We start from the raw sequence: 57671 nt of genomic DNA, 5'->3' as shown, positions 1-57671 counted from the left end.
GCCGCTGCCCTGGATTAGTTTGGGAGGAACATCGTTGTTGTTTACATCGCTGGCTTTTGGATTGATACTTAGTGTGAGTCACCAAAATCAGCAGAACAAAGAAGTTGAGGAGCAACCGATTATGATTAAAGCTCCCGACGAAGATTACGAAATAGAAAATGAAACAAAAGATAAATAGAGCCATAATTAGCGGAGGCGGTACCGGGGGACATATTTTCCCGGCGCTGGCCATTGCCAACGAAATTAAAAAGCGCAATCCTGACGCTGACATTTTATTTGTTGGTGCCGAAGACCGGATGGAAATGGAGAAAGTGCCAGCCGCCGGATATAAAATTATTGGCTTGCCGGTGATGGGATTTCCTCGGAAACCCAGCATGAAAATGATTACGTTCTTTAAAAAGCTGCGCCAGAGTTCGAAGCTGGCTAGAAAGATTGTGGCCGATTTTAATCCGGAAGTGGCCATTGGAGTTGGCGGTTATGCCAGCGGTCCGCTATTGCGTGCAGCTGCAAAAGCGAAGGTTCCTTGTTTAATTCAGGAGCAAAACTCATACGCCGGAATTACCAATAAACTCTTAAGTAAAAAGGTGAATTCCATTTGTGTGGCTTACGATAAAATGGAGCGCTTTTTTCCGGACGAAAAACTGATTTTTACAGGAAATCCGGTGCGCGAAAATTTGACTGAAAAACAAAATAGAAAAGAAGCGTTTGAGTTTTTTGAAGTTAACGAATCAGATAAAGTTATATTGATTGTTGGCGGAAGTCTTGGTGCACGTTCAGTAAACCAGGCGGTACTTAAAAATATTAATGAAATAGCTGCTTCGGGAGTTCAGGTGATCTGGCAAACCGGGGCATATTATTACGATAAAATTCAGGAAGACCTGAAAGAAACAAAACCGAAAAATCTGCAGATCCACAAGTTTATAACTCGAATGGATTTGGCTTACGAAGTGGCCGATTTGGTGATCTCTAGAGCTGGTGCAGGTACAATTTCGGAGTTATGTTTGGTTGGAAAAGCGTCGGTTTTGGTGCCGTCGCCAAATGTTTCGGAAGACCATCAAACAAAAAACGCGATGGCTTTGGTAGAGCAGGATGCCGCTTTAATGGTGCGCGATGATGAGATTAATGAGAAATTATTTCCGTTGGCGTTTGAGGTGGTGAAAGACGAAGCGCGTTGCAGTGCTTTGGCAGCAAAAAGTAAAGAGCTGGCGAAACCTGAGGCTACCAAACAAATAGTTGATGAAGTAGAAAAATTAGTGAGACAATAGAATGGACAACATTCAGAAAATAAAGAATGTATATTTCCTTGGGATCGGAGGAATAGGGATGAGTGCGCTGGCGCGGTATTTTAAATATTCGGGGCGCAATGTGGCAGGATACGATCGCACTGAAACAGCATTGACCGATGCGCTTCAGAAGGAGGGAATTGATGTGCATTTTGATGATGACATCAGAAATATTCCGTCAAAATGGAATCCGGCGGAAACTATTGCAGTATATACTCCGGCTTTGCCTGACGAGCATAAGGAGCTGAATTGGTTTAAAAGTCAGCCAATTGGTTTATTTAAGCGGGCAAAAGTACTCGGAATGATTTGCAACGAGCACAATGGAATTGGTGTGGCCGGAACACATGGAAAAACAACAACCAGTACCATTGTTACCAATATTTTGAGCAAAACAGAACAGGGCTGCGGCGCTTTTTTAGGTGGTATTTCAAAGAATTTCAGGAGCAATTTGGTGTTGCCGAAAGCTGAATCGCCATGGATTGTTGCTGAAGCCGATGAGTTCGATCGGTCGTTTTTGCACTTAAAACCACAGTTGGCTTTGGTTACTTCGGTTGATGCCGACCATTTAGATATTTATGGAGAAAAGGAGAAGATCGTTGAGTCGTTTGAAAAATTTATTTCGCAGATCCGTCCAGACGGAAGTTTGGTGCTAAAAGAGGGAGTAGACCTCGATACCTCGAAAACCGAAGCCAAAGTGTATTCTTATTCGTTAAAAGGAAATACTGATTTTACAACGCATAATTTGCATTTGAATCCGGAAACAGGTTTTTATTCCTTCGATTTAAAAACGCCGGCAGGAATAATTGCCAACTGCAAAATGAATTATCCGGGCTTGGTAAATGTTGAGAACACTGTTGGAGCCAGTGCCCTCGCATGGCTCGCCGGAGCATCAGCAAATGCCATAAAAGCCGGAATTGAAGATTATGAGGGTGTGGCGCGTCGTTTTGATATTCGTTATCGTTCGGAACAGAAAATTTATATCGACGATTACGCGCATCACCCGGCAGAATTAGAAGCGTTTATAACTTCGGTGAAAGCTTTGTTCCCCGATAAAAAGGTGACCGGAATTTTCCAACCTCACCTGTATTCGCGCACTAAAGATTTTGCTGCCGAATTTGCACAAAGCCTCGATTTGTTGGATAAAGCCATTCTTATTCCGCTTTACCCTGCACGTGAAGAACCGATTCCGGGTGTATCGTCCGCTATCATTTATAAACAAATGAAGTTAGAGAACCGGATGCTGGCCGAACGCGATGAGGTATTGAAAATTCTAAAATCGGACCCGAATGAAATCGTGGTAACAATGGGTGCCGGCGATATTGACCGGATGGTGGAAAGTATAATTGAATTGTTGCAAAGCAAAGAGAAATGATAAAGAAGTTTGCAAAAATAGGTGGTTTAATGATGTTGCTGGTCTTTCTGCTGGTAACATTGGCATTTACTTCGATGGAGTATAAACACGCCAATTGCAACGATATTGAGATTAATTACGATCCGGATGAAGTGATAAAAGTTGATCGGGCAGAGCTGATAAAACTGGTAAAGTCGATTGATAAAAACATAATAGGGAAGAATTTTGACAGCATAAACACGGTGCAGATTGAACAGGCGGTTGAAAAGCATGAAGCGATTTTGAAAGCCGAGGTTTATAAAGTTGTTACCCGCACTGATAGCGCCACTTTTAAAGGAGTATTGGCCATCGATCTGAAACACAGGAAACCGGTAGTACGTGTTTTTTCCGATAAGGGAAATTATTATCTCGATGAGTTTGGGGGAAAAATTCCGGTGTCGACAAATTATGCGGCAAACGTGCTGGTAGCTACCGGAGATATCAGTGAAGAGTACGCAAAAGAAACACTTTTACCCTGTGTTTTAACGATAGAGAACGACGAATTCTGGAATGCTCAAATTGAGCAAATTCATGTGCAAAAAGACGGCGATGTAATTTTGATTCCGTTAATTGGCGACCATACCATTGAGTTCGGAACGCTGGAGAATTATCAGGAGAAATTGCGCAATATGAAAGCTTTTTACAAGCAGATTATGGCAAAGAATAATTGGAATAAATACAAAACGATCAGTTTAAAATATAAAGATCAGGTAATAGCAAAAAGAAGATAATTATGGCTTCAAAAACAAATCTTTCGGTTGTTATCGACATGGGAACCTCAAAGCTGGTTGCACTTGCGGGCAGGGCAACTACCGAGGGAAAAATGGAAATTCTGGGTACTGCCCAGGTACCATCAAAAGGGATAAAAAGAGGAATGATTTTTAACCTTGCTGATGCAATTGAATCCATCACGGCGGTGTTGGAGCAACTCGATGCCCAGCTCGAAGACGAAATTAATGTTGTTGATGTGGCGTACGCCGGAAAACGTATGCGAACCATCGACTATAAAGCGTCGCGTTTTACCGGTGAGGGTGGCGTTGTGTCGAATTTGGATATTGATGAGTTATACAATGAAGCGAAAAGCCTGCAGATTAAAAATGATTACCGGATTCTGAAAGTTATTCCGACATCATTTATAATCGACGACGAAATTGAGGAGCTGAAACCTGTTGGAGCCACAGGTAAAAAAATTGAAGCCCGTTATAAGTTGGTGATCATGCCCGATCAGGAATACCAAATTTTAACACGTGTTTTGGAAAGTGTTGGTGTTGAACTGGGCGAAGTTTTCCACTCGTCGCTGGCATTGGCAGAGGCCGCGCTTTCAAAACCTGAAAAAGAGATGGGGGGAGTAGTGCTTGATATTGGTGCCGGCACAACCAATCTGGCTATTTACTACGAAAATGCTTTGGTACATACAGCAGTAATTCCGTTTGCCGGAGCTGTTATTACCAACGACTTAAAAGTGGGCTGTTCCACATTCCTTGAAAAAGCGGAGCTGTTAAAAGTACGCTACGGACAGGCTTTGGGCGACCAGATTAAAACCGAAGATACGGTTACCATTGCCAAAAACAATGGCTGGGAACCAAAAGAAATTACCATCAGAAGTCTGGCTTACATTATTCAGGCACGTTTGGAAGAGATTGTGGATTGTGTGGTGAAAGAGATTGAAAGATCGGGAGTCGCCGATCGTTTGGGAACAGGTATTGTTCTCTCCGGCGGAACTTCAAATTTGGGGCACATAATCACGCTTGTGAAATTTCATACCGGTTTGGATGCACGAAGGGCACACCCGGTAATTCTTCCGGCAAATCGCAGAGAAGAAGCAAAGAATCCGGCATTTTTAACAGCATTGGGAGCCTTAAAACTTTCGATCAGCCAAAATGTTGGAGAAGAAAGAATATTGCCCGAACCGAAAACGCCAAGAAACGGACGCGGTTTAATGACCAACGTAAAAGGAGCCTTGCAAAGTGCGATTAACTTTTTTGGCGACGACAACGAAGACCTTGAATTCAATTAAAACAAAAAGATATGACCGAAGAATTAGCAAATTTTCAATTTCCGAAGGCAGCATCATCAATTATTAAGGTAATTGGAGTTGGCGGTGGTGGTTGCAACGCGGTCAATCACATGTTCGAAGAGGGAATAAAAGGTGTTGATTATATCATCTGTAATACCGATTCGCAAGCCATGGACAATAGTCCTGTGCCAATTAAAATTCAGCTTGGAACTACGCTTACCGAAGGACGTGGTGCGGGCAATAAACCTGAAAGAGGAGCTGAAGCTGCCCGTGAAAATTACGAAGACCTGAAACAGGTGCTGGGCGACAATACCAAAATGCTGTTTATTGCGGCAGGAATGGGCGGTGGAACCGGAACGGGAGCTGCTCCCGTAATTGCAAGTCTGGCCCGCGAACTCGACATTTTAACCATTGCGGTGGTAACCATTCCGTCGCCGGCCGAAGGAAACAAACGCCGCGCACAAGCACAGGAAGGTATTGATAAAATGGCGGAGTTTGTCGATAGTATGCTGGTGATCAGTAACGACCGGCTGCACCACATTTACGGCGATTTGCCGGCAAGTCAGGCATTTAAAATGGCCGACAATATTGTATCGACAGCCGTTAAAGGAGTCGCCGAAATAATTACTGTTCACGGGAATGTAAACATCGACTACACCGATGTGGAAACGGTAATGCAAAAAAGCGAAGTTTTCATAATGGGTACCGGTTATGCCACTGGCGAAGGCCGTGCCATGGATGCGGTGAATGCCGCACTGGAATCGCCATTGTTGGATAGTAACGATATTTTCGGAACCAAAAATATATTGCTGAATATTATTTCAGGAAGTGAAGAAATTAGGATTGGAGAGATTGGTGAAATTATTGAATCGCTGCAGGACAAGGCCGGTCAGGATGCCGATATAATCTGGGGTAACGGCTACGACGAACGTCTTGGTGACAAAATTAGTGTTACCATTTTGGCCACCGGATTCGATACCAATCCAAACAAAGAATTGCAACCCGAAAAAGAGGTGCAAAAATTTGATCTTGATGATGATTTTGAAGAAACCGCTGAACAACAAGAGCCGAAAAATGAAGCAGGGGAAGCAATAAATTTCGATTTAAACGAAGACGAACCATACGAGCCTGAGCCGGAAGAGGAAGAAACGATAATGTTTGTTCCTCCGCAACCAAAACCAAAAGCAAAGCCAAAATCCAAGTCAAAAGGGTTTGGCTGGAAAACAAAAGAAAAGACCAAAACCAGGGAAAAGGCAGAGAAAAAGAAAGATGAGCCTGTTACAGAATCGAATATTGATAACTGGTTTTATAAAAATTTTGGAAGCAAGATTTTTAATGATGGAGATGATGATCAACCTCTTGAATAACAACAAAAAACAAGGTGAAGAAAATGGAAGATATGGCTGATTTTGTAATGGAAAGAACACCCGGTGCCGAAATAAAGGTAATCGGTGTTGGTGGCGGAGGCGGCAATGCGGTAAACCATATGTTTAAACATGGAATTCGCGATGTGGATTTTGTCGTTTGCAACACCGATGCGCAGGCCATGGAAGCAAGTGCTGTTCGTACGCGTGTTCAGTTGGGGGCTTCGTTAACCGAAGGCCGTGGTGCCGGCAACAAACCCGATGTTGGCAAACAGGCAGCAATCGAAAATATTGAGGATGTAAAAAATACCTTGTCGGAAAATACAAAAATGGTTTTTGTAACTGCCGGAATGGGCGGAGGAACCGGAACCGGAGCAGCTCCTGTTATTGCACAGTGTTGCAAAGAGCAGGGGTATTTAACGGTTGCCATTGTTACCATTCCATTCCGTAACGAAGGGCGACGTCGTATAAAACAGGCTTACGAGGGTATTAAGGAACTGGCAGCTTACGTTGATTCGCTGTTGGTGATTAATAATGAAAGAATTCGCGAAATGTATGGCGATTTTGGGATATCGGAGGCTTTTGCCAAAGCAGATAATGTGCTGGCTACTGCAGCAAAAGGAATTGCTGAGATTATTACTGTTCCCGGATATATAAATGTTGATTTTGCCGATGTGGAAACTGTAATGCGCAAAAGCGGAATGGCGGTTATGGGAACCGGTGTAAGTGAAGAAGAAGACCGGGCAGAGGATGCCGTGAGAAAAGCATTAAACTCGCCGTTGTTGAACGACAATGAGATTCGCGGAGCACGAAATATTCTGGTAAACATCAACTCGGGGAATAAGGAAGTTACCATGGATGAAGTTGGCCGAATTACCGATTATGTGCAAAACATGGCCGGTTTTGATGCCGATTTGATTTGGGGGAATGGAAAAGATGAAACTTTGGGTGAAAAGCTGTCGGTAACCGTTATTGCTACCGGATTTCCCACAAGCATTATTTCCGAACTGTCAGAACAAAGTCAGAACAAAGTAGTAAGTCATACGCTTGAGAAAGAAACCGTTTCGGCAGAAAAAAGAGAACACCTGTCAGGTAGAAATTCTGAAGATAAAAGAAGTCAGTCGACCTTTGAATTTGAAATCAGTAATAAAAGTAAAAACGACGACGATGAATTTGAATCGTTGTACCCGAATACCTCACGTGAGCGGAACAGTGCAGAAAAGGAAATTGACATAAATGATTACGAAAATCTGAGCGACGACGATGTGGACGAGTTGGAAAATGTGCCGGCTTTTAAACGCCGCAATATTCGTATAAACGATCCAAAATACAAACGCGACCGGTCGGGATATTCGGTAGATCGCGATAATAGAATTTCAGACAGAAACAGTTATTTACACGATAACGTTGATTAATAAAAATATAAAAGTTATGGCATTTTTAGAGCAAATTAATAACGACATAAAAGCGGCAATGAAAGCCCGCGAAAAAGAGAAACTGGAAGCCCTGAGGGGAATTAAAAAAGTTATGCTTGAAGCACAAACTGCAAAAGGGGCAGGTGGTGAACTATCGGATGGCGATGCAATGAAGATAATCTCGAAACTGGCAAAACAAGGAACTGACTCTGCAAATATTTATAAAGAACAGGGACGCCAAGATTTATATGAGCAGGAAATGCAACAGGTAGCAATTTTTGAAAGTTATCTACCCGCAAAAATGTCGGACGAAGATTTAACCGCTGCTGTAAAAGCTGTGATTGAGCAAGTTGGTGCAAGCAGCATGAAAGATATGGGAAAAGTGATGGGAATTGCGTCGAAAACATTGGCCGGACAGGCCGACGGAAAAGATATTGCTGATAAGGTTAAGGCATTATTAGCCTAGTGGACGGTAGCGTTCAAAAGCAAAAGGAAAAGCAGGTTTGTAACAAACATTCCTGCTTTTTTATGTTTTAATCATCTTCTAATTGATCTGCAACGTGGTCGAGGTCCGAGTACTTGTCTTCATAAGTTTGTTTAACCTCGTCTTTTAAGAATCCGTCATCATCGTAGTCGTCGTCTTCGTCAACCAAAGCCACGGCTTCGTTTTCTGTCATTCTTAACATGTAATACTTATCTTCCGTTTCAAAGGGTAAAACCGTTATTTTTTGCCCGGTTTTATCAAAAAAGTGGATGAGATTATCAGCAAAACCGTCCGCATAAATTAGCTTAATTTGCTGTTGCAATTGTTTGTCAAGCTTGCTGTAATCTTTAATTACTTTTGGTTTATTACTTGCCATTTTTGTCAGTTAATTGAGTGAAAATAATTTTAATAAATCAAAAGATTACTGGTTTTAATCTTCGCTTCTGTTAGAGTTTTCGTTTATTATTACAGAAACAAATAAATAGGATGCAAACGACATTTGCAATAGGTAAATATTAAATTTTGCATATTCCATAAGTAAACTTTTCGAGTCAAAAAGTTGAAATACAAACAAGGCTTTATTTATCCAGATATTTGTTCGGTACAAGTAGTTTGGTTTTTGCGCAAAGGGCTTAAAAATGTTTGGATATGAGCCATTTGTGGGTTGGCGGCTTTTCTGATATGGGCAAATTTAAAATACTCATCTAATTTGGTAAAATTGAACACCAAGAATTAAGGAATGCCGAAACGAGAAAAAGCAGGGGATGTTTAGGTTGAACCTCCATCAAAAAGAAAGGAATGATGAAAAGTGATTTGGCGGCAGGATATAAAAAAGGGAGCCTAAAAAGTAGGTTCCCTTTCCAGTAATATAATCAATGGCGATTATTCTTCCGAAATAATTATTTTTTCAATTTCATCACCCTGTCTGATGTCGTCAATTACATCAAGTCCTTCAAAAACTCTTCCAAAGCAGGTATGATGACGATCAAGATGCTGCGTATTTTCGCGGTTGTGACAAATAAAAAATTGCGAACCTCCAGTGTTTCTTCCCGCGTGAGCCATTGATAAAACGCCTTTATCGTGGTACTGGTTGTTTCCGTCCAATTCACAATCTATCGAATAACCAGGTCCTCCGGCTCCTGTTCCATCAGGGCACCCACCTTGTATAACAAAGTTTGGTATTACGCGATGAAATGTAAGTCCGTTATAAAAGCCCGATTCTGATAACTTAATAAAGTTAGCAACTGTTCCCGGAGCATCTTCTTCGTAAAACTTAACTTTCATTACTCCTTTTGAAGTATGTATTTCAGCTGTTTTCATTCGTTAAAATTTTAATTCGGCACAAATGTAGAAAAAAAGAACAATTTTCATAATTGTTATTTTGCAATGTGCTGAATGTAATTGAATTAGCAAAAACTGTAAATGTTTTAAGTATGTGAGGCGATTTTTAAGTAGGAAGTTATTAAAAAGAAAGAAGGAGACTCAACAGTCTCCCTCCTAAATGTTAACCCCCAAACACACAATATGGGATGAATCCCAAATGCACTTCAAATATACGCTATTCTTGATAAATTAGAAAGAAATCAGAAATTATTTATTCTTTTATCTAAGAATTTAGATTATTTAATACTTGGTTATCGAAAACACAACTGTTTAATTCGATAAGTTGAATGAAGCCGGTTTCACGACGTTTTCACGAAAGTGACACAAATTATGGAATAGGTTGAAAATACAAAACCTAAATTATTTCAATCAGAATTTATTATCTTGGTTGCGTTTAAGCCAATATTGATTTCAATTTACGATAATGAAGTACCGACTGTTTATGCTAAGTGTTTTGGGCGTTTTAATGTTTTTTACTGCCTGTGGTCAGTATCCCGAAACAGAAAATTCCCTCGATAAAAAAGTAAAAAGTTTTTTGGAGAAAAATGCCAGCGAATGGCAGGATATGAATGTCCCTTTGTCGGATGGCAAGATTCTTTACGATATAATCATCAAAAATGGTTATACATCGGCTGTTGAAATTGGTACATCAACAGGTCATTCGGCCATTTGGATTGCGTGGGCTCTGAGTAAAACAGGCGGGAAGCTGACTACCATAGAAATTGACAAAACGCGTTATCTGCAAGCAAAGGCAAACTTCCGAAAAGCCGGTGTAACAAAATATATTGATGTTAGACTTGCCGACGCACATGAGTTGGTTCCTGCTTTAAATGGAGAATATGATTTTGTGTTTTGCGATGCCGATAAATACTGGTACAAAAACTATTTTATCGCTATGGACCCAAAATTAGAAAAGGGAGGGTGCTTTACTGCACATAACACTGCTACGCGGGTGAATGGCATTGGCGAGTTTTTGCGCTATGTTGAAAACCTGGATACCTATGAAACAAGTATCGACGAATCAAGTCGGGCTGGTATATCAAAGAGTTTTAAAAAGTAAAATAAAGCATATTGCATAGTTTGCAAAAGAAACTGGAGCGCCGACTTGGCTTATTTCCGGTAACAAATATTGTTATTGCCAATATTATTGGTGCCGGAATTTTTACTACAACCGGTTATTTGATGGGATTTTTGCAGAATCCTGTTGTTATGCTGATTTTGTGGGGAATTGGCGGTTTGGTAGCCTTGTGCGGAGCTATTTCCTTTGGAGAGTTGGGGGCCGCTTTCCCCGAAGCCGGAGGCGAATATGTATTTATCTCAAAACTGTATTCGCCACTGCTGGGTTTTTTAAGTGGCTGGCTTTCTTTAATCGTTGGTTTTTCGGCTCCCATTGCCGCATCGGCAATCGGTTTTGCCAAATACTTTATCTGGGCTTTTCCTCAATTACAAAACTGGCTGATGCTGAATGAAATCCTCAGCGTGGAAAACTTTAGTCGCTGTATGGCAATTCTGGTAATTGTGGGATTTAGTTTTGTGCATTCGCGTGGGATTGTGCTGGGTGCCAGGGTACAAAACGGCCTCACCGTGCTAAAAATACTTTTGGTGATCGGATTGATTGTGGCCGGTTTGCTTTTAGGCGAAGGAAGTATGCAAAATGTACGATCGGTAAAAACATTTCAGTTTTCGTTTGATAACTGGAAAGCGCTTGGACTGTCGCTGATGTTTATCATGTTTGCCTATAGCGGTTGGAACTCGGCAACATACATTGGCTCCGAAATTCGGACCCCACGCAAAGTAATTCCACGTTCTTTACTCATTTCAACATTAACGGTAACGGTTTTATATATACTACTGAACCTGTTTTTTGTGTATGCAGTGCCGGCATCGCAAATGCGGAATGAACCGGAGATTGGTGGTTTGGCAGCCGGACTGGCTTTTGGTGCAACTGCCGAAACCATAATTTCGTTGCTTATTTCCTTTGCGCTTTTTTCATCATTAAGTGCGTTTATTATTCTGGGGCCACGGGTTTATTATAAAATGGCCAGCGATGGTTTGTTTTTTGAATCAATTGCCCGGATAAACAGGAAGCATAAAGTTCCATCAAACGCCATTTTTTTGCAGGCAGTTATTGCTATTGTGTTGGTTTTATCGGGAACTTTCGAGCAGATTCTGACGTACATGGGATTCTCTTTGGGAATATTCCCAATAGTCGCAGTGGCCGGTAATATTAAATTGCGGCGATCGACACATCAGCAATTGCGTTTGCCGGGGTATCCGTATGTACAGTTATTTTTTATTGTAGTGAGTACCGCAATTTTGGTTCTTGCGTATTTTGAACGTCCTGTTGAGTCGAGCATCGCTGTTTTAACAGCTCTGTCGGGTATTCCGATGTATTACTGGTTTCAACGTAAAAAAAAAACTAAGCTGATTGAATAGCTTTTAGCATCGTTTCAATTTGCTCTTTTGTCTTTTCCTGCAACTGTTTGTGATCGTTGTTTATAATCGGTTCGCCATAACGGATGGTAACATGGGTAAACGGTTTCCCCAACTGCCGGAAAAAATGCCCCACAAAAGTGTCTTTATCAACCCAGGCATCATTCACATCCTTAAAATCAATTGCCATTGGTATAACCGGGATATTTCCGTCGGCAGCAATTTTAAAGCTCCCGTTTTTAAATTTCTTGGTTAGCGGTCCTTTGTAGGTTGTTCCTTCGGGGAAAAGGATTACCGGAATGCCGCTGTTAACCGATTCTTTTATTTTTTTCATTGTTAGCAGAAGGCTTTTCTGATTCTTTCGGTCAACAAGAATAGAATTGGTAACGCGTGCTCCTAAAGCCACAAAAGGCCATTTTGCTATTTCCGCTTTTCCCACCATGGCAGCGGGTGTCATGGCAGCAACAATAAAAATATCGATGTAACTCCGGTGATTGGGCATCAGAATATAATTGCCCGATTGCGGGATTTCGTTTTTATCCACTTTTATCCCGCAAACAAAAAGAATGGCACGCCCCCAGGTGCCGGCCACCCAATGTTGCAGGTTTCGGTTAAAGCCTTTCGTTTTTAGCCAAAACCAACCGATTATGGTAACGTAGGCACTCATAAAAAGTACCAGCAAAAGCCTGATGAAAGCGAGCGGCGAGAATAGAATTATGCGAGCGATCTTCATTGAAACGATGTCTGTTTTAATTGCAGGTGTTTCGGATTTTTTAGCTGGACCGAATCACAACAACATTTTTTAATGATTACAAATATGCGAAAAGAAGCAATACGGATAAAAAAAGGATTCCAGGTTTTAAAGAACTGGAATCCATGTCTTGTGGTTGATTTTATTTAAAAGTGTCAAAGCACTATCGGGGGGGATAGTAATACGTGATGTTTATACATTTTTTAAAGCCTGAATTACTTTTGCAGGAGTCATTGCCATTTCGAGTAACCGGGCTCCCGTCTGATCATAAATGGCATTTCCGATTACGGCCCCCATACAAACTATTGCAGGTTCTCCACCTCCTTGAGGAGGCGCGTTTCTTTGCAAAATTTTAGTTTCCATTTCCGGTATCCACGAAAACCGCGGAATTTCATAAGTGTCGAAATTTTTAGTTTTTACTTTTCCGCCTTCAAACTCAATAAACTCTTTCAGGGAATAACCCAGCCCCATGTTTATGCAGCCTTCCATCTGAATGGTTGCACCTTGTGGATTTACACAAAATCCCATTTCCTGTGCCACCCAAACTTTTAGCACTTTTACCTCACCGGTTTCTTTGTTTACATCCACTTTGGCAATGTGCGCTACATAAGTTCCGGCATCGGAACCAATTGCAACGCCGAAACCTCTTCCCGATGGTGATTGTCCCGGTTTCCAGTCGGCCATTTCTGCCACCGCTTCCAGCACATCAATGGCACGTTGGTCTTTTAGGTTTTTTAGCCTGAACTCAACCGGATCGATTCCGGCTTTGGCTGCCATAATATCCACCTGTGTTTCGCGGGCAAAGGTATTGGTACTGTTTCCCGGTCCGCGCCACGCTCCCGTGTCGAAAGGATGTATTCCCGGGGCCGTCCATCCACGTCCGTAAACCGTTCTTTTCTGATGAGGTACATCATACAGGGTTTCCGAGCCGCGGTCGCCGGCATAATAAACGTGGTAATCCCAGAAGTTAATTTTACCGGCATCATCGATTCCGGAGTTTATTTTTACGATAGCAGCCGGACGAAATGTATCATAGAAAAACTCTTCCTCGCGGCTCCAGTCTACCATAATCGGTTTGCCGGTTAGTTTGGCCAGTTTTGCAGCTTCAACGGCTTGCCCGTGGTCAGATTTTCCACCAAAACCACCTCCCAGATAAGGAGGTTTTACTCTAACTTTATCCTCTTCCATTCCCAATATCCGCGCAATATTTGATTGTGCCGGAAACGGTGTTTGAGTTCCGGCCCAAACGGTCATTTTATCGCCGTCGAAATAAGCCATTGCAGTGTGTGGTTCCATGGGCGAGTGGGCAACATACCCGTCATGAAATTCATTATTAAAAACTGAAGTCGCCAGTTCTTCTCCTTTTGATAAGTCTCCCTCGTTAATATTTACATTTCCTTCCGGAGCACGTTCATTCAGGTAGTCGAAAAGGTTATCGTTGCTCACCGGCTTGTCTGCCTCCTCAAATTTCGCGCGAAACAAGTCTCGTGCTTTTTCTGCCATTTCCGGATCTTTATGCAAAGCGGCCACCAGATCGCCATCTCTTACAATTTGTACTCCTTCTACTTTTTCAGCCTCCGCCGTATCCACTGAGATCAATTTTGCACCGTGTGATGGCGGGCGTAACAAACGGGCATAAAGCATTCCCGGCAAGCGCATGTCACCTGAATATTTGGCCTTTCCGGTAACTTTTTCCAGACTGTCGGCACGGAATTTCGGCTTACCCATTATTTTGTATTTCGAATAATCTTTAACGGTAGATTCGTTTTTAGCAACACGTTCTATCCGTTGGCCATTGGTAAGTTGAGCATATGTAATCTTTTCACTTTGATCCTGACGATTAAAAACCACTCCTTTCTTAACATCCAGATTATCGACGTCGGTACCCAGTTTTTCGGCAGCCAGTTCCAGCAATACTGTCCGGGCTTCTGCCGCTGCAGCCAACATCGAAGGCCCAAACATCCTTGTAGTCAGCGAACCAAAAGTTCCCATATCCCAGGGACAGAGGTCGGTGTCGCCCATTACCATTTCTACATTTTCGTAGGCTACATCAAGTTCGTCGGCCAGCATCATGGCCAGGCCGGTGTTTGCTCCTTGCCCCATTTCAATTTTTCCTGTATAACACGATACTTTTCCATTTTCGTGTATGCGTAGAAATGCATTAAAATCATCCGGCAACCGGCGCTGATCTGCTTCCGCCGCCATAAGTTTTAGTGCCGCTCCGGCATGAAAGAAAACGTAAATGCCTCCGCCAAGTAAACGAATAAAGTTCCGGCGTTTTATGGTGTTGGTTGGAGTGTGTCCTTCTATATAATCCTGAATATCTTTTGACTTATCCATGTTGTTCTTTTTTTTAGGTTTTGAATACTTAAAAGCTGAATCACTTGCCGTTTTGCATTTCGTTTGCAGCGGCTTCAATCGCATCCAGGATTCTGTTGTGCGCACCACAACGGCAAAGGTTGTCTTCCATTCCCAAAATAATATCTTCCCGGCTCGGCTTTGGCTGGTCGTTTAGTAATCCCACGGCATTCATAATCATGCCCGGAGTGCAGTAGCCACATTGCAGCGCATCATGGTCGGCAAATGCCTGCTGTACCGGATGCAGCTTTTCGCCCTGTGCCAGTCCTTCAATTGTGATCACATTTTTGCCGGCTACTTCGCCAATGGTGGTAGCACACGACCGGGTTGCCGAGTTGTTGATGAGTACGGTGCAGGCGCCGCAATACCCCTCGCCGCAACCATATTTGGTGCCGGTCAGGTTAAAATGTGTTCGCAAAACCCAAAGAAGTTTTTTCGATTCTTCAAGTTCTACTGAAACATCCTTTCCGTTTAAAGTAAATTCGATTTTCGCTTTCATTGCAGATGGTTTAATAAGATTTAAATTTCTTGCAGAATTCGGTATTGTTTCGAACTCCGCGTGAAATATTTTTTGCAAAAACGCTATTCCTTCAAATTTACTAAGAATTAATTACAAAGAAAATGGGGAAGTGGCTCTGATAAAATAATCTTTGGAATAGGTGGAAGCTAATAAAGCTAAAGGAATCGATTGCTTGAAAATAAAAAAAGAGAGCCTTTATTGCTCTCTTTTGTTGAGGTTCCTGGCGGAGTCGAACCGCCGTACACGGTTTTGCAGACCGCTGCCTAGCCACTCGGCCAAGGAACCTTGTACGCTTTCGGACTGCAAAAATATAAAATTTTGCAGTTCTCGCAACACAAAAAATAAAATCGTGTTATTTTCTGCGATTTTGCCAATTTGCATTCACATGTAAGTCGCTGGCACCTACCTGCCAACCGGCGTCTGTCGATTTTGGATTATTTCCCTCATGAAGCTCTCGCTTCTTTTCGGTAGCGCACGATTTTCGGCACTTTCCTTCGTTTAAATTAGTCGAACTATAAAACATCAGTATCAGGTTGAATTATTTTTTTCGAAAATACGAAAAAGAAGTTCGAATAATTTGATAAATATCAGTATTCGGCTGGAGATTAAATATTTAATAACATGAAGTTATTTAAGTTGCAAGCTACTAGCTACAAGCTTCGAGTTTTTTTAAATTAAAGCATTAAAGCATTATCGCATTTAATAGCTCAGTTCTTCCATCCTTCAACTCTGCTCCGGATGAAATTCTGCAAACAGTGGTGATAAATTATCGCTCCAGCGTCACGCTTACCCGTTCCATTTCTCCTCCCATTGGCGGATTCATTTTCGAGATTTTAACGCGCGCTTTATCAATTGCCGGAAAGCGGTCGTAAAGGGTGTCAAGAATTCGTTTGCTTACATTTTCCAATAAGGCCGATTTTGTTTGCATCACCTCTTTTACGGTTTCGTAAACGGCCTGGTAATTCAATGCATCATCTAAATTGTCGCTTTTGGCTGCAGCGTCGCAGTTTGTTTCCAGTCGCAGATAAACTTCAAAGTGGTTGCCAACAATTTGTTCGGCAGCAAAATGCCCGTGGTAGGCATAAAATTTCATTCCCTCTATCTCAATTACTCCCATTCTGAATTAAAATTATTGCAACAAAAGTAATAATTTGAAGAGGTGTTAAGTGTACTCACAAATCATTTTTTAATTTTGTGATCTTATTCAATAGGGGTAATTCAAGAAAATGGCAGAAAAAAATACCAACACAAATGCAGAAGCGCCTAAAAAGGCCAACTTCATTCATGCACAAATCGATGCCGATCTGGCCGCAGGAAAAAATGAAAAACGTGTACATACACGCTTTCCGCCCGAGCCAAATGGTTATTTGCACATTGGCCACGCTAAATCAATCTGTTTAAATTTCGGGTTGGCACAAAAATACGGAGGAAAAACAAACCTTCGTTTCGACGATACTAACCCATCAAAAGAGGAAACAGAATATGTTGAATCGATTATGGAAGATGTGCGTTGGCTGGGATTCGACTGGGATGATCGTTTGTATTACGCATCCGATAATTTTCCGAAACTACATGCTTTTGCCGTTAAACTGATTGAAGAAGGCAAAGCTTATGTCGATGATCAGAATGCAGAAACCATAAGCGAGCAAAAAGGAACGCCGCAGAAACCCGGTATTGAAAGTCCGTTCAGAAATCGTTCAGTGCAAACAAATCTCGATTTATTTGAGCGAATGACAATGGGCGAATTCAACGAAGGCGAAAAAGTGTTGCGTGCAAAAATAGATATGGCATCGCCAAATATGCACATGCGCGATCCGATTATTTACCGGATTATGAAAGCCGAACATCACCGCACCGGAAACAAGTGGTGTGTGTATCCGATGTACGATTTTGCCCATGGTCAGTGCGACTATTGGGAAGGAATTACTCATTCAATTTGTACCCTGGAGTTCGAGGTGCACCGTCCGCTGTACGATTGGTTTGTTGATCAGTTAAAAGATTCGGATTACCGTCCGCGCCAGATTGAGTTTTCGCGTTTGAATCTTACCTATACCGTAATGAGCAAGCGTAAATTGCTGGAGTTGGTGAAAGACAATCACGTTCGGGGCTGGGACGATCCGCGGATGCCAACTATTTCGGGTTTACGCCGACGTGGTTATACGCCGGAGTCGATTCGTAATTTCTCGGATAAAATCGGGGTTACCAAAGTGGATGGAACAACCGATGTTTCGTTGCTCGAATTCAGCGTGCGCGATCACCTGAACAAAATAGCACAACGTGTAATGGGTGTGCTCGATCCGTTAAAAGTGGTAATTACCAATTATCCTGAGGATAAAGAAGAAATATTAAGTGCGGTAAACAACCCTGAAGATGAGTCGATGGGGCGCCGCGATGTACCATTCTCGCGCGAGGTTTACATCGAGCAAAGCGACTTTATGGAAGATCCTCCACGTAAGTTCTTCCGTTTGGGGCCCGACCGCGAAGTACGTTTGCGCTACGGTTACCTGATAAAATGTAACGAAGTTATTAAAGACGAAAACGGCAAAATCGTTGAGTTGCACTGTACCTACGATCCCGAGTCGAAAGGAGGTAAATCTTCCGATGGCAGAAAAGTGAAAGGTGTGGTACATTGGGTGTCGGCTAAACACGCTGTAAAATCTGAAGTGCGCTTGTACGACCGTTTGTTCACCGACGAAGAACCGGATGGACACAAGGAGGTAGATTTTAAAGAATTTATGAATCCTGATTCGTTAAAAGTGCTGGATAACTGTTACCTGGAGCCATTTGTAAAAACGGCCAAACCGCTTGATCATTTTCAGTTTGAGCGAATGGGCTATTTTAACATGGATCCGGATTCAACACCCGAACTTCCGGTGTTTAACCGAACGGTTCCATTGCGCGATTCGTGGGCAAAAGCACAAAAGAAATAAAATAGCAAAAGGTTGTTTTCACATTGAGAACAACCTTTTTTAATGCATCGGTTGATGGAGTTTATCAGCAAAACACCTTGTGCATCGCGTTTCCGTTAATACCAACATTTACCCATTTACCGATTCATAACCTTTGTTAACCGAATGTAAACTGTTTGGCCGCCTTGCGATTTTTACTTTTGATGTGTAAATACAAAAAAACAGTATCATGGAAAAAGTGCCACCGGAAAGAACACAGAAAAAAGAAAACTCAAACGAAGTATTAGCTTTGGTTTTAATCGGTATTGGTTTGGTATGGCTACTAAAACAAAGCGGTTTCTTTTTTGATTTCCCGTTTTTTAACTTTCACGATATCTTTAGCCCGGTAAGGAGTGCCTTTCACAGTATTGGGCATTTTGTTTTTTCATGGCCTGTTATTCTTATAATTATAGGAGCCATATTAATGGCCGGCAAACGATCAGGCGGTGTGGTACTGTTGATTATTGGTGGCCTGTTTTTATTGCCAAAACTGATTTTCATTTCAGGTGCGGCAATTGTGTTTCTTTTCCCAATTCTATTAATTGCTTTGGGAATTGGGTTAATCGCACGTTTGTTTTAGCCCGTAGCAGTAAAAGAACGTAAATCTGCTAAAAAATGAACAGTGTTTAGAGGATAATCAATATTTTAGGACAGTTAAAACTTTAATCATGGATAATAAACCGGAGAATACAAACAGAAGAGCCATTCTTGGCTTATTTCTAATTGTGGTAGGTTCATTGTGGATTTTCGAGCGCCTCGATCTTATTCCATCTTTTTGGAATGATATTCTGATTTCGTGGCAAATGTTGCTTATCGGAATTGGGGTATTCTCCATAATTGGAGGGAACAAAACCACCGGAACAATTTTAATTGTAATAGGCGGTTTCTTTTTGATTCCCGAGGTGGCACATATTCCTTATGAATTACGACGAATAGGCTGGCCGGCATTAATAATTGGTATTGGTGTGGCTATTCTGATTACGCATTCAGGAAGACGAAGTACAACCGAGCCTCCGAATTTTACAACAGGAGAACAAAAAGGCATTGATTATTTCGATGATTTTGTAATTTTTGGTGGCCGCGAAGTGTATGTGAACTCGCAGAATTTTCTGGGCGGAAAAACCACTTCTGTTTTTGGCGGAACGGAGTACGATCTGCGTCAGGCAAAACTTTCGGCCAATGGTGCAGTTATCGATACGCTGGCTTTATTTGGTGGTTGTGGTTTTAAAGTGCCCCCCGACTGGACGGTTAGAAACGAAGTAACAGCTATTTTTGGTGGTTACACCGACAAACGCGGTGCTTCGTTGAATCAAATCGTTCCCGATCCATCGAAAACACTGGTAATAAAAGGTTTTGCAGCCTTTGGAGGCGTAGAGATCAAATACTTATAGAATGGATTTTAGGCATCCCTTTATAAAATCTCCGCGGTTGGCCATTTCGTATGTGGCGTTTTGGTTAATACTGGCAGTGGTAATGGTTTTAGTGGTTGTTTCGGTTGGCGAAAGCGATTTTATAACTGCCATGACCGACCGTTTTGCTTACATCATCCTTTTCGGATTTTTGGGAATTTCCATTTGGTATGTCATAAAATTCAGTACCCTCGAAGATAACAGTGTTGGCCGTGTAATCCTGGCTCATGTTATTGCTGCCACCATTATTGTTTTAATTTGGCTATATATTGGTACGGTAATTACAAAACTCATAAATCCGGGGCAGTTGCAGGAAGATCATAATTATCTGTTTACCGGGCTTTATAACGGGTATTTGCTATACACGTTTAACGTGGTATTTTTCTATGCCGTAAATTATTACCTGGCGTTTAAAGAAAAAACCAAAAACGAAACAAAACTAAAAGCACTGGTAAAAGAGGCCGAACTGCACGCTTTAAAATCGCAGATTAATCCGCACTTTTTGTTTAACAGTTTGAACAGCATTTCTTCGCTTACCATGACCGACCCGGCAAAAGCACAGGAAATGGTGATCAACCTGTCGCAGCTGATGCGTTATTCCCTGAAACACGACCAACGCGAAACAGTAACCGTTCAGCAGGAAATTGATAATAACAAGCTTTACCTGAAAATTGAAAAGGTACGTTTCGGGAAAAAGCTGAACCCTGTTTTTGCGGTTGAAGAGGGGTGTTTGAAAGCAGAAATCCCGAATATGATTCTGCAGCCATTGTATGAAAATGCTATAAAATACGGCGTGTACGAAGCCACCGAAACCATCGATGTAATTACCCATTGCCGGTGCAACGACGATAAGCTGGTAGTAACCATCAGCAATACTTACGATAAAAATGTAGTAAGCAAAAAAGGCGAGGGAATCGGGTTGCGTAATATCCGCGACCGCTTGCAGGTAATCTACGGAAACCCGCATTTGCTGAAAATTGAAGATAAACAAAACGAATTTACCGTAACTTTAACCATTCCTCAAAAATTGTAAACCATGACTGAAAAATTGCGCACCATTATAGTTGAAGATGAAGAGCTGGCCCGTAACCTGATGAAATCGTTTTTGGCCGATAACGAGGCAGTTGAACTGATTGCCGAGTGTGAAAACGGCTTCGAAGGCGTAAAACAAATTAACGAACTGAAGCCCGACCTGGTTTTTCTTGATATTCAAATGCCAAAGATCACCGGTTTTGAGCTGTTGGAACTGCTCGAGCATAAACCACAAATTATATTTGCAACGGCCTACGATCAGTATGCGTTAAAGGCTTTCGATTTTAACGCGGCCGATTACCTGCTAAAACCTTACTCGAAAGACCGTTTGGATGAGGCCATTCAGAAAGTTCTGGAGCGCATTCAAACCGACGGAAAAGAGTCGGACGTAGCCGAAAAAGTTAGCGATTTCCCGAAAGACGAATACCTCGATCGTATTGTGGTGAAAGACCGTCATAAAATTCATATCGCTCCGGTTGACGCCGTGCGTTACATTGAATCGATGGACGATTATGTAATGATTTACACGACCGAAGGCCGCTGGATGAAACAAAAAACTATGAAGTATTTCGAGAACGCTTTAAATCCGAAAAACTTTGTGCGTATTCACCGCAGTTACATTGTAAAGGTGGATGAGATTGCCGAAATTCAGCAATACGAAAAGGAATCGTATATTGTTATTCTGCACGACAAAACAAAATTGAAAGTCAGCAAAACCGGTTATAAAAACCTGAAAGGCGTACTTAATTTTTAAGCAAAACTTTCGCTCGCAAGCATTTTATCCTCCGGATTTCATCCTTTAAAGGAAATAGTTAAGTTATGGCTTCTCCGAAATAACTATCGTGCGAGGTTTGTGACTTATTTCTTTTTCACAAAGTTTATATTTATTATTTTCAGCTCAGGAAAACTAAACCTAAGGGCAATGCGAAAATAAAGCCGATTAAATGGGCATTTCGCGTAATGTTCGCCCACTGTTTCATACTGATGACATCGAAAATTCAAATAACTATTTTATGAAAAAACTCGCACTGGTTTTAACTGCTGTATTTTTAATTTCAACAGTAGCCTTCTCGAAAAATAAGGAAGAGGAGAAAAAAGAAGAAGAAAAGCCATTTGTTAATTCGGAGCTGGTTAGTGGCCTGAAATGGCGAAGTATTGGTCCGGCATGGGCAAGCGGCCGCATTGCTGATTTTGCCGTAAACCCGAACAATCATAAAGAATACTACGTAGCTGTGGCTTCGGGTAACGTTTGGAAAACCACGAATAACGGTACTACATGGAATCCGATCTTCGATAACTACGGGGCATATTCAATAGCTGTGGTGGAGCTCGATCCGAACAACTCAAATGTGGTTTGGGTAGGTACCGGAGAGAACAACCACCAGCGTGCGCTGGGTTATGGCGATGGCGTTTATAAATCGCTCGACGGTGGTAAATCTTTCAAAAACATGGGACTGAAAGAGAGCCGCCAGATTGGTGGAATCGTTATCGATCCGCGCAACTCTGATGTTGTTTTTGTGGCTGCTGAAGGATCGGCATGGGGGCCGGGCGAGGAGCGTGGCCTGTACAAAAGTACCGACGGCGGCGAAACATGGAACAAAGTGCTGGAGATTAGCGAAAATACCGGTGTTAATAATGTGGTGATCGATCCTTCCAATCCTGATATTATGTACGCCACATCGGAGCAGCGCCGCCGCACATCCTTCACGAAAATTGGTGGCGGTCCTGAATCGGCCGTATATAAAAGTACCGATGGGGGCGAAAACTGGCGCAAGATCATGAAAGGATTGCCTTCGGTTGATATTGGCGGAATGGGAATTGATGTATCGCCGGTTGATCCGAATTACGTCTATCTGATTGTGGAAGCTGCTGAAGATAAAGGTGGTTTTTTCCGCTCCACGGATAAAGGCGAAAGCTGGGAGAAAATGAGCGATCATCATTCAAGTGGCCAGTATTACAACGAAATTGTTTGCGATCCGGTTAACCGCGATAAGGTATATTCAACCGAAACTTATTCGTTTTATACCACTGACGGCGGGAAAACATGGAACAGATTCTCCAATTCAGGACGCCACGTTGATGACCATGCCATTTGGATCGACCCAACAGATACCGGGCATTTTATCATTGGTGGCGACGGTGGTATTTACGAAACCTGGGATAACGGAACAACTTTCGATTTTAAAGAAAACCTGCCAATTACGCAGTTTTACCGCGTTTACCTTGATGATGCCGAGCCGTTTTACAATGTGTACGGCGGAACCCAGGATAACAACTCAATGGGCGGTCCTTCGCAGAATACCAGTAGCGATGGTGTGATCAACGACGAGTGGTTCCCAACATTGGGTGGCGATGGTTTTTGGGGAGCAGTGGAGCCCGGAAATCCAAACATCGTGTATTCGGAATACCAATACGGAAATGTGTATCGTTACGATAAAAAAAGCGGTGAAAGCCTAAGCATAAAACCCATTGAACGTAAAGGAGAACTAACCTATAAATGGAACTGGAATGCGCCATTGATGATCAGTCCGCATAATAAAACACGTTTGTATATGGCGGCCAACAAGGTTTTTCGTAGCGACGACCATGGTAACACCTGGGAGGTGATCAGCGATGATTTGACTGCACAAATCGACCGTACATCAATTCCGGTAATGGGGAAATACTGGCCCGCAGAGGCGGTGGTTCGCGATGTGTCAACTTCGCAGTGGGGAACTATTGTGGCACTCGAAGAATCGAAATTGCAGGAAGGCCTGTTGTATGCCGGAACCGATGATGGTATTATTTCGGTTACAGAGGATGGGGAAAGCTGGACACAGGTAAAAAGTTTTCAGGGAGTGCCGGAGCTGACTATTGTTAGCGACATTTGTGCCGACCGTTTTGATGCGAATGTGGTTTATGCCACTTTCGATAACCTGAAACGCGACGACTTTAAACCGTACGTATATAAAAGTACCGACAAAGGAAAAACATGGACTTCCATCTCGGGCAACCTTCCCGAAAACGGCTCGGTTCATACCATTGTACAGGATTTTGTTCGTCCTGAGCTGTTGTTCGTGGGAACAGAATTTGGGATCTTTTTTACCGTTGACGGTGGGGCAAATTGGGTGCAGTTAAAATCGGGCATGCCAACCATTGCCGTATTTGATATTGCTATTCAGGAGCGCGAAAGCGATTTGGTGGCAGCATCATTTGGCCGCGGTTTTTACATCCTTGATGATTACAGCCCATTGCGCGAAATTTCTGCCGATCTTGAAAATACCGAAGCTGCGATTTTCCCGATAAAAGATGCGCTGATGTTTGTTCAAACCAGCGGCAAAAGCAACCAGGGAAGTACTTATTTTACAGCCAAAAATCCGGAGTACGGAGCAACTTTTACCTATTACCTGAACGAGGTGCCCAAAACACAAAAGCAATTGCGTAAAGAGGAAGAGAAAGAGTTGTTTAAAGAAGGAAAGCCAATTCCACAACCAAACTGGCGCGAGTTGCAACTGGAAGCTCAGCAGGAAAAAACGCACCTGATATTTACGATTTACGATAACGATGGAAATGTAATCGATCAGTTTACAAAAGCGCCTTCAAAAGGTGTGAACCGTGTGAGCTGGAATATGACTTATGCGGCAACGGCAAACGCCCGTATTCGCGATAAATACGATCCGATAACTGGTGCCGGACGTGGCATTATGGTAATGCCGGGGACCTACAAAGTGGGCATGAAATTGTGGCACCAGGGAGTGCTGACCGAACTGGTTGAGCCGGTTACGTTTACCTGCAAGCGTTTGAACAATACTGAACTTCCGGCTGACGACTACAACGAAAATATTGAGTTTGCCGAGAAAGTGAATAAACTGGCCCTGGCCGTGGTTGGAACCAACCGTATGATTAGCGAAACAACAGCCAAGGTGGAGAAAATAAAACAAGCCATTTATGCTACGCCGGGAGCCGGTCAGGAGTTAATGGATAAAGCCCGCGCAATTGGTGTGGCTTTGGAAGAGCTGAACTTCAGAATGGATGGTGTGCCGGCCAGAGCAAGCTGGGAAGAAATTCCTCCGGCCCAGGTGCCGTTAAACAACCGGTTGAGTAATATTACCTACACCCACATGGGATCGACAACGGGAATTACCACCACCGAAAAGCAGGCTTACGAAATTCTGAAAGACGAATTCCCGCAGGTGTTGGAAGCCTTGAAAAATATTGTGGAGAAAGAAGTTCCTGCCCTGGAAGCTGAACTTAATAAGATGAATGCTCCATGGACTCCGGGACGTTTGCCGGAGTGGAAAGAGTAATCATACTACAAGCTGCAAGTCGCTAGCTTCGAGCTTGTTCTCCTTTTCAAAAGGGGTGTCCCGATCGCATCGGGGCGGGGGATTTAAATAAAAGATGCCATCCTACTGTTTTATACAGTTTCGGATGGCATCTTTTGTTTTTTCAAAATTCGAAAGGAAGCAGGTCGATTTGCGAACCTGCTGAATACCTGTTTATTTTGTATTTACATTCACACCCCAATAGTCTGTAATCGCCTTTAATTCGTCGCTGGTAAGGTAGCTAACCGCACCGTGTTTCGGTCGTTCAAAACCTATGGTTTTCATTACACCTTCATTAAAATGGCCAATGTTGGTGTAGGAAACAAAATCTTTGGTTTCGCTAAACCCCATGTTATTGGGGCGCCCACCATACACATCATACATCAGCACATAAGTATCAGTACCTAAACGTCTGAAAACGTTTGGAGCTTCGGTGGGTTTACTTTCTGGGTCGATGCGCCGTGTTTCGGTCACATAGTCTTTATTTATTTTATCCGAAACAGCGTGCAAAATCTTAGCTCCCGAAACATAATGCATGTGGTAGGTAGCGCCAAGTTTAGTAATATCGCCATCTATTCCGCCCAATTCGGTAATCATTTTCGGAGTGGTTTCAAGCCTGGTAAATTCTTCGTTGGCATACGAATAGTACATGTTTGCATTGGCATTGTTATACCGAATGGTAAAGTACACCATCATTTTTTTTGCTGTCGGATCGTAAATGGTTTGCGGAGCCCATGAACAGTCGATATCACCCAGTTCGGGGAAAGCCTTATCAACCCGAAAATCGGAATGAGTCCAATGAATCAGGTCGTAGGATTTCATCAGCACAATGGCGCGGTTATTTCCCCAGCCGTATTTTTCTTCGGGGCGTTGCCAGGGTGTGTCGCGGTGGCCTGCACGCTGCCCGAAAATATGCAGGTCGGTCATGGCCAGGTAAAAGGCGCCATCAGGGGCACGGGTAATGTGCGGGTCGCGAACGCCTTTTTGTTCGGCCAGTTTGGTGCCATCAAAAATGGGCTCGCCATTGTTAAGGTCGGTAAATGTATATCCATCGCTGCTAACAGCCATGTAAGCGCTTTGTGTTTGGTCTTTAAAATATACCAACAAATAACCAGCAAGGTCTTTCGTATTAAAATTTTGAACCGAAGCCGGTTTTTGCAGTTTGTTTACAATTTTAATTCCTCTGGTTTTGTTTCCTGGCATGTCGGGTGTTTGTGCCTGCACGGCAGCAGTTGTAATAAACGCTAATAGTAATAGAGCGGTAATAAGTTTTTTCATCCGTTTGAAATTTTCAAGTTTCCAATAAATTGCTTTAAAATTTAAAAAGTGATTTTTATTCCGGGTTATTTTTCGGCTTACTAATATACTATTTATCTGTTTGGATTTAACAGAAATAATTCCGGATGAAACAGCATGGCACTTTGTAATTTTTTATCACTGTTATCCGTTTCTTACTTCCTGAACGGTATGAAGCAAACAAATTACCCTGATTATTCAGTCGTTTCTCAATCATTAATTTCAATCCAATCAGGAAGGATCGGATTCATTTTGTTAAGGCGGATAATCTTTTCGTGCTTATCAAAAGCTCAGGTTGTGGTATTTTGGAAGTAACGCATTAAATAAGCGAAATACGTACTTTTTTGTTCTTCAGTTTGGTATTACTAACGGCCTGAATTACCTCCTCAACTTTATCGGCTTGAACGGCCACAAAAGCGCAGTCGTGTTTTAATTCGATAACGCCCAATTCGTCTTTGTTCAGTTTCCCTTGTTTAAAGAATAATCCGGCAATGTCGCCTTTCGAGATCTTATCCTTTCGTCCGCCCGAAATAAAAAGTGTATTCCATGCTGTGGGGGCGGGGAGTGGGGCTTCTGTCAGCTCCTCTATTTTGTTGGGTTGAATAAATTCAGGATAATCTTCGCCTTCCCATTTCAGAATATAGGCCGTTCCTTCGCTGTGCATACGTGCGGTTCGGCCGTTGCGGTGTGTAAATTCCTGAAAACGCAGGGGAAGGTGGTAGTGCAGAATAAATTTTAACTCGGGAATATCCAGCCCGCGTGCTGCCAGGTCGGTGGCAACAATCAGGCGGTGGGTGCCATTTCTGAATTTAATCAGTACCCGCTCGCGGTCGGTTTGTTCCATGCCGCCATAAAAAGTACCGTGGCTAATCCCTTTTTCGGTAAGATAAGTGCTCACCCGATCGATCGATTCTTTAAAATTGCAAAAGATAATGCCGGGTTGGTTTCCCAAATGGCACAAGGCCTTTACCAGTGTTTCCAGTTTATCTTTTTCGGGCGAAACAATTGTTTTTATCTCCAGTTCCGGAATCTCATCTTTCAGGTAATTAACACTTAGCGGATTTTTAAACGCCAGAAACTCGGGAATACGAACACGGTGCGTGGCCGATGTAAGAATCTTTTTCTCCACTTCGGGAAGAAAAGAAAGAATGTCTTTCATATCCTTCTCAAAACCCACTTCCAGCGATTTATCAAACTCATCAAGCACCAGTGTTTTTATTTTGTGCGTATAAAACGTTTCGCGTCGCAGGTGGTCGGCAATCCGTCCCGGCGTACCGATTAATAGGGCTGGCGGACGGTTTAAATCAATACGGTCTTTACTAAAATTGCGTCCGCCGTAAAAAGCATTGCATTTGTAACCGGTACCCATATCGCGGGTAACCTGCTCGATTTGCAGGGCCAGTTCGCGCGATGGAACCAAAATAAGCACCTGAACAAAAGGACAATCCGGATCGAGTTCGGCAATAATCGGCAACATAAAAGCCAGGGTTTTTCCGGTTCCGGTGGGCGACAGTAATATCGTGTTATCGGCTTGATGTATGGCACGTTTGGCCTCTTCCTGCATGGGGTTAAGCTGTGTTATATTTAGCTTGCTGAGAATATTCTTCTGGTTTTTCTTTTTTCCTGACATGGCGCAAAGGTAAACTTAATCTGATAATTCTCTCCGGCTTAGCCATGAGCTTCCGCTTTTTCTCTGAATCCTCTGTCCTGATGCTTCGTCCCCCTTGGCGAAGTGGGAATCAAAGGGGGATTGTTTATGTAAAGGAATTACCAAAACCTCTGTCCCGATTAATACTTCGGGAGGATTAAGGGGGATTGGTTTTTAGCGTATTAATCCTCCGACCGACTGCGTCGCCCACCTCCTTTTCAAAAAGGAGGACGAACTTCGAAGCGCCGTCCCCCTTGGCGAAGGGGGAACTAAAGGGGGATTGGTTATGTCAAAAACTACCAAATCCTCCCTGCCGATTGCAACCTCGGGAGCGATTGAGGGGGATTGGTCTTAAACTTTCTAATCCTCCGTCCTTCATCAATAATCCTTTCATTCCGTTTGCTTCAGTCGTTCCTCCCTGGCATCGGGCTACGGTGTAAACACAACTTAAATATTCCCATTTTCAAATGATTCTGTAACGATTTTTCGTTCGGAACAAGCTGACCAATTCTAATCAAATTTAGACGCCGAACGATTTTTTATCGATCTTTTACCCGGCGCTTTGTGTCTTCGTAAACTCAGCCACTCGCACCGGGCTATTGCCTGTCGCCCGCTTCGGGGCTTTAAGCACCAAGGGTGCGTAATCAATAGCCCGGGGGAAGCCCCCGCAGGGAGCGCAGCCCCGGGGATAGAAGAGAAAAATGACAAAGGCGCAACTGCTTCCGGTTTTTGAAATACAACCCTACCTTGCGCCGCATATTAGAAAGTCGATTGTAAAGCAGGCCCCCTAAAATAGTTGTGTGTACACCGTAGATGCCATCGAGAGGGAAACAAAGGAATAATCGAAATTAACCATTACCAGGAAACCTCGCATCAGTGTTTGATGAGGTCCGTCCATTTCCCCTGTAAAGTTTCTTGTTGCAACGCTTTCTCCAGCATTTCCAAAAAGTCTTTTCGCGGAATGGATTTAGCGCCCAAACTTGCCAGGTGGTCGGTGGGTTGCTGGGCATCGATAAAGGCAAAGTTGTTTTTCATGGCAAATTGTACCAGGTGATAAAAGGCAAATTTACTGACATCGGTTTTCGTAAAAAACATCGACTCGCCAAAAAAACAATTCCCCAGCGAAAGACCGTAGAGTCCACCTACCAGTTCTCCTTCAAACCAGGTTTCAAAAGAGTGGGCATAGCCCAGTTTATGCAGTTGTACATAGCCGTCGATAATGTCGTTGGTAATCCACGTTTCATCTTCGTGGCGGCGTTTGGTTTTACTGCACGCTGTAATTACTTCGTGAAAAGCCGTGTCGATCTGCAATTCAAAAATTCTTTTGTTGATGACCTGCCGTAAACTTTTCTTGAGTTTAAAATCCTGTGGCAAGAGTACCATCCGCGGGTTGGGCGACCACCACAAAATAGGTTCGCCCTCGCAAAACCACGGGAAAACACCCTGGCAGTAAGCCGACAGTAAAAACTCGGGCGAAAGCTCGCCACCTTGTGCCAGCAATCCATCGTCGTCGGCCTGGTTTGGATCGGGAAATTGTATCATGTTTGCAAAGATAAGAAGTCGCGGATTCCTGAAAAATCAAAACACGAGGACACGAAGCCACAAAGAAGAGAGAAAAGAAATGCTTAAATGCGTGAATGCTAAAATGCTTTAATGAATAAGCACTTTGAGTCTTGGTGTCTTTGTGTTTAATTCAATAGTATTGTTTCTAAGAAAAAAAAAACTCAGCGCCTTAGCGTCTCAGCGGTAAAAAAAACTTCGTGTCTTAGCGTCTTCGTATTAAAAAATTATACTACAGAAAGGACGCAGAATGCTTAAATGCGTGAATGCTAAAATGCTTTAATGAATAAGCACTTTGAGTCTTGGTGTCTTTGTGTTCAAATCAATAGTATTGTTTCTAAGTAAAAAAACTCAGCGCCTTAGCGTCTCCGCGATGAAAAAAACTTCGTGTCTTAGGGTCTTCGTGTTAAAAAATTATACTACAGAAAGGACGCAGAATGCTTTAATGCGTGAATGCTAAAATGCTTTAATGAATAAGCACTTTGTGTCTTTGTGTCTTTGTGTTCAAATCAATAGTATTGTTTCTAAGAAAAAAAAAAACTCAGCGCCTTAGCGTCTCTGCGGTGAAAAAACTTCGTGTCTTCGAGTCTTTGTGTTTAATCAATTTCATTCAAAATAATTTTAATACTTTTGGGTTTTACCAAAAAACAATTTAAACAATGAGGTATTTAGCTTTGATAATTGCTGTAATGATAGTCGTTCCGACATTCGGCCAGCGCAAAAAGAAAGACGACGACGGAATCGCTCCTGCCTATGTTGAAGGGATTGCCTACGTTTTGCCACGCACCGGAATTAAGGTACATGTTGAAGCCATTCGCGAGAAATTTGAACCAGGACCATATGCTGCCTATGCGCAACAGTTACTAGGCATAAAAGATGTTCGCAACCGGGCATCGGTAAAATGGTCGGTGTCTTCGGTTAAAATCGAAACTTTTTCGGAGCCCGATCCGCAGCAGGTTTACAAAGCCATGGGCGATATTGCGGCAACGATCAGTCTGGCACCCAACGGTTGCCTGGCCGGAATAAATTCCGCGGGAACTGCTACTATGCCGTTGCTGGTTCAATCCAATAAAACCTTTCAGCAACCGGATCTCGACGATGGTTTTTCCTTTGATTATTTCTCGGATACACCGTTTTTAATTCCCGGAGATTCTACCAATAACTTTCGCCCTACGGCTGTGGGTATGGAACAAAAAGCAGCCGAAGCGGCGCAGCGTGTGCTCGATTGCCGCATGAATCAGTATGATCTGGCAGCACTCCGCATCGATGGCGAGTACCCCGATGGAAAAGCCTATGAGGTGAGTCTGGCAGAACTAAAACGTACCGAGCAGAATTACATTAAACTGTTTGTTGGCCGAACCACAACTAAAACCGAAACCTACAGTTTTGATTATGTGCCGGAAGCCAACGAAAAGAATGCAGTGATCTTCCGAATTTCGGATGAAAACGGTGTTGTTCCCGCCAGCGATCTTTCAGGAAAACCTGTTATGGTGGAGTTTGAGCCGGTAGCCGGTTTATTGGCAAAATACCAGGCCGAGGCCGCGTCGGAGAATCCCGATGCCGGTTACGACGGAGTTTACTATCGCATGCCGGGAGTGGCCAATATCAGTGTTATTTACGAGCTGAATAAGCTGGCCACGGCACGTGCAACCATTGCGCAGTTTGGGGCCATTGCTCCGCTGCCTGAAGATTTGCTGGGTGGTGATTACTCCATCGAATTTCACCCCGAAACAGGAGCGATAAAAGCAGTTCAGTTAAAATAGAAGTAAAAAATATACGAATGCAAAGCCCGGTTGTTTAGCCGGGCTTTTTTTATTGTAAGAGGTCTGTAAAAAGCCTGCTATTGGCAGAGTGCACTCATTTTTTTTATGTCATAAATGCGCTTAGCGCTTGTAATAAAGGGATCCGATCCTTATCGGTTTAGAATAATAAGGATCGGATCCTTCTGTACATTCGACGCTTTCAGCGCCATAAATAGCTTTTGGTATGACGTAAATGCGCTTAGCGCTTGTAAAATGGTAACGCATTTTTTAACTCTGCATGTGAATATGTTATTAGTTGTGCTTACTCTTTTCGGTTAGTGAGTTTTACATCGTTTCAACAGGGATCCGATCCTTATCGGTTTAATATAATAAGGATCGGATCCTTCTGTAATATCTTTTAAGTCAGTTTTAGAGGCAAAAAAATACCCGACTAAAAAAGCCGGGTACTTCCAATATTTTCTCAAATAGCTTATTTCTTATTTAATTCCGTGCATCATCTTTTTCAGCCATGGCGAAAGAGCAACTGCAACCAAGGCAATAATTGCCGACTGAATTGCGATCAACCAAAAGACCTGGATTTCTGTTCCAAGGGTTTTTTCCAGTTGTATCGAAATGGCTTTCATTTGCGAGGCCACAAAGTTTCCGGCTGCAACAGAACCAAACCAAATTCCCATCATCGTAGAAACCAGTTTTGGTGGCGACAGTTTGGTTACCATTGATAGTCCAATTGGCGACAAGCAAAGCTCGCCAAAAGTATGAAACAGGTAAACCACAATCAGCCATAGCGGGCTAACCAAACGTAGTGAATCTCCGCCGGTTGATCTGTCGAAGGCAATTGCCATAATCACGAAACCTAGCGAAAGCATAATTAATCCCCACGCAAATTTCATTGGGGTATTGGGGTTCAGTTTTATTTTGTCGAGCTTTAGCCATAACACACTGAATAGAGGTGCACAAGCTACAATCCAAATGGCATTAATACTTTGAAACCATGTTGCCGGGATCTCCCAGCTGCCAATCATTCGTTGTGTATTGTCGCGGGCAAAAATATTAAAGGTCGTTCCGGCTTGCTCAAATCCACTCCAGAATAAAATATTGAAGAGGGCCAAAACAAGGATTACTCCAACACGCGACCATTCCGCTTTGCCGTTGGTTCCCTTAAATATTGTAGTGGTAAGAACAATTACTCCACCAATACCAAGTATCCATATAATTGCAGTGCTTACCGTTGCGGGGATAACACTCCAACCTAAAATTACCGCGAAAATTAAACCAACTATGCCAACAACATATAGTAAGATGCTAAACCAGTCGTTAAGGATTAAACGTACTCTTTCGGCTTTTACTTTCGGAGGCATTCCGATATGCCCAAGGGTATGGCTACGGAGAAAAAACCATATAGTACCTAATAACATTCCCACACCGGCGGCCAGGAAACCATATTGCCAGGCCACTTGTTCGCCTAATTTTCCGGCTACCAGTGGCGAAAAGAAAGCTCCCAGGTTGATACCCATGTAAAAGATGGTAAAACCACCGTCTTTGCGCGGGTCGTTATTATCATACAATTCGCCCACCATGGTAGAGATGTTGGGTTTAAAGAAACCATTACCCAAAATCAAAATACCCAATCCGGCATAAAATATGGTTTGACGGAATTCAACACTGGCATCAGAACCATGCATCCACGCACTTGCAGCCAACAGAAACTGGCCGATAGCCATGGTTAAACCTCCAATGTAAATCGATTTTCGCTGCCCCAGCACTTTGTCGGCCAGCATTCCACCCAAAATCGGAGTTACATAAACTAAACCGGTGAAAATACCATAAATGGTAAAGGCATCCAGTTCTGCCATTTCAAATCCGCCCGACGCAAAAGTTGCTGTAAGGAAAAGAACCAGCAAGGCCCGCATTCCATAGTAACTAAAGCGTTCCCACATTTCACTGGCAAAAAGTGTTGAAAGCCCTATTGGATGACCAAAAAAGGCTTTATCTGCATCTCTACTCATAATATCTTTTTCTTTTATTTTTCTAAAGCTCGCTAAAATATCAATATTCTTCAAAGAATTCGGTGAAACATATCAGCTTTTCTGTTCTTCGGCCTAATTTTCGGTTCTTTTAAAAACTTTTAAGCCCAAAATGCACAAAATGTTTTTTCAATTGTTGCTTACTTTGTTCGATAAAATTGCAGGTATTTAACCTGAAGTAAAAAACGCATTATTATGAGTGAAGAAATTAAACATCTCGAGCCACAAAATGTGTGGGAGATTTTTTCTGAAATGACCCAAATTCCGCGCCCTTCGAACCATGAAGAGCAGATTCAGGACTGGGCCGTAAGTTTTGGTAAAAAACTGGGTTTGGAAACCATCAAAGATGAAGCCGGAAACTTAATTATAAAAAAGCCGGCAACACCGGGTATGGAAAACCGCAAAACCGTGGTTCTGCAAGGGCACCTCGATATGGTTCCGCAGAAAAACAGCGATAAGGTTCACAATTTTCAAAACGATCCGATTGAGGCCTTTGTTGATGGCGATTGGGTAACTGCCAACGGAACAACACTGGGTGCCGATAATGGTATTGGCTCGTCGGCAGCAATGGCGGTTTTGGCATCGAAAACCTTAAAACACGGCCCAATTGAAGTGTTGCTTACCGCTACCGAAGAAACCGGAATGGACGGAGCCAATGGATTAAAAGCCGGAATGCTGGATGCCGAAATACTGATTAACACCGACTCGGAAGACGAGGGCGAATTGTACGTAGGCTGCGCCGGTGGCGAAGATGTAAACATTACTTTCAATTATACCGAAGAAGAAGTTCCGCTTGGTTTTGTGGCATTGCAGTTAAGCGTTACCGGAATGAAAGGTGGACATTCGGGGATGGATATTATCCTGGGGCGCGGAAACTCGATTAAAACATTTTTCCGCATTTTGAATGCTGCCGAAGAACTGGGTGTTCGTTTGGCCAGTATCGATGGCGGTAGCTTGCGAAATGCCATTCCGCGCGAAGCCTTTGGTGTGGTTGTGCTTGAAGAGGCAAAAGTGGCCGATTTTATTGCTTTGGTTGATGAAATTGCCGATGCTGTAAAAGCCGAACTTGCCGCTACCGAACCTGATTTGGATATTGCCGTTGAGCAAACTGAATTGCCCGAAACGCTGATCGATGAAGCCACTCAGAAAAACGTAGCCAAAGCCGTTGTTGCCTGCCCGAACGGTGTAATTCGCATGAGCGACAGCATGAAAGGATTGGTGGAAACATCTACCAACCTGGCTATTCTGAAATCGGATGCAGCGAGTAAAACCATAAATGGAGGTTGTTTAATGCGCAGCTCGGTTGATTCGGCAAAAGATGAATTGGGAACACGCCTGAAAGCGGTGTTTGAACTGGCCGGGGGAGAGGTAACCCTCTCGGGGGCATACCCGGGATGGAAACCCAATATGGAATCGCCAATTTTAAAAACCATGCAAAGCGTGTATAACGACAAATGGGGAAAAGTGCCAAAAATCAGGGCCATTCATGCCGGTTTGGAGTGCGGTATTCTGGCCCAAAACTATCCGCACTGGGACATGATCTCGTTTGGCCCCACTATTCGTTTCCCGCACTCGCCCGATGAAAAGGTAAATATTGAAACGGTTAAAAAATTCTGGGAATTTTTAGTGGCCACCCTGGAAGCTATTCCTGAAAAATAAAAATTCAGGTTAGAAGAGATAAATAGTGATAGCATGACTCAAAGTCATACTATCACTATTACTTAAGAATAAAAATAAAATCCGATTCGTATGATTTTGATCAAAAACGAATCGGATTTTTTATTTTGGGCAGCTTCGAGTTTTGGTCTTATTGTATTTGCAGCGAGAATCTGCAAAATTCGCGTTCCAATCTTTTCTGTTTTAATATTTTGGCATCATTTCAATCAGCTCGCCATCGGTGGTAATCATATGCCCCATCATATTTGCGGTAAGGCACGAGTGAACCGGAATAATTTCCACCAAATCGCCCACATTTATCTGTTTGAAATGGTTGGGTGTAACTTTTAGTATACCGTGTTCCTGCGACAGGCGCGACAGGTAATTTTTGGTATCGAGCAGAACTTTTTCTTCACCGTTGCGGATAACTATGCGGCCATATAATTGTTTGCCATCCGTGTTTTGCAGCGTATCTTTCGAGAAATGAATTGCACCTCCGTATATTACAATTTCATTCCGCGAAACGTGTTTGGCCACCACGGGGCACACAACTCTTACAGCAATATCGCTAATTTCACATACACCAAGGTTATGTTGCATCAAATCGTAAAAAACAAAGTTGCCCGGACGAATTTCGTCTATCCCGTCAAAATTTCCGCAAATGCTGGCAGACGGAGTGTCGCCCATACTCAGTTCCATTCCCGGGTAATTTTTATGATACCTGTTTTTTAACTTCTTTAGTTTTAACAAGGCATCAAAATGGCTGCTGAATATTTCGTTGGTTGATAGTGCCGTGTAGGTATGGCCGGTGTGCGTAAGAAAGCCCTTAAAAGTGAGTTTGCTGTTTTTACGCAAAATATCAAGGATTGAATCGATGCGGCCGGTTCTTCCCGCCGGAATGCCGGTGCGGTTGTAACCGGTATCGATTTTTAAATATACGCCAATTTTGTTGGTAGCTTTATTGGCCAGCACTTCTGCTGCTTCCTTGTTTTCAACCAGGACATTAAGTTTTATGGTGGCTGCCAAACGGTTGATCCGGCTTATCTCCAACACATTTAAAGGAAAGGCGAGCGTAATGTCATTCCACTCGTTTGATGCAAAATATTCAGCCATTAGTACCGATGAAACAGTAATTTGGTTGATCCCAAAACGTTTAAACCACTCACCAACTTTAGCTGCCTGGTGGGTTTTGAAATGCGGCCTCAAGCGAAGTTTATACTTCTCGGCTTTTTTCACCATCCGTTCAATGTTTTGCAGGCAAACTTCTTTGTCAATAATAAGTGTCGGTCGTGTAATTTCTGTCATAAAAAATTAATGTAACGTTCTTAACTTTTGAGTTAGAGCATTGCGGGTGGCCATTAATTTGTTTGAAATGCCAACTTTATACAAGTGTGGACTGATAAAACGTTTATGTTCGTCGGGCAATAAAGCAGCGCGGCTTATAAGGTATTTATGTATTTCTACCGGACTTTTGTGTTGAAGCAGAACGTTTCCCTGTTCAACTACTTTTTCGCGAATAAGTTCGAATTTAAATTTCGAGACTTCGGTATTTTTTTCGGGATAAATACGGTGATATATGGTGTCAATTTCTTTGGGATTTTCATCCTGAAGAAAGATTCCGTCGCGGTAAAACTTCCCTTCTTCATCAAAATAGCGAACCAATTGTTTTTTCCCGGGCAAAGTAATTTTCTCAATATTTTCCGAGAATTTCATTTTTGGTTCTCCGTCAATCTCGGTGAGTTTGTAAACACCATCCAGGGCAGCATCGCTTTTCCCGGTAATCATTTCCGTGCCGATTCCAAAACCGTCGATGGCCGCATTCTGATCGAGCAGTAACGTTTTAATAACGTATTCGTTCAGCTGGTTCGATGCCAGAATCTGAACGTCATGTAACCCGGCGTCGTCAAGTTGTTTTCGTGCTTTTTTGCTGAGGTAAGCCAAATCTCCGCTATCCAAACGAATGGCCTTTAGTTTTTCGCCTCTTGCAGCCATTTCATGACTAATGGTAATGGCATTCGGCACGCCCGATTTTAGCGTGTCGTAAGTGTCGACAAGTAAAATGGTATTGTCGGGATTGGTTTCTGCAAATGCTCTGAAGGCTTCCAGTTCCGAATCGAAACTTTGTACCCAGCTGTGTGCCATTGTTCCGCTAACCGGAATGTCATATATTTTTCCGGCCAGCGTGTTCGATGTGGATGATGCACCACCGATACACGCTGCCCGGCTGGCATGAATAGACCCAAAATCCTGAGCACGGCGCAGGCCGAAATCGGCAAATAACTTTTCGCCTGCAATATGTTTTATGCGATAAGCCTTTGTGGCAATCAGCGATTCAAAATTCAGAATATTCAGCAAAATACTTTCTACCAACTGGCATTCAATAATATTTCCTTCAACCGAAAGAATTGGTTCGTTAGGAAACACAATCTCGCCTTCTTTTACGCTGTAAATATCTCCCGAAAATTTGAAATCGCGCAGGTATTCCAGAAACTCATCTTTGAAGCCGTTTGCTTTTAGAAATGCCAGGTCGGATTTCGAATACCTGAATTCATTCAGGGCATCGATAAAATCCTGTAAACCCGCAAAAACAGTAAATCCTCCTTTATACGGATTGGTTCTGAAATAATAGTCGAATGAAGTTTGCTGATCCTTTTTTTTACAAAAAAAGTAGCCCTGAGCCATAGTCAACTCATACAAATCGGTATATAACCCTAGTGTTTCCTTAAATATTGATCCCATTTTGTCCCCCTCTCTGAGATGCTTAAAGATAATTAAGAATTACGACTATTTAAATGATCTACTAATTATTTAGCTGAATGTTTATGTTCAGTTAAACGGATAACAAACTGTAAACAGGTCTGTTTTTGATACTTAATAGAAGGGAATGGTTACAGAAATTTTTGTAATTTTTTTATAAATCTCCAGGGGTAACTGAACATGACCTTTCTGATCGTCGGAAACATTAAAATGTGAACGTTTTTTGTATCCCTTTTTGTTCTCCTTCAATGAAGAATTTTTAGTTAAACAACAGTATAAGATATGCATTACCTCTCACCCTATCGGGAGCTCTCCTCGCGAGGAGAGCCTGTTGTTAGGAAACTGTAATAGCAGCACCAAATCCTCTTCCAGTTCCTAAAAAACTGTTTTCCCTTCATAAGGGAAAATGTCGACAGACAAAAGGGTAGAAAGAGTTATGAAGCCCTATTAAATCCATATATTGACTTCCTTATGAGTTCATTTATCGTTAAAAAGTGAAAATGAAAAAAAATATGTTCCACCAGAAATTTCATGTGATCCAAGAAGGTGTCTGACGAAGGAAGCCGGAGGATGAATGGAAGTTGATTTGTATTAACGAATCAGATTCTCCGTTAAACAAAAAACGCTGCTCAAATAAATGAACAGCGTTTTTGATCGAAAATATCTTTGCTTATTGTTGTTCGAGCCTAATTGTTTGTTCCCTGTTTGGGCCAACCGATGCAAGCGAAATAGGAATGCCCATTTCGTCTTCAATAAAGTTAATGTAATTGTTCAGTTCTTCCGGGAACTCATTCTGGTCTTTAATTTTGGTCAGATCAGTTTTCCAGCCGGGAAGTTCAACGTAAACAGGTTTAACCTGGTCGTCTAACTCAAATGGGAAATGTTCAACAACTTCACCATTAATTTCGTAACCCACACAAACTTTAATGGTGTCGAAATCATCCAGCACATCGGCTTTCATCATAATCAATTCGGTAACGCCATTCAACATGCACGTGTATTTTAATGCTACCAAATCCAACCAGCCACAACGTCGTGGACGACCGGTTGTCGATCCGAACTCATTACCGGCAGTACGCAGTTTATCGCCTGTTTCATCGAAAAGCTCGGTAGGGAAAGGGCCCATTCCTACGCGGGTGCAGTAGGCTTTAAAAATTCCGAAAACTTTACCAATGGCATTTGGCGCCAATCCTAAACCGGTACAAGCTCCGGCACAAATGGTGTTCGAGCTGGTTACAAAAGGATACGAACCGAAATCAATGTCGAGCAATGTTCCTTGTGCTCCTTCTGCCAATACTGATTTGCCTTCCTTTAACGCATTGTTAATCATGTGTTCGGTGTCAACCAGGTTGAATGATTTCAGCACTTCAACACCTTCAAACCACTCTTTTTCGCATTCGTTAAGCAAAGCTTCGTAGTCGTACTTAAAGAATTCGCTTAACATTACTTTGTGGTTGTCGATTCGTGCAGTGTATTTTTCTTCAAAACCGTGAACCAGGTCGCCAACACGCAAACCATCGCGGCCAATTTTATCCTTATAAGTAGGTCCGATTCCTTTCAGGGTAGACCCAATTTTGGTGTCGCCTTTTTTCTGCTCCGATGCCGCATCCAAAATTTTATGCGTTGGCAAAATCATGTGTGCCTTTTTCGAGATATAAAGGTTTTTCGAGATATCGACACCGATTTTACTCAACGACTCAATTTCTTTTCTGAAAACGATTGGGTCGATAACAACACCGTTACCGATTACATTGATTTTGTTTTCGCGGAAAATACCGGAAGGAATGGTGTGTAAAACATGTTTAATATTGTTGAATTCAAGGGTGTGGCCAGCGTTTGGGCCTCCCTGAAAACGAGCTATAACATCGTACTCCGGAGTAAATACGTCAACAATTTTACCTTTTCCCTCGTCGCCCCATTGCAGGCCCAACAATACATCTACCTTCATTTTGAGTTTTGATTTTTATTTTACATGCAAAACCGCGAAAACTTAATCGATCAAGATTAACCTTTCACGGCTTTCAAATTAAGCAGTTAAAAGTACTAAATATTTTATGCTCTGCAATAAAAATACCAGCACCCTGCATTTAATTTATAATCTATTAAGAATTAAGCGCTTTATTCCTTTTTTGTGCTTTCGCCGTAGATATAAAGCGTGTGGTGCGACAATTTAAAATCGTTTTTCTGGCAGGCATCTTCAATAATCTCGCGAATACGGGGATCGTAAAACTCAACAACGGTACCAGTTGTTGTGTCGATCAGGTGATCGTGCTGAAGTGTTGCAAATGCCTTTTCGAACTGTGCAATGTTTTTGCCAAACTGGTGTTTTACCACCAGCTTACAATCGAGGAGCAAATCGATGGTATTGTACAATGTAGCGCGGCTTACCCGGTAGTTATTGTTCTTCATCGAGATGTATAACGACTCAATGTCGAAATGCCCTTCGCGACAATAAATTTCGTCGAGTATTGCAAATCTTTCGGGTGTTTTCCGGTGACCGTTCTTTTCAAGGTACTCGGTAAACATGTTGCGCACAGTTTCTCTGGTCTTCTGGTTATTCATAATTAAACCAATTTTAAATAGGCCAAAAATAGGAAAAAAAATTATTCTTTTAGAATGAATATAAATTAATCCTCAAGGTTTTCTACACGATTTACACTGTCGATACCCTTAATTGTTTTTAGTTTGCTGATTAAGTTGTCTAAATCGTTTGTATTGTGGATGTATAAAAACAGGTCGCCCATAAAAATGCCATCGTGCGTTTCGAATTTTACTGAACGCATGTTAATATTGTGTCCTTTAGAGATTAACGTTGTTACTTCGTTTACGATTCCCAGGCGGTCGAAACCTTGTAAATGTAGCCGGGTAAGGTACGACTGGCGTTTGAATTTTGTCCATTCGGCCTGAATGATTTTTTCGCCCTGGTTGGCAATAAATTTTTCCAGTTCGCGGCATTTTACCTTATGAATAATTACGTGATCGTCGGTAGAAAGGTAGCCAACAACCGGTTCGCCGGGAATTGGGTTGCAGCATTTTGCCAGCGAGAATTTAATATTGTCCTGGTTTTCGCGCAGCAGAAATGGTTTTTTCTTATCGATTTTCTGGTTTTCAGGCGTTTCTTCTTTTTCCTTGTTTTTACTGCCCGACCCAAACGTAATGTTCCAGTATTTTACCAGTTTGCTTTCCGATTTTTTGCCGATAATATCCTTCACATCATCCAGTTCAAGAAATCCCATCCCAACTTCGGAATACAATTGTTCCTTGTTGTTAAGGTTATAGTGCGCTGTTAATTTTTTCAGGTTATTTGAAGTAAACGGTGCGTTTATTTTTTTAAAAAGTTCTTCAATAATTTCTTTTCCCCGGTCAGTATGTTTGTTTTTTTCGAGCCTGAACACATTTTTTATTTTACCTCTGGCTTTGGGCGATGCCGAAAATTTCAGCCACTCCAGTTTTGGCGACTGGTTCTCTGAGGTCAGAATCTCAATTTGGTCGCCATTCTCAAGTATGTGGCTGATAGGAACCAGCTTGGTATTTATTTTGGCACCAATACATTTATTGCCTAGTTCGGTGTGTATTTCGTAGGCAAAATCGATAACTGTCGATCCCAGCGGCAACGAAAACATATCGCCTTTTGGAGTAAAAACATTTATCTCTGATGAGAACAGGTTAAGCTTAAAATCATCCAGGAATTCGAAGGCATCAGAATCGGAACTTTGCAACAATTCGCGTATCCGTTCAATCCACGGATCCAGTTCGTTTTCAAAGTTGCGAATGTCTTTATAACGATAATGTGCAGCAAAGCCATGTTCGGCCACGTCGTCCATTCTGTCAGTTCTTATCTGAATTTCAACCCAATGCCCCTGAGGCCCCATTACGGTAACATGTAACGATTCGTATCCGTTGGCTTTTGGCATGGTGATCCAGTCGCGAATCCGATCGGGTTTTGGTTTGTAAATGTCGGTAACTATCGAGAGGACATCAAAACACTGCCGTTTTTCCGATATTCCTTTTTTCGAATTGATAATGATGCGGATGGCTAAAATGTCGTAAACCTCATTAAAAGCTACTGCTTTTTTCTGCATTTTTTGCCAGATGGAATAGCTTGTTTTTAGCCGGTGTTCTACCTTACAATCAATTCCTTCTTCCTTCAGTTTATCGATAATCGGACTGGTGAATTCGTTTACCAGGTAATTCCTTTTTTCCTCCTGGTTGTGCAGCAGGTATTGAATTTGTTCGTATTCTTCCGGATGTTTGTGTTTAAAACTGAGGTCTTCCAGGTCGCTTTTTATGGCGTGTAACCCCAGGCGGTGCGCCAGTGGCACATACAGGAAAAGTGTTTCGCCGGCAATTTTTATTTTTTTGTGCGCCGGCATCGAATCCAACGTGCGCATATTGTGCAAACGATCGGCAATTTTTATCAAAATAACCCTTACGTCGTCCGAAAGGGTCATCAGCATTTTTTTCAGGGTAAGTGCATGTTTGGCATCAAAGTCGCCCGATAGTTTGGTTAAGCCGTCAACAATGCGCGATACGCGTGTTCCAAACATATTTTCAATGTCGGACAAACGGTAATCGGTGTCTTCAACAACATCGTGTAATAAGGCCGCAACAATGGAGGTGGCCCCCAATCCCAAATCAACCGCAACAATGCGGGCAACTGCAATGGGATGAATAATAAATGGTTCGCCCGATTTGCGTTTTATGCCATGGTGCGCTGCATTCGAGAACCTGAATGCTTTCTCGATACGTGCCAGCCGCCCTTCATCAAACTTATTTTTAATGACTTTTAGAAAATCCTGGTAGCGGTCTTCAATATGCCTTATTTCTGCTTTTGTAAAATGTTGCACTTTGCCTTTATCTGATCCTTAATCTATATCTGTCTGTAATAAGTCTTGAATATATAAATTCTTTCCTATCCCTGCTTTTTCTCCGGCTAAAATATCTCTTTTTTTGTCTCCTATCAACACTGAGTTAACAGGATCGATATTAAATTCCTGAATGGCCTGCAAAATCATTCCCGGTTCGGGTTTTCTGCAGTTGCATTTTCCTGTTATTTCAGGATGATGAGGGCAGTGATAAACTTTTGTTATTTCTATCCCTTGTTTCAGAAACTGCCGGATCATCCAATTGTTTAAACGAAAAAAATCGGTTTCGGTATAATATTTTCGTGCAATACCTGATTGGTTGGTAATTACGAATAAGAGAAAACCCTTGTTTTGGTAGGTTTTTATGAGTTCGAAAATGCCCGGAGTAAATTCAAAGTCTTCAATGCGGAAAACGTAGTTTTTTTCAAGGTTAATGGTTCCGTCGCGGTCGAGAAAAAGCGCCTTATTTTTATTTGTAGTTGTCATCTCCGAATAAATTTTGCTTCTCTTTTCTTTCAGTTGATGTACTCCACGAGCCATGTAATTTTTCTGACTTCGTTGTGAAGAGCTAAGGCTGCTAAATTTGCAGTAACATGTTACTTGTTAAAAGTCGTTTTCAGTTTATTCAGAACAAATTTATCAATTGGAAAAGTAATAGCATCGTCTTTCAGGTCTTTTAATTTCTCCCAGCGAAAGCTTTGTGTTTCGCCGGCATCAATTTCAAAGTCAAATGCTTTCTCCGAGATTTTGAATTTCAACGGCTGTTTCAGCTCTGCGAGGTAGTAAATGCTTATTAATTGAGCATTGTCGAAAAACAATGCCTTTTGATAAATGTCGGTGGTGTAAAAATGCCTGATATTCTCAATTTCCTGTCCGTTACATTCTTCTTTAAACTCTCGTTTCAGGCCATCAATCAATCCTTCTCCAAATTCCAGCCCGCCACCGGGAAACTTGGTCATTTTGGTGTTCAACACAAATTCGTCGGAAAGCAAAATTTCTTTCTTTTCGTTGATAACCAGTCCGTAAACGCGGATGATAAATTGGCCCATGTTACTTGATTTGTGTGTCGATCCACTCGATTATTTCTTGGGTGTTGGTTGGTTCAAACCATTTTACGTTTTCATCGCGGCGAAACCAGGTAATTTGTTTACGCGCATAACGCCGCGAGTTTCGTTTGATTAACTCAATGGCTTTTTCGCGCGAAATTTCACCGTTAAAATAGGCGAACAGTTCCTGGTAACCCACGGTATTTAGCGAATTCAAATGTTTTTTGTGATACACGCTCCGGGCTTCTGTTTCCAGACCGGCTTCCATCATTTTATCTACCCTTAAATTTATGCGGTTGTGCAACACCTGCCGATCGCAGTTAAACGCGATTTTTATGATTTGGAAAGGGCGTTTCTTAGGTGTGTCAGAACGGAATGATGAGTACGGTTTTCCGGTTTGAATACTAATCTCCAATGCGTGAATAATTCGGTTGGGATTTTTCAGATCGACCTTTTTATAGTATTCCGGATCGAGGGTTTTTAACTGCAGCCGTAAGCTTTCCAAGCCTTCTTCTTCCAGCTGCTTTTTTAATGCAGCACGAACTTCGGGATCGGCATCGGGCATACTATCAATGCCTTTACAAATCGCGTCGATGTATAACATTGAGCCGCCCACCAGCAATAGAACATCCCTTTGCTGAAAAAGCTTATCGATCAGTTCCAGCGCCTCCGTTTCGTAACGGCTGGCGTTGTAATTCTCTTCAACCGAATGGCTTTGAATAAAATGATGCGGAATGGCCGCCAGCTCTTCTGTCGATGGAACAGCGGTTCCGATGTTGAGTTCTTTAAAAATTTGCCGGGAGTCGGCCGAGACGATTTCTGCGTTAAAATGTCGGGCAACCTTAATACTCACCTCGGTTTTCCCAATTCCGGTTGGGCCGGTAATTACAACAAGCGTTTTTGGCATTAATACATGATTTTTGGCAAATTAATGACAAAAAAAAGACTGTTCAAAATTTTGAACAGCCCTGGAATTTTTTTAAACATGGATTAAACAGTCGTCTTTCGTGATCAGAAATCGTCCATTTCGCCAAAGATTTCAGTGTAATCATCAAGCTCTCCAAAATCCATATAAACTTCTTCTTCCTGGCTTACACCAGTTTCAAGTTCAAATTTTTCTTCTCCTAAAACCTGAACGGGGGAATCGCCTTGTTTTAAAGCGACTAATGGTTCATTAAGATTTTTTTCCATAATTATTCCAGTTAGTTCTATAAAAAAAGACCTGTCGTTCAAAAAATCGAATGTATAAATGAGGTGTTGCCCCTTATCTTGCAGCAAGTCGCCTAATTTTGTTTTTTGCATGATGTAAAATGCTGCACCATTTATACCTAAGTCTAACATTGAAATCTCAACCAGCTTTCTCCAGGTTTTATTGGACACGAAGAAAGATGCCAGTTGGTGTGACTCAAAACCAACACTTTTCTGTATAATACTATGAAAATCGAAAAATGAATGTTTCTCATCCAGAGCAACTTCCAATCGGAAGTTTTGGGCCTCTTGTGAAACAATTTGAAATTGATAAATCATAAATTTCACGTTGAATGAAGTTCAAATTTTACAGGAATTTTTACAAAATCCAAGAATTCAAATGCAGAAAGAATTGAAAATATCTATCAAAAAGGTACTTTTCTGATGCATTGTTATTTTTTTATAAAAAGTAAAAAGGTTGGTATAAAAGCCTTTTCGGGACATTTTTCTACAAAAAATTGTGAAAAATACAGAAAGGAAATCGGTGAAATTAAAAAATGTTAAAAAAGTTTAAGTCAGGAAAAATCGAACATTCGTGTTCGTTGTTCGGCTTATCAAATATTATTTCCAACAATGTTTTAAGTTGCTGTTCGTCAGTATTTAGTGTGGGCATTTTTTCTTGGTTATTGCGCGTTTTTAGCCTTATGGCCGTGTTGCCCGAAGCATTTGTCTTTTTCCCGGAGGACCGGGAAGCAGCTCCGAAGTATAGCCCGATCGTTCCATTCGGCGGCGTATTTCGCCTTTGGCGCTATAAGTAACAAGGTTTGCACCTGGGTTACAACTGCGAAAAAGTTTTCTGAAAATTTCCTCGTTCCACATCTCGGGTTGTTTGTCGGGGCCAAATGCATCAAAGTAAATTACATCAACACTTGGAATCGTATCAAAAGAAAATTGGGTGAGATCTGTTTTTAGTTTTAACAAATCGAAATATGGCGAAATTTGTGTTTTAAGGTTCCATTCACAAGTGTGCAGCGCAGCAAATAGCTCTTCGGCATGCTTCGAAATCAAACTTCCATAATTAAGCCCTTCTATTTCGGTTTGTTCAATCGGGTATTTTTCTAAGGAAATATATGTGGTTTTGCGTTTTTCATTTTCTGCTTCAATGGCCGTTAACAAGGCATTTAATCCTGTTCCAAAACCAATTTCCAGAACCACCGGCTTAGGCGATTGATTGTGGCGGTAACCTTTGTCGATATACACATATTCCGATTCGGTTAAGGCACCATTTACGGAATGATACTGTTCATTCATCCCGGGAATAAACAGCGTTTTTGATCCGTCTTCTGTTGTTACAATTTTTCTTTGCATGGCCTGCGAATTTCCTTAAAATCCTATGTTGTACAATAAGTATTCAGCTAAAAAGCTGTAAAAGGACACCTTTTATAATTGAAAAAACTAATTTTATCGGTCAAAAATAGGAAAAACTATGTTGGTGCGCTTATATAATGAAAATCCAAATCCCCGCGAAGTAAGAAAAGTTGTAGATGTTTTGCGTGATGGGGGAGTAATTGTTTATCCAACCGACACGGTTTATGGAATTGGTTGCGATATAACCAATCAAAAAGCAGTTGAAAAGGTGGCCCGTTATAAAGGTATTCAGGTGGAGAAGAACAATTTTTCGTTTATCTGCAGCGATTTCAGCCACTTGTCGGATTACACCAAGCCCATTCCCAATCATATCTTTAAACTCATTCGCAAAAATTTACCCGGTCCGTTTACCTTTATTTTAAATGCCAATAATAATGTGCCAAGGTATTTTAAAGGGAAAAAGAAAACGGTAGGAATTCGTATTCCCGATAATAATATTGTTCGTGAGATCGTAAGTGAGCTAGGAAATCCAATCCTCTCATCGTCGGTGCACGATGAAGACGAGATTTTGGAATATACCACAGATCCGGAGTTGATTCATGAAAAATTCGCAGAACTGGCTGATATTGTCATCGATGGTGGTTTTGGCGAACTAATTCCGTCAACAATAGTTGATTGCACATCAGACGAGCCAATTTTGGTGCGCCAGGGAAAAGGTGAATTGGAATATTAACCGACTAACCTTTCCAGAACGATGGCGAGAAGAGCACCAGAACAGTAAACAGTTCCAGACGGCCAAGCAGCATCAGAAATGATAAAAACCATTTTCCGATTGGTTTAATGTGATAGAAGTTTTCAGCCGGCCCAACTGTTCCTAAACCCGGTCCGATATTTCCCAAACAGGTGGCAACAGCTCCCATCGACGATTCCATGTCGGGTTCTATCAGCGTAAAAATAACGGTGCTGATGGCAAAAATTACAAAGTAAATGATAAAGAAAGCCAGCACATTGGTAACGATTTTGGCATCCACCGAGTGTTTGTTAAAACGAACCGGAATAACAGCATTGGGATGCACCAAGCGTTTAAGTTCGTAATAGCCGTTTTTAAGCAACACAACAATTCGCATAATTTTTATGCCCCCACCGGTTGATCCGGCAGAACCTCCAAAAAAGAAAAGCAAAAAGATGAGCATTGTTAACACCGGCGGCCAGGTGAGGTAATCGGCCGTAGCGTATCCTGTGGTTGTAATTATGGTAATTACCTGGAATAATGAATCGCGAAATGCTTTTTCAACGCCAAACTCGGTAGAAATTAGAAGGCCGATGAAAATAAGGGCCGTAAATCCGAGCGTAAAAAAGCTGTAATATTTAAATTCTTCGTCTTTAAATGCTACCGAAAACTTTCCTTTGATAGCAAAATAGGAGAGTGTAAAATTTGTTCCGGCCAAAAACATAAAAACAATAATAACATACTGAATAAATGGCGATGGCCAGTGCGCAATACTTGCCTGTTTGGTTGAAAAACCGCCGGTAGCCATGGTGGTAAACGAGTGGCAAATAGAGTCGAAAAAGGTCATTCCTCCAACCCACAACAGCAACGTTTCAGCCACTGTAAATGTAAGGTAAATTACCCAAAGTGTTTTTGCAGTTTGTTTAATTCTCGGGCTGATTTTATCGGGGGTTGGCCCCGGTACTTCAGCCATAAACAACTGCATACCACCGATTCCAAACACCGGTAAAATTGCCAGCGATAAAACGATGATTCCCATACCGCCGAGCCACTGGGTAATGCTTCGCCAAAATAAAATACCGTGAGGAAGTGCCTCAATGTCGTTTAAAATTGATGAACCTGTGGTAGTAAACCCCGACATGGTTTCGAAAAACGCATCGGTAAAACCGGGAATGGAACCACTTATAACATAAGGCAGACTACCAAAAAAGGAGAACACAATCCAGACCATCGATACGATGATGAATCCTTCGCGTTTGCCAATATCTTTTTTTGCCTTCGAAGTGGCGGCAACAATCAGTCCGCCAATAACCAGGTTTATTCCGCCCGAAATTAAGAACGCACTAATGTCGGATTCCCCATAAATCAGAGCAACCAGAAGGGCGATGCCCATAGCAATTCCCTCGACAAATAATAAAAAACCAAGTACTCTGAATATGATTTTAAGGTTCATGTTCTGGTAGTTTGCGCTTACTTAAAGAATTTTTCGAGCTTTTTAATTCCTGAAGGTAGGGTGAATACAACAACTTTGTCGCCTTCCTGAATTTGGGTATAGCCGTGAGCAATGTAGCCCATGTTGCCACGAATAACACCTCCGATTTTTGCTTCATCGGGGAAGTCAAGGTCTTTTATGGGTTTTTGTGTGATTTTGGCTCCCGGCTTGGCAATAAATTCAAAAACTTCGGCGTCGGAGGCGGTTAAACATTTAACTTTCGATATTTCGGCATTTAGCGTAAACCGGTAGATGTAACCTGCAGCAATCAGTTTTTTATTAAAAATACTACCGATATCCATATTGTCTGCCAGGTTCATGTAGGCCAGGTTTTCCACCTCGGCAACTGTTCGGCGAACGCCAAAAGTTTTTGCCAGGTGACAGCCTAATATATTGGTTTCTGAATTTCCGGTGGTTGCCACAAAGGCATCCATTTTTTCAATTCCTTCTTCGCGCAGTAAATTCAGGTTTCGTCCGTCGCCGTTAATTACCAGCACATTTTCGTATTTGTCGGCAATTTTTTCGCATCTTTTGCGGTCGCCTTCAATTACTTTTATGCGGTAATTTTCGCCCAGCTTTTCAATGGCTTTTTGGGCAATACGGCTACCTCCCAAAAACATGATGTTTTTAACCTCGAAAAGTGTTTTTCCGGTTAATTCGTAAACATTGTTTTGCTCGGCCGGAGTGGTAACAAAAAATACGATGTCGCCGTTTTTTATAAAATCACTACCATTCGGAATGATCGTTTCATTGTCGCGGTTAATGGCCACCACCAACAAATGTTGATTTTCCTGCGATAACTCTTCAAATGTTTTATTCAGAACCGGTGCATTTTCGCGCACTTTAATTCCCATCATAATCAGTTTTCCGCCTGAAAACTCGATTAACTGACGGGTTGCCGTTTGTTTTACCGAGGCAATAATTTCTTTTGCGGCCAGACTTTCGGGGTAGATTAATTCGTTAATCCCAAGGTTGTTCAGTTTTGAGCGGTATCTTTCCTGAAGGTATTCGGAGTTGTTTATTCGGGCAATGGTGCGGTTAACACCAAGGTACGATGCCATTGAACAGGCCAAAACGTTCCGTTCTTCAAAGGGGGTAACAGCAATAAACAAATCGGATTTTGCCAGGTCTGTGCTTTTTAAATCCTGAAATGAATGAGCTGATCCCGCAATCGTCATCAGATCTACTTCACTACTGATATTTGCGAGTTTTTCCGGAGAATCATCCAGTAAGGTAATGTCGTGGTTTTCATTGGTTAACATTCTCGCCAAATGTGTTCCAACTTCGCCGGCACCTGCTATAACAACTTTCATTTCATTAGTATTGTTAATTCACAAAAGTATTTGATGAACCGTGCTTGTTCGCTTTTATTCTGTAGGCATAGTTTTTACCTGCTCGTTTCATCTGTCTGTATTATTCAATGAAGCAAAATAATGCATTCTGTTTTTAAACTCCGCGGAAAACGCTTTATAATTTTTCGCTTCCAACATTAAATTAACATTCTAAATTACAAAATGCACTGTGTAATTTATTGTAATTTACCAAATTATTTTTCAACCGAAAAAGGGGAATGAGTAAGGCATTTTTACGAAATGTAAATTTACCAGGTGCTTACAAATGCTCCCTGTGCGGAAAGAATGTGATGTTTGGTTTTGGATTTGGAGTTTTTTCGGTAAGGATAGTAGTTTATAACACAACAATTCTCAGAAATAGTTTCAGGGGGATCAGCCGCTTTTGTACTTATGATTATATCGGGCAAAAGGTTTTTTGTTGAAAGCTTACTTGTTTGTTTCAGCAGAACTTTTTTCCCTTCGAATACAGCCAGCCCTTTGTGGAGAAAAAGCAAATTATCGTTGAATGATGAATCGGAAGTCAGGTAAGTGGTATGTGTTAATCGTTTCTGTCGTTTTATATTTTGCACCGAACTATAATTGTAATCGTCAGCCGAAAGTGTGTCTGCAGAAATCACATACATTTTATTCCCTTTTATAAAACAAGTTACCGGTTCCTGCGAGTTTAGCACAATTATTTCGTTTCGGTTGATTTGTTTGTACCCTGAAAACAAAATAAATGCAGCCAGCAGAACGGTGAACGAAAGTGCCGATTTTAGGAAAACAGCTCGTTGCGAATTAAGAAAAAGGAAGATGGAAAACAGCACGGCCAAAACGAAAAGAAGTTCGGGTAAGTGAAGTACAACATCGGGTGTTGAATGAGGCAATAACTCGATGGAGGAGAGGAGAACATATACTATTTTTATAATCCATTTTACCAGGAAAGCTATTGATGTAGCCAACAACGGTACTTTTGAAAAGGCCAATAATCCCAGCCCGAGGGGAATAAGTATCATGGCGGCAGGAATTACAACAATGTTGCTCAGTAAAAAGTAGGTGGGGAACTGATTAAAATAATAAGCCGAAAGCGGGAAAGTGGCTATTTGAGCTGCAATTGAAACGCATATTAAATTCCAGAAGAACAAACCGATCTTGTTTTTCACCCTCCATAATCCGGCAATTCGGGGTTGCAGATAAACAATACCAAAAACAGCCATGTACGAGAGTTGAAATCCTACTTCGAAAAGGTTGTTGGGATTAACCAATAAAAGAAGAAAAGCCGAAGCCGCAAGCGAATTGTAAATATTTGCCCTGCGGTTGATGTTTCCGGCAATGATAATGAGGCTGAACATTGTACATGCCCGTAAAACCGATGGTGACAGACCGGTAATAAAAGCATAACACCACAATAAACTTATTGAAAGCACCACATAAATAAACCGGCCAATTCTTCTTTTTTGCAGAAATCCAAAACAGAACGAAAAAGCAAAGAAAAGTATGCCAACATGTAATCCGGAAACGGCCAACACATGCATGGCTCCGGCTGCAGAAAATACGCGTTTTGTTTCGCGGTCGAGTTCGCGTTTATAACCGAGAGTGAGTGCTGAAAGAATTTCAGTTTCCTGTGCCCCGATATGCTGTTCGCGGTATATTCTCAGCAGTTTGTCGCGAATGGTTTCGGCCCATAAAAGTGAAGTGTTATTGCGATACCCGGTTAAACTCCAGTTTCCGGTTTTTAAATACACCTGCCGGAGAATATGTTTCTTTTCGAGGTAACTTTTGTAGTCGAATTCGTGAGGATTGCCACGGTTTTCAATTGGTTCAGGTGCTTGCTCAAAAATAATCTGACTTCCCGGTTTTATTTCATCAATGGCTTCACTCTTTTCAAAATATACCAGTACTTTTTCTCGTGTGCCAATTAGGGTATCTTCTGTTTTTACCGAATGTATAAGAAGCAGGCTTTTGTAGGAATTGGTTTTTTCCTGCGGAGTTTCCAGTACAGTGGCTGCCATTAATCCTTTGGGGGTGGTTGGAGGTAAATGGTTGTATTGCTGGTAGGTGATGGCACCGAATAGTGCGAGCAGAATAAATGTAAATCCTCCAAAAAGTGGAGAAAGATAAAAGTTGTAACGCCTGTGGAGGAGAACTAAAAAGATGCAGATAGCAATAGCCAAATAAATTAGCAACGTGCTGGTTGCCATGTGTATTGACGCAAGCAGAATGCCCGACGCAAAACCGGCTGCAATTCGTAAAAAGGGTATATTTTTAAATGTATTTTCCAAAACCTACGCTTGAAGGAATAGCCTTTAAACGTAGGTTTTGAAAAATGGTTACATTATCTCGGAACTTTTATGCGGTAGTGTGGGCGAACTTTACCTTTTGAAATGGCAATAAGTTTACTTTTTAATAAACGTTTGCGCAATGGCGATAAATAATCGACAAATAAAATGCCCTCTAAATGATCATACTCGTGTTGGATAACGCGTCCTGCAAATCCTTTGTAGGTTTCGGTGTGTTCTTCAAAGTTCTCGTCGAGGTATTTAATGGTCACCTCGTCGGGGCGATCTACATCCTCTCTTATTTCGGGCAAACTCAAACATCCTTCGTTCATTGTCCATTCGTCGCCTTTGGTTTCAATAATCTGTGGGTTGATAAAAACCTTTTTAAAACCTTCCAGTTCCGGCTCTTCGTCGGCACCCGATGATGCATCGATTACAAACAGGCGAATCGACAAGCCAACCTGCGGTGCTGCCAAACCAACGCCATCAGAGTAATACATGGTTTCCCACATATTTTCAATTATCTCATCCAACTTTGGATGATCTTTTTCAATTGTTTGGGCTTTCTTGCGTAATAAAGGGTCTCCGTAAACTGTAACCGGGTATTTCATTTCTTTCTATTTTAATTTCAATAACAACTCTTTTAACCTTTTGAAAAATTGGTTTTTAACGTGTTGAGTTGCGTTTTTGTTCTAAGTAATTTTGTAAAATAATAGTTGCACTAATGGCATCAACCAGTGCTTTGTCTTGTCGCTTTTGTTTTTTCAGGCCTCCGTCAATCATCGTTTGAAACGCCATTTTCGACGTAAAACGTTCGTCGTAAATCTCCAGATTCATCTCCGGGTATATCTGCTGAAACTTTTTCAAAAACGGATTGACAAATCTAACAGACTCCGAGGCCTGGTTGTTCATTTGTTTGGGATATCCCACAACCACCGTTTCCACCTCTTCTTTTTCGAAATAATCTTTCAAAAAATCCCAAATGGTGTGTGTTGGAACTGTTGTTAAGCGGCTGGCAATAATCTGCCCCGGATCGGTAACTGCCAATCCTGTTCGCTTTTTTCCGTAATCTATTGCTAATATCCGGGCCATACCTTTAATTAAATCGCCGCAAAAGTAGAGAGAATTGCTTAGAAAAAAAAGTGCATAAATGCCTGTTCTCTAGTAGGTGTAACTTTTCTCACACGCAACTGTGGCTTTTTTGGCACACGCTTTGCATTAACAAAGGCAGATATCGATTTTTATTTTGGCGCCAACAGAGCATAGCAAACAAATTGTTGAATTTTAAAGTCTAGTGTCATGAAAGCAACAACATTAAAATTGTTTGCCACGATAATTACTCTGGCGGCAATTACATTACTAACAACAGTTCCGGCCCAGGCCCAGCGCAGGGGAGGAGAACGGGGAACAGAAAAAAGGGAAGCTCCGAAAAGAAGTAGCAGAAGTGAGGTTAAAACCAAAAGTGCCTCAAAAAACTATCGACAGTCAGCTCCAACACGGTCGGATAAAAGCGTTCGGTCATCGAGTAAAACAACTACCAACCGAAACAGTGCAACGGTTCGTTCGAGCAATAATAAATACAATGATTCTCGTTCGGCAAATCGCAATGTTCAGCGAAAAAGTAGTTCTGACAACAACTATAAATCGCAAAAAAGTACTGCCAGGTCTTCAGATAATGTTTACAGACAAAGTCAACCCCAAAGGACAGATCAGGCCCGAAGCAGAGAGGCGAACAGACAGCCATCGCGGGTTTATACAAATACAAAAAATTCGAGTCCGGCAGTTGCAAACGGAAGAGGAACAAGTCGGAAGTCAGTTTCCGAAGCACGCAAATATTATAATGTAGATAGAAATGATAAACGCTTTACACCGACTAACAGTTACCGGGGAAGCAGCCGGCAGTGGAGTAGCAGAAACCGCCCGAAAACAATGAACTACAACCACCGCGACAGAAAGTATTATTCAAACTATAATTATTATAAAAATAATCACTGGGATCGCCGTTGGGAGCACTACCGTTGGAACCACAACAGCTGGCGCGACTATTACGGCGGGTACCATCCATACTCTTACCGTTATCACAAATATTATTACTACAATAATCATTACGGGCATGTAATTCGCAAGTTTGTTTACCGTCCAACTGTGTTTGTGCACAACCATAATCGCTACTGTTGCTACGACGGACACTTCTTCCGTTATCATGCAGGAATCGGTTACGTGTTGGTTAACCTGCCATTCGGATTTTCATTCGAACGTTTACCATACGGCTACGAGCAGGTTCATATAAACGGTTACCTGTATTTCAGGGTTGGAAATTTATTCTTCGAGTCGTCGGCCTTAGGTTTTAGCCTGGTGCACTATCCCGACAGGTATTACGCTTATAACGACGATTATTACAACCAGGGATATGTTGATGATTACTATTACGAGCCCTATTAACAGGAATTGGATATAAAATTACGAAGCAGGCTAGACCTTGGATTTATACTGTTTCTAACAGCACTGCCCGTCAGCATTTATTTGGCGGGCAGTTTTTGTGTTTAAAAAATCAGATTTTGTGGTGTCTGTTTTTGAGAATATGTTATTGAACTTGTTTTTATGTCAAACATTTTGTCTATTTTTAGTTGTCCAAATACAATAAATATGGAAAACAAATTGAAACGAGATCAACTTCCGGCTAAAAAAGCAAAAAACTGGAAAAAGAGTTTTAAAGAAGAAGCCGATAAAACCTTCAACCTAAAACTTACACCTATTGTTCTTCAGAAGGAAACCTATAAATCGTTAATAGGAGAGAATGAAAACCGGGTGCGTGTTTATCTGGGGCTCGATAATAAAAAAGAAGATGGCAAATATGTGTTATGCGCCTACGCGGTATCCTCTTTTCTTTTGGGTAGCGGCGATGTGTATGCCGATTATGAAACGCCTGTTTATAAACTCGGAAAGAAAAATGAGGATTTCTCAGATAATACGGGAGAGGTAATTGAAAGTATCCGTTTGTATCGTAAGTGGAGAGCCGGAGAAATTGATTCGGACGCAGATGGAGCTGCATTCCGTCAATATATTTACCCGAATGCCTATTTGCTCACTAAATTTGAATTGCATGAGTTGTTTAATGCTCAAAATCATAAAGAAATTGTTTTAGAGTTTGGCGTTGCAAAAACAATGAATATAATGTTGAGCGCTGCATCTTTGTCAACCGAAGAATCGACAGAACAGGACAAGGCTGTTGAACCGGAATATTACGACGAAGCACAATTATGTCCTCCGTTTTGTGACGAACGAAGCATATACAATTCCTAAACTTTGAGCTTAACAGATTTTCTTTGGGTTTCAATTTTGTTCCCCTTTACCACTGGGTTATTTTATTTTAAACGATTCGATACTTCTATTAAGCTGTTCTATCTGTATGTTCTTTATGGTACAGTAAACGAAGTTGTAACTTTTGTTCTCAGGCATTTGGGGTTGAATAATACGATGCCGTTTATTCATTTGTATCAAATGGTTACTTTTCCGATTCTTGTACTTTTTTATTCAAATCTAATTTTCAAAAAAGCAGTAAGCCGGTTCTCAATCGTTTTAATTTCGATATTCGAATTCTATAACTTTATTAACCTAACATTTATTCAAAGCATATACGAATACCCTGACATTACGCGTACCATCGCAACTTTTGTGGTTATTGTTTTATGCATCTGGTATTTTTACAGGGTGATGGTTGAAGCAAAAATCATGTCGCTGTGGGATGAGGCAACTATTTGGATTAACGGAGCACTACTCGTCTATTATTCAGGCAATTTGTTTTTTACCGTTTTGTTTAATGTTATTTTGGAGTATTCGCGCGAATTTTCAAAAATAACTGTCATTTCTTTTTCAGTTATCCTGGCATTGTTTTATGCACTTGTAACCGTTGGGTTTTGGAAAGCCGGCAGGAGTCGGTAAGGTTCGGGGGGAGAATATTTTAGGTTCTGCAGTTGCCGTTCCTTCAATATCGATTATCGTTTAAATTTTACAGAAAGTTCAATTTTGTTAATTATTTTAGCAATGTCTAAAAAGTGAATTGTGGAGGGAACAGGGAATTCCGAAATATTATTGGTGTATTTAATTGGTACCATTGGGATGCTGTTATTGGCAGGTGGCCTGTTTTTTTTCTTTATAGCATATCAAAAAAGATTGTTGCAGAAACAGCTGGAGTTGAATCGTGTGGTTCAAAATCAGCAGGAAGAAATTATAAAAAACACGATTCAGTCGCAGGAGAATGAACGCAAACGTATAGCGCGCGATTTGCACGATGAGGTTGGTGCAATGCTTTCGGTGGTGAAACTTACTGTTGGGAGAATTGAGAAAAAAGCAGAAGGAGGCAAAGCAAAAGAGCTGGCTACCGAAACCAAAACCTATCTTGATGATGTAATTCTTCAGGTACGGCGTATTTCACGGTCGTTATTACCTCCGTCGTTGGAAAAACTGGGATTGTATTTTGCGCTTGAAGAGCTGGCAAATTGGGTGAATAAATCGGACCAATTGGCCATTGAATGTTGGAAAAGCGGAGAGCAATTTCGTTTTGATAGTAAACAGGAACTGGCCGTTTTTCGTATTGTGCAGGAATTGGTTAATAATGCCATTAAACACGCCGAGGCATCACACATTTTAATAGATATTCGATTTGCCAAACAGCTTGTTGCTGTTGTTGTTGCCGACGATGGAAAGGGATTTTCGCCGGAGGAAAAAATGCAAACGGGGCTTGGTTTACGAAACCTTGAAAGCCGGTCGGAAATGGCAAATGCTAAATTTAAAATGAAATCATCGCCGGGAAAAGGCACCCGGGCAATTATAGCTTTGCAAATTAATGAGTGAGCAAAAAATAGATATTGTTGTTACCGACGACCATAAACTTTTTAGGAAAGGCATGGTTGGCCTGTTGGATGATTTTGATATTGTTGACAATATTTATGAGGCCGGTAACGGAATCGAATTATTGGAACTGCTGGGGAAGCTGGATAAAAAACCTGAGCTGATATTGCTCGATATTAATATGCCCGAAATGGATGGTGTTGAAGTAACCAAACATTTACGAAAAGATTATCCCGGAATTCGGATATTAATACTTAGTATGGAAGAAGCTCCTTTGTTGGTGGCGCACCTGGTTAGCGAAGGAGTAAACGGTTATTTATTAAAAAATGCCGAGCCTGATGAATTGGAATTAGCCATAAAAAAGGTAATAAAAAACGACTTTTATTTTTCGGGTAGTTTGTCGGGGGCGGTCTTTCAGGGTTTAAAGAAGAATACTACCAAAGATTCAGGATTGCAGTTTAATCTTACAAAACGTGAAAGCCAGGTTTTAAAGTTGATTTGCGAAGAGTTAACGGCAACTGAGATTGGAGAAAAACTGGGCCTGAGTGCACGTACCATCGAAGGGCACAAGTATAACCTGCTCGAAAAAACAAACACAAAGAATATTGCAGGTCTTGTAATCTTCGCCATTGAAGTTGTCAAAAGTTAACTGTTGAAAAGAAAGAATGATATTTCAATATTGAGACACAATATTTTATATCATTCTTTCAAAAAATCGTGTTGAGT

At 41.7% G+C, this 57671-nt stretch carries 49 protein-coding genes and 1 tRNA gene (1 of these 50 running past the window's edge); 24 read left to right on the top strand and 26 right to left on the bottom strand.

From position 1 onward, the window contains the following. The 8 genes in view from BMW53_RS11140 to BMW53_RS11105 are tightly spaced (at most 32 nt apart) and all read left to right on the top strand, a layout consistent with a single transcriptional unit that may run on beyond the window. Positions 1-178, top strand: partial view of an FtsW/RodA/SpoVE family cell cycle protein gene (locus tag BMW53_RS11140; protein ID WP_038558552.1) — the 3' portion only. The gene continues 1046 nt to the left of window position 1, outside the view; only the last 178 of its 1224 coding nucleotides appear in the window; the start codon falls outside the window, past its left edge; the stop codon is at positions 176-178. Further along, on the top strand, positions 159-1265 hold the full coding sequence (gene murG, locus BMW53_RS11135) for an undecaprenyldiphospho-muramoylpentapeptide beta-N-acetylglucosaminyltransferase (protein WP_038558555.1): 1107 nt from the start codon (positions 159-161) through the stop codon (positions 1263-1265). Before BMW53_RS11140 ends, murG begins: the two co-directional genes overlap by 20 nt. A gap of 1 nt (position 1266) precedes the next feature. Further along, positions 1267-2655 (top strand): UDP-N-acetylmuramate--L-alanine ligase, encoded by a 1389-nt coding sequence (gene murC / locus BMW53_RS11130; protein WP_038558558.1) that lies wholly within the window; start codon positions 1267-1269, stop codon positions 2653-2655. Continuing rightward, a complete protein-coding gene (locus BMW53_RS11125) occupies positions 2652-3404 on the top strand; it encodes a cell division protein FtsQ/DivIB (protein ID WP_038558560.1) in 753 nt (250 codons plus the stop codon). Before murC ends, BMW53_RS11125 begins: the two co-directional genes overlap by 4 nt. Positions 3405-3406: 2 nt before the next feature. Continuing rightward, complete coding sequence (gene ftsA, locus BMW53_RS11120; protein ID WP_038558563.1) at positions 3407-4690, top strand: cell division protein FtsA; 1284 nt, start codon at positions 3407-3409, stop codon at positions 4688-4690. An 11-nt stretch (positions 4691-4701) separates the two neighbouring features. Continuing rightward, positions 4702-6057 (top strand): cell division protein FtsZ, encoded by a 1356-nt coding sequence (gene ftsZ, locus BMW53_RS11115; protein WP_051567833.1) that lies wholly within the window; start codon positions 4702-4704, stop codon positions 6055-6057. 32 nt (positions 6058-6089) lie between these two features. Continuing rightward, positions 6090-7469, top strand: a complete 1380-nt coding sequence (gene ftsZ, locus BMW53_RS11110) for a cell division protein FtsZ (protein ID WP_245749039.1) — start codon at positions 6090-6092, stop codon at positions 7467-7469. 16 nt (positions 7470-7485) lie between these two features. Beyond that, the gene (locus tag BMW53_RS11105) at positions 7486-7935 is read left to right on the top strand and encodes a GatB/YqeY domain-containing protein (protein WP_038564657.1); all 450 of its coding nucleotides are present in this window, start codon (positions 7486-7488) and stop codon (positions 7933-7935) included. A 67-nt stretch (positions 7936-8002) separates the two neighbouring features. On the opposite strand, the gene BMW53_RS11100 is transcribed toward BMW53_RS11105, so the two are convergent. Both BMW53_RS11100 and BMW53_RS11095 read right to left on the bottom strand, forming a co-directional pair. Then, entirely contained in the window at positions 8003-8329 is a 327-nt protein-coding gene (locus BMW53_RS11100) for a hypothetical protein (RefSeq protein ID WP_038558566.1), read from the bottom strand. A 506-nt stretch (positions 8330-8835) separates the two neighbouring features. Next, a complete protein-coding gene (locus tag BMW53_RS11095) occupies positions 8836-9273 on the bottom strand; it encodes a peptidylprolyl isomerase (RefSeq protein ID WP_038558569.1) in 438 nt (145 codons plus the stop codon). A gap of 487 nt (positions 9274-9760) precedes the next feature. Between BMW53_RS11095 and BMW53_RS11090 the strand changes: the two genes are divergently transcribed. Both BMW53_RS11090 and BMW53_RS11085 read left to right on the top strand, forming a co-directional pair. Then, positions 9761-10396, top strand: coding sequence for an O-methyltransferase (locus tag BMW53_RS11090; protein WP_038558572.1), 636 nt, complete (start codon positions 9761-9763; stop codon positions 10394-10396). Between the two features lie 11 nt (positions 10397-10407). Continuing rightward, complete coding sequence (locus tag BMW53_RS11085) at positions 10408-11772, top strand: APC family permease (RefSeq protein WP_175463508.1); 1365 nt, start codon at positions 10408-10410, stop codon at positions 11770-11772. Here the strand turns inward: BMW53_RS11085 and BMW53_RS11080 are convergent. The 5 genes from BMW53_RS11080 to folB form a co-directional block, all read right to left on the bottom strand. After that, positions 11756-12502 carry a lysophospholipid acyltransferase family protein gene (locus BMW53_RS11080; protein ID WP_081804832.1) on the bottom strand — a complete coding sequence of 249 codons (747 nt, stop codon included), beginning with the start codon at positions 12500-12502 and terminating at the stop codon, positions 11756-11758. The two genes, BMW53_RS11085 and BMW53_RS11080, sit on opposite strands and share 17 nt — an antisense overlap. Positions 12503-12712: 210 nt before the next feature. Beyond that, a complete protein-coding gene (locus BMW53_RS11075; RefSeq protein ID WP_038558579.1) occupies positions 12713-14860 on the bottom strand; it encodes a xanthine dehydrogenase family protein molybdopterin-binding subunit in 2148 nt (715 codons plus the stop codon). Positions 14861-14900: 40 nt separating this feature from the next. Then, positions 14901-15377: a (2Fe-2S)-binding protein gene (locus BMW53_RS11070; protein WP_038558581.1), complete on the bottom strand. Its 477-nt coding sequence runs from the start codon at positions 15375-15377 to the stop codon at positions 14901-14903. 235 nt (positions 15378-15612) lie between these two features. Next, positions 15613-15683: transfer RNA gene (locus BMW53_RS11065), tRNA-Cys, on the bottom strand. 481 nt (positions 15684-16164) lie between these two features. Then, positions 16165-16515 carry a dihydroneopterin aldolase gene (gene folB / locus BMW53_RS11060; protein WP_038558584.1) on the bottom strand — a complete coding sequence of 117 codons (351 nt, stop codon included), beginning with the start codon at positions 16513-16515 and terminating at the stop codon, positions 16165-16167. A gap of 109 nt (positions 16516-16624) precedes the next feature. Here folB and BMW53_RS11055 point away from each other — a divergent pair, with 109 nt between their 5' ends. The 6 genes from BMW53_RS11055 (at position 16625) to BMW53_RS11030 (ending at position 25073) form a co-directional block, all read left to right on the top strand. Next, entirely contained in the window at positions 16625-18328 is a 1704-nt protein-coding gene (locus BMW53_RS11055) for a glutamine--tRNA ligase/YqeY domain fusion protein (RefSeq protein ID WP_038558588.1), read from the top strand. Between the two features lie 208 nt (positions 18329-18536). Next, positions 18537-18926, top strand: a complete 390-nt coding sequence (locus BMW53_RS11050; protein ID WP_038558591.1) for a LiaF transmembrane domain-containing protein — start codon at positions 18537-18539, stop codon at positions 18924-18926. Between the two features lie 88 nt (positions 18927-19014). Continuing rightward, positions 19015-19737, top strand: a complete 723-nt coding sequence (locus BMW53_RS11045) for a cell wall-active antibiotics response protein (RefSeq protein WP_051567836.1) — start codon at positions 19015-19017, stop codon at positions 19735-19737. Between the two features lies 1 nt (position 19738). Beyond that, positions 19739-20788, top strand: coding sequence for a sensor histidine kinase (locus BMW53_RS11040; RefSeq protein WP_051567837.1), 1050 nt, complete (start codon positions 19739-19741; stop codon positions 20786-20788). A gap of 3 nt (positions 20789-20791) precedes the next feature. After that, complete coding sequence (locus BMW53_RS11035) at positions 20792-21541, top strand: LytR/AlgR family response regulator transcription factor (protein ID WP_038558593.1); 750 nt, start codon at positions 20792-20794, stop codon at positions 21539-21541. Positions 21542-21800: 259 nt separating this feature from the next. Further along, entirely contained in the window at positions 21801-25073 is a 3273-nt protein-coding gene (locus tag BMW53_RS11030; RefSeq protein ID WP_038564671.1) for a VPS10 domain-containing protein, read from the top strand. A 192-nt stretch (positions 25074-25265) separates the two neighbouring features. On the opposite strand, the gene BMW53_RS11025 is transcribed toward BMW53_RS11030, so the two are convergent. The 3 genes from BMW53_RS11025 to aat form a co-directional block, all read right to left on the bottom strand. Continuing rightward, entirely contained in the window at positions 25266-26369 is a 1104-nt protein-coding gene (locus tag BMW53_RS11025; RefSeq protein ID WP_038558596.1) for a glycoside hydrolase family 43 protein, read from the bottom strand. Between the two features lie 337 nt (positions 26370-26706). After that, positions 26707-28017: a DEAD/DEAH box helicase gene (locus BMW53_RS11020; RefSeq protein WP_038558599.1), complete on the bottom strand. Its 1311-nt coding sequence runs from the start codon at positions 28015-28017 to the stop codon at positions 26707-26709. An 891-nt stretch (positions 28018-28908) separates the two neighbouring features. After that, positions 28909-29577: a leucyl/phenylalanyl-tRNA--protein transferase gene (aat, locus tag BMW53_RS11015; protein ID WP_038558602.1), complete on the bottom strand. Its 669-nt coding sequence runs from the start codon at positions 29575-29577 to the stop codon at positions 28909-28911. Between the two features lie 677 nt (positions 29578-30254). Here aat and BMW53_RS11010 point away from each other — a divergent pair. Continuing rightward, positions 30255-31358, top strand: coding sequence for a DUF4831 family protein (locus tag BMW53_RS11010; protein ID WP_038558604.1), 1104 nt, complete (start codon positions 30255-30257; stop codon positions 31356-31358). A gap of 476 nt (positions 31359-31834) precedes the next feature. Here the strand turns inward: BMW53_RS11010 and BMW53_RS11005 are convergent, their stop codons facing one another. Next, positions 31835-33364: a peptide MFS transporter gene (locus BMW53_RS11005; protein ID WP_038558607.1), complete on the bottom strand. Its 1530-nt coding sequence runs from the start codon at positions 33362-33364 to the stop codon at positions 31835-31837. Between the two features lie 213 nt (positions 33365-33577). Here BMW53_RS11005 and BMW53_RS11000 point away from each other — a divergent pair, with 213 nt between their 5' ends. After that, entirely contained in the window at positions 33578-35041 is a 1464-nt protein-coding gene (locus BMW53_RS11000; RefSeq protein WP_038558610.1) for an aminoacyl-histidine dipeptidase, read from the top strand. A gap of 201 nt (positions 35042-35242) precedes the next feature. On the opposite strand, the gene BMW53_RS10995 is transcribed toward BMW53_RS11000, so the two are convergent. The 10 genes from BMW53_RS10995 to mnmC2 form a co-directional block, all read right to left on the bottom strand. Then, positions 35243-36343, bottom strand: a complete 1101-nt coding sequence (locus BMW53_RS10995) for an alanine racemase (protein WP_038558613.1) — start codon at positions 36341-36343, stop codon at positions 35243-35245. 6 nt (positions 36344-36349) lie between these two features. Further along, a complete protein-coding gene (locus tag BMW53_RS10990) occupies positions 36350-37777 on the bottom strand; it encodes a nicotinate phosphoribosyltransferase (protein ID WP_139178110.1) in 1428 nt (475 codons plus the stop codon). 688 nt (positions 37778-38465) lie between these two features. Then, positions 38466-39743: an adenylosuccinate synthase gene (locus tag BMW53_RS10985; protein WP_038558616.1), complete on the bottom strand. Its 1278-nt coding sequence runs from the start codon at positions 39741-39743 to the stop codon at positions 38466-38468. 170 nt (positions 39744-39913) lie between these two features. After that, positions 39914-40357 (bottom strand): Fur family transcriptional regulator, encoded by a 444-nt coding sequence (locus tag BMW53_RS10980; protein ID WP_038558619.1) that lies wholly within the window; start codon positions 40355-40357, stop codon positions 39914-39916. A 65-nt stretch (positions 40358-40422) separates the two neighbouring features. Then, positions 40423-42642 (bottom strand): RelA/SpoT family protein, encoded by a 2220-nt coding sequence (locus tag BMW53_RS10975; RefSeq protein WP_038558622.1) that lies wholly within the window; start codon positions 42640-42642, stop codon positions 40423-40425. A gap of 18 nt (positions 42643-42660) precedes the next feature. Continuing rightward, positions 42661-43146: a D-glycero-alpha-D-manno-heptose-1,7-bisphosphate 7-phosphatase gene (locus tag BMW53_RS10970; RefSeq protein WP_038564683.1), complete on the bottom strand. Its 486-nt coding sequence runs from the start codon at positions 43144-43146 to the stop codon at positions 42661-42663. Positions 43147-43256: 110 nt separating this feature from the next. Then, positions 43257-43709, bottom strand: coding sequence for an NUDIX domain-containing protein (locus BMW53_RS10965; RefSeq protein WP_038558624.1), 453 nt, complete (start codon positions 43707-43709; stop codon positions 43257-43259). A gap of 1 nt (position 43710) precedes the next feature. Next, positions 43711-44613, bottom strand: a complete 903-nt coding sequence (gene miaA / locus BMW53_RS10960) for a tRNA (adenosine(37)-N6)-dimethylallyltransferase MiaA (protein ID WP_038558626.1) — start codon at positions 44611-44613, stop codon at positions 43711-43713. 104 nt (positions 44614-44717) lie between these two features. Further along, on the bottom strand, positions 44718-45233 hold the full coding sequence (locus BMW53_RS10955) for an IS1096 element passenger TnpR family protein (protein ID WP_051567838.1): 516 nt from the start codon (positions 45231-45233) through the stop codon (positions 44718-44720). 363 nt (positions 45234-45596) lie between these two features. Beyond that, positions 45597-46262 (bottom strand): tRNA (5-methylaminomethyl-2-thiouridine)(34)-methyltransferase MnmC2, encoded by a 666-nt coding sequence (mnmC2, locus tag BMW53_RS10950; RefSeq protein WP_038558628.1) that lies wholly within the window; start codon positions 46260-46262, stop codon positions 45597-45599. 118 nt (positions 46263-46380) lie between these two features. On the opposite strand from mnmC2, the gene BMW53_RS10945 reads away from it, so the two are divergent. After that, positions 46381-46995 (top strand): L-threonylcarbamoyladenylate synthase, encoded by a 615-nt coding sequence (locus BMW53_RS10945; RefSeq protein WP_038558631.1) that lies wholly within the window; start codon positions 46381-46383, stop codon positions 46993-46995. 4 nt (positions 46996-46999) lie between these two features. On the opposite strand, the gene BMW53_RS10940 is transcribed toward BMW53_RS10945, so the two are convergent. From BMW53_RS10940 to ruvX, 5 genes are all read right to left on the bottom strand, one after another. After that, positions 47000-48445, bottom strand: coding sequence for a TrkH family potassium uptake protein (locus BMW53_RS10940; protein WP_038558634.1), 1446 nt, complete (start codon positions 48443-48445; stop codon positions 47000-47002). Positions 48446-48462: 17 nt separating this feature from the next. Further along, complete coding sequence (gene trkA, locus BMW53_RS10935) at positions 48463-49797, bottom strand: Trk system potassium transporter TrkA (protein ID WP_038558637.1); 1335 nt, start codon at positions 49795-49797, stop codon at positions 48463-48465. A 287-nt stretch (positions 49798-50084) separates the two neighbouring features. Beyond that, a complete protein-coding gene (locus BMW53_RS10930) occupies positions 50085-52097 on the bottom strand; it encodes a ComEC/Rec2 family competence protein (RefSeq protein WP_074780650.1) in 2013 nt (670 codons plus the stop codon). Between the two features lie 53 nt (positions 52098-52150). After that, complete coding sequence (gene def / locus BMW53_RS10925) at positions 52151-52705, bottom strand: peptide deformylase (RefSeq protein ID WP_038558640.1); 555 nt, start codon at positions 52703-52705, stop codon at positions 52151-52153. A gap of 55 nt (positions 52706-52760) precedes the next feature. Continuing rightward, positions 52761-53186 (bottom strand): Holliday junction resolvase RuvX, encoded by a 426-nt coding sequence (gene ruvX, locus BMW53_RS10920; RefSeq protein ID WP_038558643.1) that lies wholly within the window; start codon positions 53184-53186, stop codon positions 52761-52763. Between the two features lie 207 nt (positions 53187-53393). On the opposite strand from ruvX, the gene BMW53_RS10915 reads away from it, so the two are divergent. From BMW53_RS10915 to BMW53_RS10895, 5 genes are all read left to right on the top strand, one after another. Then, the gene (locus BMW53_RS10915) at positions 53394-54536 is read left to right on the top strand and encodes a hypothetical protein (protein ID WP_038558645.1); all 1143 of its coding nucleotides are present in this window, start codon (positions 53394-53396) and stop codon (positions 54534-54536) included. Between the two features lie 204 nt (positions 54537-54740). After that, positions 54741-55397 (top strand): hypothetical protein, encoded by a 657-nt coding sequence (locus tag BMW53_RS10910; protein WP_038558648.1) that lies wholly within the window; start codon positions 54741-54743, stop codon positions 55395-55397. Between the two features lie 198 nt (positions 55398-55595). Continuing rightward, positions 55596-56036: a hypothetical protein gene (locus BMW53_RS10905; RefSeq protein ID WP_139178108.1), complete on the top strand. Its 441-nt coding sequence runs from the start codon at positions 55596-55598 to the stop codon at positions 56034-56036. Between the two features lie 120 nt (positions 56037-56156). After that, the gene (locus BMW53_RS10900; RefSeq protein WP_051567840.1) at positions 56157-56948 is read left to right on the top strand and encodes a sensor histidine kinase; all 792 of its coding nucleotides are present in this window, start codon (positions 56157-56159) and stop codon (positions 56946-56948) included. Then, positions 56941-57594: a response regulator transcription factor gene (locus BMW53_RS10895; RefSeq protein WP_038558654.1), complete on the top strand. Its 654-nt coding sequence runs from the start codon at positions 56941-56943 to the stop codon at positions 57592-57594. The genes BMW53_RS10900 and BMW53_RS10895 overlap by 8 nt, the downstream gene beginning before the upstream one ends. Positions 57595-57671 lie beyond the last annotated feature (77 nt).

Source organism: Draconibacterium orientale, assembly GCF_900111425.1.
Classification (GTDB): domain Bacteria; phylum Bacteroidota; class Bacteroidia; order Bacteroidales; family Prolixibacteraceae; genus Draconibacterium; species Draconibacterium orientale.
This window is presented reverse-complemented; position numbering and strand designations above follow the sequence as displayed.

Bases quoted from the DNA above. Each gene is read 5' to 3' on its own strand.
- murG (WP_038558555.1), top strand. From the start codon at position 159: ATGAAACAAAAGATAAATAGAGCCATAATTAGCGGAGGCGGTACCGGG.
- murC (WP_038558558.1), top strand. From the start codon at position 1,267: ATGGACAACATTCAGAAAATAAAGAATGTATATTTCCTTGGGATCGGA.
- BMW53_RS11125 (WP_038558560.1), top strand. From the start codon at position 2,652: ATGATAAAGAAGTTTGCAAAAATAGGTGGTTTAATGATGTTGCTGGTC.
- ftsA (WP_038558563.1), top strand. From the start codon at position 3,407: ATGGCTTCAAAAACAAATCTTTCGGTTGTTATCGACATGGGAACCTCA.
- ftsZ (WP_051567833.1), top strand. From the start codon at position 4,702: ATGACCGAAGAATTAGCAAATTTTCAATTTCCGAAGGCAGCATCATCA.
- ftsZ (WP_245749039.1), top strand. From the start codon at position 6,090: ATGGCTGATTTTGTAATGGAAAGAACACCCGGTGCCGAAATAAAGGTA.
- BMW53_RS11105 (WP_038564657.1), top strand. From the start codon at position 7,486: ATGGCATTTTTAGAGCAAATTAATAACGACATAAAAGCGGCAATGAAA.
- BMW53_RS11100 (WP_038558566.1), bottom strand. From the start codon at position 8,329: ATGGCAAGTAATAAACCAAAAGTAATTAAAGATTACAGCAAGCTTGAC.
- BMW53_RS11095 (WP_038558569.1), bottom strand. From the start codon at position 9,273: ATGAAAACAGCTGAAATACATACTTCAAAAGGAGTAATGAAAGTTAAG.
- BMW53_RS11090 (WP_038558572.1), top strand. From the start codon at position 9,761: ATGAAGTACCGACTGTTTATGCTAAGTGTTTTGGGCGTTTTAATGTTT.
- BMW53_RS11080 (WP_081804832.1), bottom strand. From the start codon at position 12,502: ATGAAGATCGCTCGCATAATTCTATTCTCGCCGCTCGCTTTCATCAGG.
- BMW53_RS11075 (WP_038558579.1), bottom strand. From the start codon at position 14,860: ATGGATAAGTCAAAAGATATTCAGGATTATATAGAAGGACACACTCCA.
- BMW53_RS11070 (WP_038558581.1), bottom strand. From the start codon at position 15,377: ATGAAAGCGAAAATCGAATTTACTTTAAACGGAAAGGATGTTTCAGTA.
- folB (WP_038558584.1), bottom strand. From the start codon at position 16,515: ATGGGAGTAATTGAGATAGAGGGAATGAAATTTTATGCCTACCACGGG.
- BMW53_RS11055 (WP_038558588.1), top strand. From the start codon at position 16,625: ATGGCAGAAAAAAATACCAACACAAATGCAGAAGCGCCTAAAAAGGCC.
- BMW53_RS11050 (WP_038558591.1), top strand. From the start codon at position 18,537: ATGGAAAAAGTGCCACCGGAAAGAACACAGAAAAAAGAAAACTCAAAC.
- BMW53_RS11045 (WP_051567836.1), top strand. From the start codon at position 19,015: ATGGATAATAAACCGGAGAATACAAACAGAAGAGCCATTCTTGGCTTA.
- BMW53_RS11040 (WP_051567837.1), top strand. From the start codon at position 19,739: ATGGATTTTAGGCATCCCTTTATAAAATCTCCGCGGTTGGCCATTTCG.
- BMW53_RS11035 (WP_038558593.1), top strand. From the start codon at position 20,792: ATGACTGAAAAATTGCGCACCATTATAGTTGAAGATGAAGAGCTGGCC.
- BMW53_RS11030 (WP_038564671.1), top strand. From the start codon at position 21,801: ATGAAAAAACTCGCACTGGTTTTAACTGCTGTATTTTTAATTTCAACA.
- BMW53_RS11025 (WP_038558596.1), bottom strand. From the start codon at position 26,369: ATGAAAAAACTTATTACCGCTCTATTACTATTAGCGTTTATTACAACT.
- BMW53_RS11020 (WP_038558599.1), bottom strand. From the start codon at position 28,017: ATGTCAGGAAAAAAGAAAAACCAGAAGAATATTCTCAGCAAGCTAAAT.
- aat (WP_038558602.1), bottom strand. From the start codon at position 29,577: ATGATACAATTTCCCGATCCAAACCAGGCCGACGACGATGGATTGCTG.
- BMW53_RS11010 (WP_038558604.1), top strand. From the start codon at position 30,255: ATGAGGTATTTAGCTTTGATAATTGCTGTAATGATAGTCGTTCCGACA.
- BMW53_RS11005 (WP_038558607.1), bottom strand. From the start codon at position 33,364: ATGAGTAGAGATGCAGATAAAGCCTTTTTTGGTCATCCAATAGGGCTT.
- BMW53_RS11000 (WP_038558610.1), top strand. From the start codon at position 33,578: ATGAGTGAAGAAATTAAACATCTCGAGCCACAAAATGTGTGGGAGATT.
- BMW53_RS10995 (WP_038558613.1), bottom strand. From the start codon at position 36,343: ATGACAGAAATTACACGACCGACACTTATTATTGACAAAGAAGTTTGC.
- BMW53_RS10990 (WP_139178110.1), bottom strand. From the start codon at position 37,777: ATGGGATCAATATTTAAGGAAACACTAGGGTTATATACCGATTTGTAT.
- BMW53_RS10985 (WP_038558616.1), bottom strand. From the start codon at position 39,743: ATGAAGGTAGATGTATTGTTGGGCCTGCAATGGGGCGACGAGGGAAAA.
- BMW53_RS10980 (WP_038558619.1), bottom strand. From the start codon at position 40,357: ATGAATAACCAGAAGACCAGAGAAACTGTGCGCAACATGTTTACCGAG.
- BMW53_RS10970 (WP_038564683.1), bottom strand. From the start codon at position 43,146: ATGACAACTACAAATAAAAATAAGGCGCTTTTTCTCGACCGCGACGGA.
- BMW53_RS10965 (WP_038558624.1), bottom strand. From the start codon at position 43,709: ATGGGCCAATTTATCATCCGCGTTTACGGACTGGTTATCAACGAAAAG.
- miaA (WP_038558626.1), bottom strand. From the start codon at position 44,613: ATGCCAAAAACGCTTGTTGTAATTACCGGCCCAACCGGAATTGGGAAA.
- BMW53_RS10955 (WP_051567838.1), bottom strand. From the start codon at position 45,233: ATGATTTATCAATTTCAAATTGTTTCACAAGAGGCCCAAAACTTCCGA.
- mnmC2 (WP_038558628.1), bottom strand. From the start codon at position 46,262: ATGCAAAGAAAAATTGTAACAACAGAAGACGGATCAAAAACGCTGTTT.
- BMW53_RS10945 (WP_038558631.1), top strand. From the start codon at position 46,381: ATGTTGGTGCGCTTATATAATGAAAATCCAAATCCCCGCGAAGTAAGA.
- BMW53_RS10940 (WP_038558634.1), bottom strand. From the start codon at position 48,445: ATGAACCTTAAAATCATATTCAGAGTACTTGGTTTTTTATTATTTGTC.
- trkA (WP_038558637.1), bottom strand. From the start codon at position 49,797: ATGAAAGTTGTTATAGCAGGTGCCGGCGAAGTTGGAACACATTTGGCG.
- def (WP_038558640.1), bottom strand. From the start codon at position 52,705: ATGAAATACCCGGTTACAGTTTACGGAGACCCTTTATTACGCAAGAAA.
- ruvX (WP_038558643.1), bottom strand. From the start codon at position 53,186: ATGGCCCGGATATTAGCAATAGATTACGGAAAAAAGCGAACAGGATTG.
- BMW53_RS10915 (WP_038558645.1), top strand. From the start codon at position 53,394: ATGAAAGCAACAACATTAAAATTGTTTGCCACGATAATTACTCTGGCG.
- BMW53_RS10910 (WP_038558648.1), top strand. From the start codon at position 54,741: ATGGAAAACAAATTGAAACGAGATCAACTTCCGGCTAAAAAAGCAAAA.
- BMW53_RS10905 (WP_139178108.1), top strand. From the start codon at position 55,596: ATGGTTACTTTTCCGATTCTTGTACTTTTTTATTCAAATCTAATTTTC.
- BMW53_RS10895 (WP_038558654.1), top strand. From the start codon at position 56,941: ATGAGTGAGCAAAAAATAGATATTGTTGTTACCGACGACCATAAACTT.